Below are 52095 nucleotides of genomic sequence, written 5' to 3' on the forward strand. Positions count from 1 at the left end.
GGGGTGGCCACCCCCAGCAGCTCGATCCGTCGGAGACACTATAAGCCAAACTCAACATACAAGGGATGGGGAGGGGGCAAACCGTCGCCCCCCTCAATGCCGAACCGGCCCCGCCACCCAATGGCTGACGATGGTCTCCGCCTGGGCCGGCGGGATCTCCGGATGGTGATAGCGATAGACCGTCACCGCCGCCTCCAGCGCATAGCGTTCCGGCTGGCCGCAGCGGCACAGGCCGGAGTAGCAGCGCTGCACCGCATCGCGGCAGGCGATGGCGTCGGCAATCGGCTGATCGGCCTCGAAGAAACGGGGATCGGTCATGGACGCTCCTCCTCATCCCGGGCGCCGTCACCGGCGTCGTCCAGCGGCACGCCGTAGATTTCCAGCCGGTGGCCGACGATCTTGTAGCCGAGTTCGTGAGCGATCCGCTCCTTCATCGCCTCCAGTTCCGGACTGGCGAATTCGATGATCCGGCCGGTGCGGGTGTCGATCAGGTGGTGGTGGTGGTCGGCCGTCGCCTCTTCGTAGCGCGCACGCCCATCGCCCAGATCGACGCGCTCGATCACCTGCGCGTCTTCCAGCAGCCGCATGGTGCGGTAGACGGTGGCGATGGAGATGCGCGGGTCGATCTGCACGGCGCGGCGATGCACCTCCTCGACGTCGGGGTGGTCATCCGCCTCCGACAACACTTGCGAGATGACGCGGCGCTGCCCGGTCATCTTCAGCCCCTTCTCCATGCACAACGCTTCCAGACGCGACGTCATAACCCCAACCCTGGTCTTTGCTTGCCGATACCCCCATCATACTGAAAACCGTTCGCAATCCCAGAGCGGTTTCGCAGCGACGCGAAGTCGCGACCCTGCCGGCCGCTCACCCGCGCCGGCCAATATGGAGGACCCACCGGAATGCCCCGCACCTTGTTCCGCTCCTCGTTGATTCCGGCCCTGCTGCTCGCAGGACTGTCGCTGGCAGCCGTTCCCGCTCTCGCCCAGCAGTCCGCCCCGGCCGCCCCGGCGCCCGCTCCCGCCGCCCAGGCCGCCATCGCCGATGCCCAGGGCAAGCCGCTGGGCACCGTCACCTTCACCAAATTCCCGCACGGCATCCTGGTGCATGGCCAGCTGGAAGGGCTGCCGCCGGGCTGGCACGGCATCCACATCCACGAAAACGGCGCCTGCACCCCCGACTTCAAGGCGGCCGGCGGTCATTTCGCCGCGCAGGGCTCCAAGCACGGTCTCGAATCCGAGCACATGCATTACGGCGAGCTTCCCAACATCTGGGCCAACGAGGCCGGCAAGGCCGGGTTCGAGGCGATCACCCACATGGTCAGCCTGACCGACGGCGCCGACGGCCTGTTCAAGCAGGGCGGCACCTCGATCATCATCCACGCCCAGCCCGACGATTACCTCAGCCAACCGGCCGGCAACTCCGGCGACCGCCTCGCCTGCGGCATCATCAAGAAGCCGTAAGCCCCGACGGACGGCACCGGGGCGCGACTATATGCCGCAGGATTGCGACGCCGGCTCGCGCCCCCTCTCCTCCCGTCCAGCCTCCGCTTGATCCTCCCGAATCGGCAGGCGCACCCCTGCCGCGCGACGAGTTTGCTTGCCAAATCAAGCCACCGGCCCTATCTGTCCGGGGTCGGACGGCGCCCGGCGCCGCGCAGGACTTGCGCTCGCCTGATCGCCCGCCGCCCGACGGCTCCGCGCCAACCCGCCGCGGAGCGCGCAAGCCCGGCCGCTCCCTCCTGGCGCGGCCCCCATTCTGGTGACCAGGACCATCGCTTCCATGACCGAATTTTCCGGCCTCGGCCTGATCGAGCCTCTTCTGCGCGCCGTCGCGGAGGAGGGATACTCCACGGCCACGCCGATCCAGGCCGGCGCCATCCCGCTTCTGCTGGCCGGCCGCGACGTGCTGGGCCTCGCCCAGACCGGCACCGGCAAGACCGCCGCCTTCACGCTGCCGATGCTGCAGCGGTTGTTCCAGAACAAGAAGCGCGTGGCCGCCAAGTCGCCGCGCGCCCTGATCCTGACCCCGACGCGTGAGCTGGCGCTGCAGATCGGCGACAGCTTCACCACCTACGGCCGCCATCTGCCGATCCGCCGCACCGTCATCCATGGCGGCGTCGGCCAGAGCCCGCAGGTCGCCGCCATCGCCCGCGGGACGGAGGTGCTGATCGCCACTCCCGGCCGCCTGCTCGACCTGATGGCGCAGAACCACGTCAATCTCGGCGGCATCGAGCTGTTCGTCCTCGACGAGGCCGACCGCATGCTCGACATGGGCTTCATCCGCGACGTGCGGAAGGTGGTGGCGGTTCTGCCGAAGGAACGGCAGACCCTGCTGTTCTCCGCCACCATGCCCGACGCGGTGGTGGACCTCGCGAACAGCATCCTGACCGATGCCGAGCGCATCGAGGTGACGCCGCAGTCGACGACGGTGGAGCGCATCAACCAGCGCGTCCTCTTCGTCGAGCGCAGCGACAAGCGCCGTCTGCTGGCCGACCTGCTGGAAGACAGCGCGATGGCCCGCACCATCGTCTTCGCCCGCACCAAGCATGGCGCCGATCGCATCGCCGACCATCTGAAGAAGGCCGGCATCGCCGCCGACGCCATCCATGGCGACAAGTCGCAGTCGGCCCGCGTGCGCGCGCTGGAAAGCTTCCGCGCCGGCGAGCTGCGGGCGCTGGTGGCGACCGACATCGCCGCGCGCGGCATCGACATCGACGGCATCAGCCACGTCATCAACTTCGACCTGCCGAACGAGCCGGAAAGCTACGTCCACCGCATCGGCCGGACCGCGCGCGCCGGCACCGACGGCAGCGCGGTGTCCTTCTGCGACCATGAAGAGGTCGGCTATCTGAAGGACATCGAGAAGACGATCCGTCAGCCGATCCCGTCCGACACCACCCACCCCTACCATGCGGTGGACGTGGCGCAGATCCACGCCTCCTCCAAGCCGCCGCCCCGCCCCAAGGCGCCGGGTAGCAACCGCAACCAGAACAACCGCAACCAGCAGCAGGCCCGCCCGGCGAACGCCGCGGCGAAGGCAGCCCCGAAGGCGGCGCAGCAGCCTGCCAAGGCTCCGCAGGCCGCCAAGACCCCGCAGAAGCCCGGCAAGCCGGCCGGTGCGCCGCGTCCGGACGCCGCCCGCAACGACCAGAACCGCCACGACCGCCGCCCGGCTCCGCATGCCGTGTCGCACGGCAACAGCCAGGGCAACGGCAAGCAGGCGCCGCGCGCCGCCGGCACTCCCGGCGGCAACACCCCGCTGCGCCGCAAGCCCAGCGCCGCCTGATCCGCGCGACGCCGACAAAAGAAAAAGGCCCCGTCTCTCGCCGAGACGGGGCCTTTCTCGTTCAGAGACGCTGTCGTCAGCCCTGGGCTTCGGCCGCGAGCGCCGCCTGCACCGCCGGACGGACGCCGACGCGCTCGCTGAAGGCGGCCAGATTGGCGAAGGGCGACAGGTCCACGCCCAGATGCGGGACCCAGCGCAGCACGACGAATGCATAGGCGTCGGCCACCGTGAAACGCTCGCCGGTCAAGTAGGTCTTGCCTTGCAGCCCCTGATTCAGCACCGCCAACTTGGCGGTCAGCGTCTGCCGGGCAATGTCCTTGTAGGCATCCGGCGTGTTGGGACGGAACAGCGGCGAGCAGCCCTTGTGCAGCTCGGTCCCGATGAAGTTCAGCCACTCCAGCACGCGGTAGCGCTCCAGGCTGCCGGCCGGCGGGATCAGGCCGCTATCCGGGACCTTGTCCGCGATGTACTGCGCGATCACCGGCCCTTCGGTCAACAGGCCACCCTCGTCCAACGCCAGGGCCGGCACTTGGCCCTTCGGGTTCACCGCAAGGAAGTCGCTGCCGTCGGCCAGGGTCTTGGCCGCGAGATCGACCTTCACCAGATCGAAGGGCAGCCCGGCCTCGCGCAGGATGATGTGCGGCGACAGCGAACAGGCGCCCGCCTTGTAGAAGAGCTTCATGTCTCCGGAACCCTCATTGGGTGGTTGGGTCCCAATGGCTACTCCAAAGGGACCGGCGCTGCCACCTTTCCTGAGCAGGTCAGACCGCCTGCGCCGCCAGCTTCCTGGCCTGACGGTCGATGAACCACCATGCCCCGCGCGAGGCGACGCTGCACAGCCGCGTGTGGGGCTTCAGGCCACAGGCCTTGAACACCATGGCGATGGCGCGGTCGACATGCTTGCGGCGATAGCGGCCGAAGGCGCGGCGCTTGTAGGCGGCGTTGTAGAGCTTGTGCTCGTACGCGGCGTCGGCCGGGGCGTTGGCGGCGTAGTAGGCGTAGGCCAGCTCATCGTCCTCCGACTCGCCGATGCGCGACAGCGCCACCTTCAGCCGCTGCACCTTGTTCAGCCCTTCGCGGTCCAGATACTTCTTGGCGTAGGTGTAGAAGATCTTGTAGTGGCGCAGCTCGTCGGCGGCGATGTTGCGGCAGATCTCCTTCAGCACCGGCTCGTCGGTCGAATCGCCGATGGCGGCGTAGTAGGAACTGGTGCCGGTCTCCACCATGCAGCGGGCGATCATCTCGCCGGTGCGCGAGCCGCGGACCGAGGCGTCGAGGTCGATCGGCACGCGGTAGCCGGCGCGGAAGCGCTCGACCGCCGCGCGGAAATCAAAGGTCGGATCGACCAGCTCGGCCCAGCGGCCCAGCGCCTCGCCATGCTGGACCTCCTCGATCGCCCAGCCGCGGGCGGCCTCCTGGAACTCCGGATCGTCCTTGAAGACGTTGCACAGATAGGCTGTGTAATCGTCGGCGTTGAATTCCACCAGGGCCGCCGCCTTGATCAGCGGGACCAGATCGGAATCGATCTTGCCGGCGTCGAAACGGTCCCAGGGAAGCTCGTCGATCCGCCAATGCGCACGCGCCATGTCCGCTCTACCGCCTCGTTCTGGGCCGCGCTGCCGTTGCGGCCGGTTCATATCGGGAAAGGGTTCGCCGCTCCCATGTCCCCGCCTTTATGCCGTCGGGTACGGCGGGGTTCACGGTTCAGGCCTTCGAATGTAATCGCTCTTTTTCGCCATGCAACCAAGTCGCAACGCGAACGGGCGGCCTGGATGCCCAAGCCGCCCGTTTGACCGAAGAGATATATGCCGTTGGCTCCAGGATCCCGCACAGACGGGAAGCGTGCCGACGGCCTCCGCTCAGTGAGCGGAGGTCTGGGTCAGCGCGTCCAGCTTGGCGCGCGCGACGGCCAGCTTGGACTCGGCGGCAGCGCGCTCGGCGTCCGACTTGCTGTCGTCCACGTCCTCGGACAGATCCTTGATCTGCTTCTCGACCGCGGCGCGGTCCAGATCGGTCAGCGCCACCGCTTCCTCGGCCAGCACGGTGCAGCGGGCCTCGGTGACCTCGGCGAAGCCGCCGGCGACGAAGACGCGGTCGACCACGCGGTCGCCCTCATAGACGTCGATGACACCCGGACGCACGGTCGAGATCATCGGCGAATGACCGGCGAGCACGCCGAAATCGCCTTCCGAACCCGGCACCACGACCATGTCCACGGGCTGCGACTTCAGCAGCTTTTCCGGCGAGACCAGCTCGAATTCGACTTTATCGGCCATGGGTTTCCTGGTGCCTCTTCATAGGAACCCCCTCCCCCGATGACGGGGGGAGGGGGTGTGCTGATGTCGATTTCCGCCCGGCTTTCTCATGCCCCTTCTCAGGGCCGATGGAGCCGGGTCGGAATGCCGCAATCCCGGATGGGGATCAGGCGGCGGCCAGCTTCTTGGCCTTGGCGATCGCCTCGTCGATGGTGCCGACCATGTAGAAGGCGGCCTCCGGCAGGTGATCGTAGTCGCCGTTCACGATGCCCTTGAAGCCCTTGATGGTGTCTTCCAGGCTGACCAGCACGCCCGGCGTGCCGGTGAACACCTCGGCGACGTGGAACGGCTGCGACAGGAAGCGCTGGATCTTGCGGGCGCGGGCCACGACCAGCTTGTCCTCTTCCGACAGCTCGTCCATGCCCAGGATGGCGATGATGTCCTGCAGCGACTTGTAGGTCTGCAGAACCTTCTGGACCGAACGGGCGACCTGGTAGTGCTCCTCACCGACGACGCGCGGGTCGAGGATGCGGCTGGTCGAGTCGAGCGGGTCCACGGCCGGGAAGATTGCCATTTCGGCGATCGAGCGCGACAGCACCGTGGTGGCGTCCAGGTGGGCGAAGGAAGCGGCCGGGGCCGGGTCGGTCAGATCGTCGGCGGGCACGTAAATGGCCTGCACCGAGGTGATCGAGCCCTTCTTCGTCGAGGTGATGCGCTCCTGCAGGGCGCCCATGTCGGTGCCCAGCGTCGGCTGGTAACCCACCGCCGACGGGATGCGGCCCAGCAGAGCCGACACTTCCGAACCGGCCTGGGTGAAGCGGAAGATGTTGTCCACGAAGAACAGCACGTCCTGGCCTTCCTCGTCGCGGAAGTATTCCGCGAGCGTCAGGCCGCTCAGCGCGACGCGGGCGCGGGCGCCCGGCGGCTCGTTCATCTGGCCGTACACCAGGGCCACCTTGGAGCCCGGACCGTCGAGCTTGATGACGCCCGACTCGATCATCTCGTGGTAGAGGTCGTTGCCCTCACGGGTACGCTCGCCCACGCCGGCGAACACCGACACGCCACCGTGCGCCTTGGCGACGTTGTTGATCAGCTCCATGATCGTCACGGTCTTGCCGACGCCGGCGCCGCCGAACAGGCCGATCTTGCCGCCCTTGGCGTAGGGGGCCAGCAGGTCGATGACCTTGATGCCGGTGATCAGCACTTCGGCGTCCGTCGACTGGTCGACGAAGTCCGGGGCCTGACGGTGGATCGGCAGCGAGCGGGCGGCGTTGACCGCGCCGCGCTCGTCGATCGGCTCGCCGATCACGTTGATGATGCGGCCCAGGGTCTCAGGTCCGACCGGCACGGCGATCGGGGCGCCGGTGTCCGACACCTCGGCGCCACGCACCAGACCGTCGGTGCTGTCCATGGCGATGGTGCGGACCGTGCTCTCGCCCAGGTGCTGCGCCACTTCCAGAACGAGGGTCTTGCCGTCGTTCTGGGTGTGCAGCGCGTTCAGGATCGCCGGCAGGTCGCCGTCGAACTGCACGTCCACGACGGCGCCCGTGACCTGCGTGATCTTGCCGACAGAATTGGTGGTGGCCATGGAGTAAAGCTCCCTAGGAACTCGGTAAGTGTCGGTATGCCGTCGCCGGCGCAAATAGGCTGGACGCTACGTGTCGGATGCGGCCGTTACAGGGCCTCGGCACCGGAGATGATCTCGATCAGCTCCTTGGTGATGTAGGCCTGGCGCGTCCGGTTGTAGGTGATCGTCAGCTTGTTGATCATGTCGCCGGCGTTGCGCGTCGCGTTGTCCATCGCGGTCATCCGGGCGCCCTGTTCGGACGCGGCGCTCTCCAGGAGGGCGCGGTAGATCTGGATGGACAGGTTGCGCGGCAGCAGTTCGGCGAGGATCTGCTCCTCGTCCGGCTCGAACTCGTACATCGCCTTGGCTTCCGCGCCGGCGGCCTCGGTGGCCTCGGTGGCGACGGCGAAGGGGATGAGCTGCTGAACCGTGACGACCTGCGAGATCGCCGACTTGAACTTGTTGAAGATGACCGAGCAGACGTCGAACTCGCCGGCGTCGAACATCGACAGCACCTTCGTCGCTACCATATCGGCGTCGCTGAAGCCGAGCCGGCGGCGGCCGACGTCCTCGTAGCTCTCGACGATCAGGGAGGCAAACTCGCGCTTCAGCTGGTCGCGGCCCTTGCGGCCGACGGTCAGCAGCTTCACGGTCTTGCCCTCGCCCTGCAGGCGGACGATCTGGCGCTTGGCCTCGCGGACGATGGAGCCGTTGAAGGCGCCGCACAGACCGCGGTCGGAGCTGATGACGACCAGCAGATGCACCTGATCGGCGCCCGTTCCGGTCATCAGCTTCGGGCCGTTGCCGCTGTCCTGCACGTTGGCGGCCAGCGACGACAGCATGCGGCCCATACGCTCCGCGTAGGGACCGCTGGCTTCCGCCTGCTCCTGAGCGCGGCGCAGCTTGGAAGCCGCGACCATCTTCATGGCCGAGGTGATCTTGCGCGTCGACTGGACGCTCGCGATCCGGTTCTTTAGGTCCTTGAGGTTAGGCATGCCGGCCCTTCAATTCCGCTCGAGGTCGTTCCGTGCCCGTCTCTACAAGACGGTGGGGGGCGGTTTCCCGCCCCCGCGCGCGGTCGGTCAGGCGAAGACCTTGGCGAAGCCGTCGAGGAACGCCTTCAGCTTCTCTTCGGTCGCCGAGGTGATCTGCTTGTCGGTGCGGATCGCCGCCAGGATATCGGCGCCCTTGGCGCGGATTTCCGACAGGAACTTGGCCTCGAAGCGGTTCACGTCCTCGACGCGGATGGCGTCCAGGTAGCCCTTCACGCCGGCGAAGATCGAAACGACCTGCTCTTCGACGGGCAGCGGCTGGAACTGGCCCTGCTTCAGCAGCTCAGTCAGACGGGCGCCGCGGGCCAGCAGGCGCTGGGTCGAGGCGTCGAGGTCCGAGGCGAACTGGGCGAAGGCGGCCATCTCGCGGTACTGCGCGAGTTCCATCTTGATGGTGCCGGCGACCTGCTTCATCGCCTTGATCTGGGCGGCGGAGCCGACGCGGCTCACCGACAGACCGACGTTGATGGCGGGGCGGATGCCCTTATAGAACAGGCCGGTTTCCAGGAAGATCTGACCGTCGGTGATCGAGATCACGTTGGTCGGAATGTAGGCGGACACGTCGCCGGCCTGGGTCTCGATGACCGGCAGGGCGGTCAGCGAGCCGTTGCCATGGGCGTCGCCCATCTTGGCGGCGCGCTCCAGCAGGCGGCTGTGGAGGTAGAACACGTCGCCCGGATAGGCTTCGCGGCCCGGCGGACGGCGGAGCAGCAGCGACATCTGGCGGTAGGCGACGGCCTGCTTGGACAGATCGTCGTACACGATCAGGGCGTGCATGCCGTTGTCGCGGAAATACTCGCCCATCGTGCAGCCGGTGTACGGCGCCAGGAACTGCAGCGGAGCCGGCTCCGACGCGGTGGCGGCGACGACGATGGAGTATTCCATGGCGCCGGCGTCTTCCAGGGTCTTGACGATCTGGGCGACGGTGGAGCGCTTCTGGCCGACGGCGACGTAGATGCAGTAGAGCTTCTTGCTCTCGTCGTCGCCCTGGTTGATCGGCTTCTGGTTCAGGAAGGTGTCGATGACGACGGCGGTCTTGCCGGTCTGACGGTCACCGATGATCAGTTCGCGCTGGCCGCGCCCGATCGGAACCAGGCTGTCGACGGCCTTCAGGCCGGTCTGCATCGGCTCGTGCACCGACTTGCGCGGGATGATGCCGGGGGCCTTCACCTCGACGCGCTTGCGCTCGACGTCGACCAGCGGACCCTTGCCGTCGATCGGGTTGCCGAGGCCGTCGACCACGCGGCCCAGCAGGCCACGGCCGACTGGAACGTCGACGATGGTGCCGGTGCGCTTGACGGTGTCGCCTTCCTTGATGCCGCGGTCGTCGCCGAAGATCACGATACCGACATTGTCGGTCTCGAGGTTCAGCGCCATGCCCTGCAGGCCACCCGGGAACTCGACCATTTCGCCGGCGCGGACGTTGTCCAGGCCGTGCACGCGGGCGACGCCGTCACCCACCGACAGGACCTGACCAACCTCGGCGACATCCGCCTCGGTCCCGAAATTCGCGATCTGCTGCTTGAGGATCGCAGAGATTTCTGCGGCGCGGATATCCATCAGACTGATCCCCCTGAGGCCTTCATGGCGAGTTGCAATTTGTTCAGCTTCGTGCGCACCGAGGTATCGACCATGCGCGAGCCGAACTTAACGATCATGCCGCCGATCAGCTCCGGATCGACGGAGGTGTTCACCAACACCTTGGAACCGATGGACGCCTTGAGCGCGTCGATGACGGCGTCGCGCTGGGCGTCGTTCAGCGGCTGGGCCGTCGTGACCTGCGCCGTGACCTCGCCGCGGCGCCGGGCCAGCTCGGCCAGGAAGCCTTCGATCATGCCGTCGATCGAGAACAGGCGGCGGTTGGCCGCCACCAGCCCGATGAAGCGCTTGGTCAGATCGGACACGCCGGCGCTGTCCAGGACAGCGGCCATGGCCTTGCCCTGATCGGCGCGGCTGATGACGGGGCTGCGGACGAGGCGACGGAGGTCAGCGCTCTCGGCCAGGATCTGCTTCAGCGTGGCCAGATCGCTCGCGACCGTGTCCAACGCCTGATTTTCGTCCGCAAGCTCGAACAGCGCGGTGGAGTAACGCGCGGCGAGTTCGGATACGCCTGTTCCTTCGGATGCCACCTGATCCCTCGAATTGAGTTCGGTAGACGGTGAATTCGGCGGCCTTATAGGGTGTCAACCCGAGGCACAAACACCCCGGCCGCGAAAGCGAGCGGTCCAATATCACAGGAATCGCCACCACGCAACGGGGTCTGGACAATTTGGCTGCGGCGTTTTGAGCAACTGCGGAATCATTGGTCGCAACTGCGTTCGCCGAGGACTCGGGCAACGCTCGACTGGTCATACCGGCTGTGACTTCGATGTGGCCCTATTCCCGGTTTAATTCAAGGTTAACCAATCTGATCCACGGTCGGCCGGAACCGTGCGGGCGGCCGATCCGACCTTGGGATTCCTGTCGTTTTGCCCCGCCGCAGCCGGTCCCGAGAGACCAGAGGCCTTATCCGCCATGACCATCCTGCCGACGACCGACACCCCTGCGGACACCGACGCCGGCGCCGGCTCCCGGCTGGAGGAGCGCGCGCCCAACGTCATCCAGTTCAGCCGCGCCCGCTTTACCCCGGACGATCTGGACGCCTTCGCCGCCGTGGCCGAACCCAAGATTCGCGACGGGCATTGGGTCGGCGTGCTGCGCGAGTCGGGGCGCACCCACGACCGGCTTCTGGTGCTGCTGCCGGAAGTCGACCGTCCGGTCTTCCGCTTCGAACGCGACGCCAAGGGCCGCTACAGCCTGTCTTTCCACGACCGCTCGGGCTGGTACGGCATCGGGGCCGGTGACAACGCCGCCGAATGCCTGTCGATCTGGCGCCCGCGCCGGCCGCGGTCGCCCTGACCTTCCTTGGGTTTGGCCCCTTGGATTTGGCCGCGGTAATTTTCACCATGTAAAAAAGCGACCTGCGGCATCCCGCCGCAGCAGTTTCATAAAAGCCTCAACGATAGACGCCGACCGCCAGCATGTAGGGCTTGCCGTTCAGAACCAGACGGCGGGCATGCATCGTCTTGCGCGCGACCTGCCCGGTCAGCGGATCGATCCATTGATAAGTGACGTCGGTGCGGCCGGTGCGCGCCACCCCGTCCAGCGCCTCGCGGATGAAGGGCTTGCCATCGACGTCGCGCAGTTCCTTCAGGTTTGATCCGTTCAGCGTTGCGGTCCAGCCATGGGCGACCATCACGCCGGTGTCGTCCAGCAGCATCGGGTAAAGGTCGCGGTCGTTGAAAGCGCTATCATGGGCGACAAAGGCTTCGGCCGCCGCGTCCGGACCGATCCGCTCCAGCAGTTGCTCGGCGCGGTCGATCATGGTCAGCGCTTCGGCATCGGTGCCGCGGGTGCGGGCCGGGGCGCCGGCGGCAAAGGCGATGACCACCAGCAGCAGAAGAACCGGCAGCACGGTCAGCAGGGTTTGCCGCTGAACGCGCAGACGAAGCTTGGAGATCATGCCGACCATCAGCCTGAACCTGTGCCTGTGACGTTTGGGTCCGGGAAGGAAGTTTGGATTCGGAACCATCCCGACCGTGGTAATACCATGCTCCACGCCGCGCAATGGACCAAACGTCACAGGTGCCATGTCGAACCCCTGCCGCGACCGGATCGTGTCAATTCGCCGCAGCCTGCCCCGCCGACGCTAACGCCCTTTAAAGGAAGCTGTAGGGGTCGACATCGATCTGCACCCGGATGGCCGGCGGGATCTCCACCCTGTCCAGCCACTCCGCGATCAGCGGCTGCACCTGGGTGCTGCGCGGCGCCTTCAGCAGCAGGCGGCGGCGGTGCCGTCCGCGCAGCAGGGCCAGCGGCGCCGGGGCCGGCCCCAAGATATGGACCGAGTCGCTGCGCGGTGCGGCCCGGCCCAGCGCCATCGCCACCCGCTCCACCAGCGTCGGATCCTCACCGGACACGATCAGCGCCGCCAGCCGGCCGAAGGGGGGCATGCCGGCCTCCAGCCGCATCTCCGCCTCCAGCTGATAGAAGCCGTCGCGGTCGCCGGCGGCCAGCGCCTGCATCACCGGATGTTCGGGCATGAAGGTCTGCAGCATCACCCGCCCCGGCCGCTCGCCGCGCCCGGCGCGCCCGGCGACCTGATGCAGCAGCTGATAGGTGCGCTCCGCCGCCCGCAGGTCGCCGCCGTTCAGCCCCAGATCGGCATCGACCACACCCACCAGCGTCAGCATGGGAAAGTGATGGCCCTTCGCCATCACCTGGGTGCCGATGATGATGTCCAGCTCGTGCCGGCCGATGCTCTCCACCATCTCCTGGATGGCGCGCGGGCCGTGCAGGGTGTCGGACGCCATGATGGCGGCTCGGGCGTTGGGAAACAGCTCCGCCACCTCCTCGGCGATGCGTTCCACGCCGGGACCGCAGGCGGCCATCGTCCCCTCCTCCCCACATTCCGGGCAGGCATGGGGCAAGGGCTGCTGCAGGCCGCAATGGTGGCATTGCAGCTTGCGGGCGAGCCGATGCTCGACCAGCCACGCCGTGCAGTTCGGGCATTGCATGCGGTGGCCGCAGGCGCGGCACAGGGTCAGCGGGGCATAGCCGCGGCGGTTCAGGAACAGCATCGCCTGCTCGCCCGCCGCCAGCGTGTCGGTCAGCGCCTTGCGCAGGCTGGGCGCCAGCCAGTGCCGGGCGGGAGGACGGTCGCGCCGCAGATCGATCAGTTCGACGTCGGGCAGCACCGCACCGCCATGGCGGGCCGGCAACTCGATGCGCGCATAGCGGTGGCTGTCGGCATTCACCTTGGTCTCCAGCGACGGCGTGGCGGAGACCAGCACGATGGGCAGCCCGCCCAGATGCGCCCGCGCCACCGCCATGTCGCGGGCGTGGTAGATCGCCCCCTCCTCCTGCTTGTACGCGGAGTCGTGCTCCTCATCGACGATGATGACGCCCAGATCCGGATAGGGCAGGAACAGCGCCGACCGCGCGCCGACCACCACCGGCACCTCGCCCTTGGACACCGCGCGCCAGGTGTCGCGGCGCTGCCCCCCGGTCAGCTCCGAATGCCACTCCGCCGGCGGCGCGCCGAAGCGCCGGGCGAAGCGGTCGAGCCACTGTGCCGACAGCGCGATCTCCGGCAGCAGCACCAGCGCCTGTTTGCCCTGCTCCAGCGCCGCCGAGATCGCCTCGTAATAGACCTCCGTCTTGCCCGACCCGGTGACACCGTCGAGCAGCACGGTGGAGTAGCTGCCGGATGCCACCCGGGCGCGCAGATCGTCGGCCGCCGCCCGCTGGTCGGCCGACAGGCTGGGTCCGGGCCGGCGCCAGTCGGGCCGGCCCAGCCGGGTCGGGTGCAGCATCACCGGTTCCAGCAGCCCGGCCTCGGCCAGCCCGCGCACCACCGTCACGCCGCAGCCGGCCTCCTCGGCCAGCTCAGACGGCGTCCGCGGAGGACCATCCTCCAGCAGCGCCAGGATGCGCTTGCGCGGATCGGTCATCTTGAAGCCGGGCGGCGGCTCCGCCCCCTGCTTGCGCAGATAGGCCAGCATCGGCTTGGGCGGCTCCAGCGCCGCCGGCACGCTGACCGCCATGCGCAGGACGAAGCCCGGCGGCGTCATGGTATAGGCGGCGACCCATTCGACGAAGCGGCGGCCGACCTCGGTCATCGGCGGCACGTCGAACCGGCGCACCACCGCCTTCAGCCGGCCGGACTCCAGCGTCCCGGCACCGGGACCCCAGACAACGCCGATCACCCGGCGCGGACCCAGCGGCACCTCGACGAAATCGCCGGGAACCAGCTCCATCCCGTCCGGCACGCGGTAGTCGTAGGCCTCGCGCAGCGGCAGCGGCAGCAGGACGGCGACGCGACGGTCCGACCCGCGAGGCTGCGGCTTCGCCGGGGAATCGGTGGTTTCACGCACCAAATCGCCTTCGGGCTGCCCCGTTTCGGGCGTGTCCCCAAGAAGATCCCCCTGGAAGCCCGGGGCGGAACTGGCGGAAGTCGAACGCATCGGCTAGAGTGGCCTCATGTCCCGGGCACCGGGCGGGACGGCGCGTCGGTCAGCTTTCCGGCGCGGCCGGTTCCGGTCAACATCAGCAAGCATGGACCCTTCGTCATGAAGTTCTTCGTCGACACCGCCGACATCGCCGAGATCCGTGATCTGGCCGATACCGGTCTGCTGGACGGTGTTACCACCAACCCCTCCCTGATCGCCAAGTCCGGCCGTCAATTCCTCGACCTCGTGGCCGAGATTTGCGACGTCGTCAACGGTCCGGTCAGCGCCGAGGTGGCGTCCACCGACTTCGAGACCATGCTCGCCGAAGCCCACAAGATCGCCAAGATCTCCCACCGCGTCGCGGTGAAGGTGCCGCTGACCCCGGCCGGCCTGAAGGTCTGCAAGATCATCTCGTCCGAAGGCACGATGGTCAACGTCACGCTGTGCTTCTCCCCCGCCCAGGCGATCCTGGCGGCCAAGGCCGGCGCCAGCTTCGTGTCGCCCTTCGTCGGCCGCCTGGACGACATCGGCCAGGATGGTATGGGCATCATCAAGGACATCTGCGAGATCTATAACAATTACGACGCCTTCAAGACCGAGGTGCTGGTCGCCTCGATCCGCAACCCGATGCACATCGTCAAGGCCGCCCGTCTGGGCGCCCATGTCGTGACCGCGCCGGCGTCGGTGCTGAAGCAGCTGTTCAACCACCCGCTGACCGACAAGGGTCTCTCCCAGTTCGTCGATGACTGGAAGAAGACCGGCCAGTCGATCCTGTAAGGCGGGCCGGAGCGATCATGGCCGACAGGGGCCGCGAACCGGGCCACCCCCCGCGCCAGGCGTCGACGCTCTCTTCGGAGGATGTGCGCGCCTATCTGCGGACCCACCCGGACTTCCTGGCCCAGAACGCCGATCTGGTCCACCACCTGACCCCGCCGTCGGTCGACCGCGGGCGTGGGGTGGTGGACCTCCAGGCATTCATGGTCGACCGGCTGCGCGCCGAGGTCCGCACCCTCAAGGACCAGCAGCGCGAGTTGATCGGCACCAGCCGGGCCAACCTGAACAGCCAGAACCGCATCCACGCCGCGGTCCTGTTCCTGCTCGACGCCCAGAGCTTCGAGCAGCTGATCCAGACCATCACCACCGACCTCGCGGTCCTTCTCGACCTCGACGTCGCCTGTCTGGTCATCGAATCCAACGGCAGCGACATTCCCCACGTCCACCGTTCCGGCGTGCGGGTGGTGGAGCCGGGCGCCATCGCCGAGCGGCTGGGGCGCGCCGACGTGGTGCTGAACACCGACATCCAGGGCGATCCCGAGATCTACGGCCCCGGCGCCGGCCTGGTCCGGTCGGAGGCGCTGATCCGCATCCAAGTCTCCAGCGAGACGCCCGACGGCCTGCTCGCTTTCGGCAGCCGCGAACCCGACACCTTCCACAACGGCCAGGGCACCGAACTGGTCGGCTTCCTTGCCCGCGTCATCGAGCGGGTGATCCGCGGCTGGCTGGAGCTGCCGGCGTGACCGAACCTGTATTGGGTTTCTCCGCCAAGCCCGACGTTCAGGAAGTGCTGGCCCACTGGCGGCGCTGGATGGAGAGCGAGAAGGCGGTGTCCCGTCACACCCTGTCGGCCTACACCGCCGACGTGGGAGAGTTCCTGCGCTTCCTCACCGAATTCCGCGGCGGCTCGCAGCCCTCGCTGAACGACCTGGGCGACCTGAAGGCGGCGGATTTCCGCGCCTGGATGTCCCGGCTGGCGATGGACGGTCTGGTCGGGGCCAGCCGGGCGCGCAAGCTGGCGGCGGTGCGCAACCTGTTCCGCTGGATGGACCGCAGCGGCCGGCTGCACAACCCCGCCGTCGCCACCCTGGCCACACCGAAGGTCAAGCGCCCCGCCCCGCGCCCGCTGACGGAAATCGACGCCGACCGCCTGCTGGAGGAGGCCGAGCGCGATCGCGACGAACCCTGGATCGGCAAGCGCGACCGCGCCCTGTTCACCCTGCTCTACGGCTGCGGCCTCCGCATTTCCGAAGCGCTGGGTCTGGCCCGAAAGGACGCGCCGCTGACCGACATGCTGCGCGTCACCGGCAAGGGGCGCAAGGACCGCATGATCCCCGTCCTGCCGGCGGTGACGGAGGCGGTGCGCGCCTATATCGAATCGTGCCCCTTCACGCTGGCCCCCGATGGCCCGCTGTTCGTCGGCACCCGCGGTGGCCGGCTGAACGCCAGCGTCGCCCAGCATCAGATGCAGAAGCTGCGCGCCCTGATGGGCATGCCCGACAGCGCCACTCCGCACGCCCTGCGACACAGTTTCGCGACCCATCTTTTGGCGGACGGCGGCGACCTGCGCGCCATCCAGGACCTGCTCGGCCACGCCTCGCTCTCCACAACCCAGCGTTACACGGACGTCGAGAACGAGCAGCTGATGAACGTGTACCGCAACGCCCATCCTCGGGCGCGCAAGGGCTGATTAGGACCGGTCTCCACAATCGAGCCAAGCATATCGGGATATTCACGCCGATCTCCGTCGCAGATGTCGGCGGAGCCTTCGCGCATTGAATGCAATCTCGCAACAATCCGTCTGTTGCCGGGAAATTAAAATACATCTCCGGATTTTCCCATGGACGTTAGAATCAGTTGCAAATAGTGAAGCAATACCGCGCAACCGTAATACTTTCGCATTAAAGGCCGTATTCTAACCCTTATCCAGGCTTCACCATTCGTTAAGGGGCGAATTCCACAGTGTCTCCAGCGTGTGATTCATGCTGGGGAAACACCATGCAAATAAAATCAATCCAATCGAAGATCGCGATGCTGTCGGGCTTGTGCCTGGCAGGCACCGTCGCCGTGCTCGTCGGCTTCGCCGTCCTGTCGACGCGCTCCAGCAACGAGTTCGTGACCGGCAACGTCGAACGGATCATCGAAAGCAAGACGACGGAATCCCTGCAGAATCTCGCGGCCACCCAGGCCGGCCTGCTGCGGTCGGAATTCGACACCGCGCTGAACGCCGCACGGACGATGGCCAGCAGCTTCGCCAGCCTCGCCGACGACGGGGCGCCCGGCCACGTCCCGCCGGAAAAGCGGCGCGAGGCCTTCAACGGCGTTCTGCTGTCGGTGCTGAAGAACAACCCGCTGTTCAACGGCACCTATTCGGCGTGGGAGCCCGACGCGCTCGACGGCCGGGACGAGGAGTTCCGCAACCACCGCGAAGCCGGCACCGACGCCACCGGCCGCTTCATCCCCTATTGGAACCGCGACCAGAACGGCCGCATCGCCATGCAGCCGCTGGTGGAGTATGACAGCCGCGACCGGCATCCCAATGGCGTGATGAAGGGCGGCTGGTACATCGGCCCGCAGGAGAACGGACGCGAGAGCGTGCTCGACCCCCTGCCCTACATCGTGCAGGGCAAGCAGGTGTTCCTCGCGACCCTGTCGGTGCCTGTGGTCATCGGCGGCAAGTTCCGCGGCGTGGCCGGCGCCGACTTCAACCTCGAATTCGTTCAGCAACTGTCGACCAAGGTCAGCGCCGCCGTCTTCAACGGCCGCAGCCAGGTGGTCATCATCAGCAACATGGGCCTGATCGTCGCCCACAGCGCGCGGCCCGACCTGATCGGCCAGTCGATTTCCACCTTTGATGCCTCGTGGCGGGACGATCTGACCAGTGTCCAGACCGGCAAGCCGCATGTCGACATCGAAGCCTCCACCAACATGCTGCGTGCCTTCGCTCCCATTACGCTCGGCAACACCGAAAAGCCGTGGGCCGTGCTGGTCCAGGTGCCGAAGGACATCGTGCTGGCCGACAGCATGGCCCTGGCCTCGGAACTGGGCGAGCGCGCCAACTCCAGCATCCTGTGGCAGGTCACCGTCGGCGCCCTGGTCGCCCTTGGCGCGGTCGCGGTGATGTGGGTGGTCGCCGGCGGCGTCGCCCGGCCGATCCGCGCCAGCGTCGCCTTCGCCGAAGGCATCGCCGCCGGCCGCTTCGACCAGACGCTGGACATCCGGCAGGCCGACGAAGTCGGCGCGCTCGCCGACGCCCTGCGCAAGATGCTGGCCGACCTGAAGCGGATGATCGACCAGCGGGCCGAGGATCAGGCCAAGGCCGACGCCGAACGCCGCAAGGCCATGCTGCAACTGGCCGACACTCTGGAAGCCCAGGTGATGAATGTGGTGGACGGCGTCGACCGCGCCGCCCAGTCGATGACCGGCACCGCCCAGACCATGACCGCCACCGCGACCCAGACCAGCCAGCAGGCCGGCGTCGTCGCCAACGCCTCGCAGGATGCCAGCAGCAACGTGCAGACCGTCGCCAGCGCGACCGAGCAGCTGTCCTCCTCGATCCAGGAGATCGGCGAGCAGGTCAACCGCTCCGCCCAGATCGCCCGCGAGGCGGTGGAGGCGGCCCAACAGGCCAACGGGCAGGTGCTCAGCCTGACCGAGGCGGCGGAGAAGATCGGTACGGTGGTGCAACTGATTCAGGACATCGCCAGCCAGACCAACCTGCTGGCCCTGAACGCGACCATCGAGGCCGCCCGTGCCGGAGAGGCCGGCAAGGGCTTCGCCGTGGTGGCGCAGGAGGTGAAGAGCCTCGCCAGCCAGACCGCCCGCGCGACGGAGGAGATCGCCGGCCACGTCACCGGCATGCAGCGCGTCACCGACGAGACCGCCAGCGCGATCAAGGGCATCGGCGGCATCATCGCCCAGATCGACGAGATCTCCACCGCCATCGCTGCCGCCGTGGAAGAACAGGGCTCCGCCACCGCCGAGATCGCCCGCAACGTCCAGCAGGCCGCCAGCGGCACCCAGGAGGTGACCAAGACCATCGCCGACGTCCGCAGCGCCGCCGTCGAGGCCGGCCATTCCGCCGAGACCGTCCTGTCGGTCTCCGGCCAGCTCGCCGGCGACGCCGGCCGCCTGCGCAGCGTGGTGAACGGCTTCCTGTCGACCATCCGCGCGGCCTGACCGCCCGAGCGGGGTCGCTAAAACGGAAAGGCTCCCCCGCCGGACGGCGGGGGAGCCTTTTTGCTGTTTCGGACCTGATAGACCCGATCAGATGTGCAGCGGACGCCCGTCGACCGCCAGTGCCGCTTCCTTGACCGCTTCCGACAGGGTCGGGTGGGCGTGGCAGGTGCGGGCGACGTCTTCGGCGGACGCGCTGAACTCCATGGCCAGCACCAGCTCGCCGATCATCTCCGACACGTTCGGGCCGATCATGTGGACGCCCAGCACCTGATCGGTGGAGGCATCCGACAGGATCTTCACGAAACCGTCGGTGTTGCCGCCGGCACGGGCGCGACCGTTGGCGGTGAACGGGAACTTGCCGGTCTTGTAGGCGACGCCCGCGGCCTTCAGCTGCTCCTCGGTCTTGCCGACGGCGGCGACTTCCGGCCAGGTGTAGACGACGCCGGGGACAAGGTCGTGGTTGACGTGGCTCTTCTGGCCGGCCAGCTGCTCGGCCAGCGCCACGCCCTCTTCCTCGGCCTTGTGGGCCAGCATCGGGCCTTCGACCACGTCGCCGATGGCGTAGATGCCCGGCACGTTGGTCTGGAAATGGCCGTCGATCTTGACGCGGCCGCGCTCCAGCTCAACGCCCACCGCCTCCAGGCCGAGACCTTCGGTGTAGGGGCGGCGGCCGATGGCGACCAGCACGGTGTCGGCCTCGATGGTCTGCGCGGCACCGCCGGCGGCGGGCTCGACCGTCAGGGTGACACCGGTCTCGGTCACCGAAGCGCCGGTCACCTTGGTGCTCAGCTTGAAGTCCATGCCCTGCTTGGCGAAGATGCGCTGGGCCTGCTTCGACAGCTCGTTGTCCATGGTCGGCAGCACGCGGTCGAGATACTCGACCACCGTCACCTTGGCACCCAGGCGGCCCCAGACGGAGCCCAGCTCCAGGCCGATCACGCCGCCGCCGATGACGACCAGATGCTTGGGCACCTCCGGCAGCGACAGGGCGCCGGTGGAGGACACCACGCGCTTCTCGTCGATGGCGATGCCCGGCAGCGGGGTCACGTCCGAACCGGTGGCGATGACGATCGCCTTCGACGCGGTGATGGTGCCGACGCCTTCGACCTCGACGGTGTTCGGGGCGGTGATCTTGCCGGCGCCCTTCAGCCAGGCGACCTTGTTCTTCTTGAACAGGAACTCGATGCCGCCGACGTTGTCCTTAACGACCTTGTCCTTGTGGGCCAGCATGCCGGGCAGGTCCAGGTCGACGCTGCCGACCTTGATGCCGAACTTGGCAAGGCCGTGGGCCGCTTCCTCGAACTTCTCCGACGCCGCCAGCAGAGCCTTGGACGGGATGCAGCCGACGTTCAGGCAGGTGCCGCCCAGCGTCCCGCGCTTTTCCACGCAGGCAACCTTGAAGCCGAGCTGCGCCGCGCGGATCGCGCAGACATACCCGCCGGGACCGCCGCCGATCACAACGACGTCAAAAGTGCTTTCAGCCATGAGAGGCTTTCCTTTCGCCATTCTTGCTCGTTGCCAAAAGCCGTCCCGTCCAGCGGGGAGGGCCGCGAGATATTCCGCGGGGCGATTTATGCCCGCGCTCACGCCCCGTGGCAACGGGACACTTCGTCTCTGGATGCAGGGTTGCCCAATGAAGGAGGTCAGAACCCGAGGTCGCGGTACAGCTCCGCCAGCGGCATGTCGAGGCCGGCGGTTTCCAGCACCAGCCGCCCGTCCTCCTCCAGCACCTCGGGCGCGGCGGGCCAGAGGTTGTCCGAATCGCGGCGGTGCAGTTCCGCCCGGATGGTCCGGGAGTCGAGGAACAGGATCTCCCGCACCGACGGCATGGCGGCATAGGCGTGCAGCTTGGCCCGTTGCGCCTTCTCCTCGGTCGGCGACAGGATCTCCACCAGCAGCACCGGAGCGGTGGTGTAGGGAATCTCCGGATCGAACGGCTCGCAGGTCACGGCGAGATCGGCGACGCGGTAATTGTGCGTCGGGTCGAAATGCGGTCGGACACCGGCTTCCGACAAAGCGCGGCAACGGCTTCCGTCACGCTTGCCCTTCTCCCGCAGGGCATCGCGCAACGCGGCACCCAAAGCGATCTGCAAAGTGCTGTGTGCGGGGCTCGGATGTGCCTGCCCGACGATCTCGCCATCGACGAGTTCATACCGGGCATCATCCCGGAACTCCATCGCCAGGAATTCATCGACGGTCGTCAGCGGGGTGAAGCGACGGGCGAGCGGCATGACGGTCTCCGATCCGGACGGGACGTTCGGCAACAGCCCCAATGTAATTCATCCCATGGCGGAAGCGAAGGGCACCACCTTTGCGCAAGCCCCCTCCCCTTTCGAATTCGGAAACCTTTACAGCCCCGCTTGCGTTCCCATCGGCATCACACAGCCACCGCAACGGAGACCACCATGACCACCGTCAAGAAGTTCGCTCTGCTCGCCGTCCTGGGCACGCTGCTGGGCACCACGCTGGCCGCCTGCAACACCATGGAAGGCGCCGGCCAGGACGTGCAGGCCGGTGGCCGCGCCATCGAGCGGGGCGCCGACAACGTCCAGAAGAAGATGTAAGTCCGCAGTCGGCACGGCCTTGGAAATCCATCCTTCCAAGGCCGACGACAAGACAGCCACCAACAAAAAAGCCATGGAGCCTGATGCGGTTCGGATCGAACGCATCAGGCTCCATGGCTTTTTTGGTTTGATGGCCGGAGCGGCGCGTCACGTCGACTCCGGCATCCCGCGATGCGGGTCAGCGGCTCCGCGCCTTGCGCGCCGCATAACGGGCGTCGCGGGCGGCTTTCGCCTCGGCTGCCGTCGCCACTTGGCGCTTGGCCTGTTCGGCGATCTCCTGGGCGGCCAGCGCTTCGCGGGCGGCCCGCTCGGCCTGTTCCGCCTGCAGCGCTTCCTGTTCGGCGGCCTTGCGGGCTTCGCGCGCCGCATTGCGTTCGGCCTCGCGGGCCTCACGGGCGACGCGGACGGCCCGCCGGGCCTCTTCGCGCTCCAGGAAGACCGGATCGTTCACACCGGGTTGCGCCTTGAACTTGTCCAGCAGTGCCTTCTTCGCGCCGGCGGCCGCGCTCAGACGCTCCGAAAGCCCTGCATTCTTAAAGCCGTTCATGTCCATCCATTTCGTGAATTTCGCCGTACCCTCGGGAAGATCATCTTCGGGAAGATCAGGGGGCCGGTCGGGCCGGGCATTTTCAACCGAGGGGGCGGGTACAAAAAAAGGCGGCCGGAGCCGCCCTTTCTCTTCGAACCTGCTGCGCTCAGAGAGCGCGGAGGTTCTCGGCCGCAACCTTGCCGCGGCGCGGATCGCGGATCGCGTCGAAGGACAGCTTCTGGCCTTCACCGAGATTGCTGATCCCGGCGCGCTCGACGGCGGAAATGTGGACGAACACGTCGGCCGTGCCGTCTTCCGGCTGAATGAAGCCGAAGCCCTTGGTGGAGTTGAAAAACTTGACGGTTCCGATAGCCATGGGTCAGTTCCCTTCCTGGCGTTGCGCCGCGCGAGTTTGCGCAGGCGCATCAATTTCACTTCGGGGAAGAGACCCAGATCCGCGTGACGGATCAGAATAACAAAGCCCAGAGCAACGTCGACCACCCACAGATGGGGCATGCATCGGCAGCTTACAAGCGACAATCGACACTCGCCGCCGATGCACGTGCGATTGTCTCAGCCCTTCATGCGCTTGATGGTGTTGGTCGTGCTCTGGCCCTGGACCAGCTCGGCCAGCACCACTTTCCCGCCATAACTCTGGACGAAATCCGCCCCCACCACCGTGGCGATGGTGTAGTCGGCTCCCTTCACCAGCACGTCGGGGCGCAGGGCGTGGATCAGCATTTCCGGCGTATCCTCGCCGAAGATCACCACCAGATCGACGCAGCCCAGCGACGCCAGCACGGTGGCGCGCGCCGTCTCGTTCTGCACCGGGCGGCTGTCGCCCTTCAGCCGCTTCACCGACGCATCGCTGTTCAGCCCGACCACCAGCACGTCGCAGGCCGCGCGGGCCTGTTTCAGCAGCGAGATGTGGCCGGGGTGCAGCAGGTCGAAGCAGCCGTTGGTGAAGCCCACCCGCTTGCCGCGCAGCCGCCAGCGCTCCGCCCGTTCCGCCGCGGCGTCGCGGGTCAGCACCTTTTCCTCGCCATGGCGCCATTGCTGCTCGTGCAGGCCGGACAGCAGCTCGGCCGAACGGACCACCGCCGTGCCGACCTTGCCCACCACGATGCCGGCGGCCAGGTTGGCCAGCCGCGCCGAATCGACCAGATCGATCCCGACCGACAGTGCGGCGGTCAGCGTCGCCACCACCGTGTCGCCGGCGCCCGACACGTCGAACACCTCCCGCGCCTCGGCCGGCAGATGCACCGCGTCCTCGGCCGTCACCACCGACATGCCCTGTTCACTGCGGGTAGCGACGACGGCGCCGATGCCGCAGGTGGCGATCAGGTGACGCGCGGCGGCGATCACCTCCTCGTCCGTGCGGGCCGGCAGGCCGGTGGCCTCCATCAGCTCCTTGCGGTTGGGCGTGACGATGTCGGCGCCGCGATAGCGGCGGTAGTCGCGCCCCTTCGGGTCCACCACGACGGTGCGCCCTGCCTCCCGCGCGGCGGCGATCACCGCCACCACCAGCTCGTCGGTCAGCACGCCCTTGCCGTAATCGGACAGGATGACGCCGCCCACCTCGGGCAGCAGGTCGCGCACGCGCTCCAGCACGCGGTCGGCGACGGTGATCGGCACCACCGTCTCGATGTCGGTGCGCAGAAGCTGCTGCTGGCCGGCGATGAAGCGGGTCTTGACCGTGGTCTGGCGCCCATCCTCCATCACGATGGCGCCGTCGCTGACGCCCTCGCGCCGCAGCAGGGCCAGCAGATCGCTGCCGATGCCGTCGCGCCCCACCACCGAGACGAAGCGGCAGTCCGCCTCCAGCGCCACCAGATTGGCGGCGACATTGCCGGCGCCGCCCAGCTTGGGCACGTCGCGGTCCACGCGCAGGACGGGGATCGGCGCCTCCGGCGATACCCGGTCCACCGAACCATAGACGAAACGGTCGAGCATCACGTCGCCAAGGCACAGTACGTTGGCGCGCGACAGGGTGTCGATGTGACGGGCAAGGTCGCTCATGGCGCCTGTCTTACCAACGCCAAAGCGGTAATGCCAGCGCATCGGCGTCTTCGCAGGGGTGACGCTCGTTTGTCACCGTCGTAGGATGGCGTTCCGGCAACACCCCTCCCATCCCCGCTGGTCCCCCGCATGCCCCGCCCCACCGTCGCGACCAGCCTGTCGGCCAAGCTTCTGCTGCTCACCATCCTGTTCGTGCTGCTGGCGGAGGTGCTGATCTACGCCCCCTCCATCGCCCGCTTCCGCATGAGCTATCTGGAGGAGCGGCTGGCCGCCGCCCACATCGCGGCCTTGTCGGTGGAGGCCGCCCCCGACCTGATGGTGACCAAGGAACTTCAGGCGAAGCTGCTGGCCTACACCGGCACCCACGTCATCGACCTGATCCAGCCCGGCGCCCGCGTCTACATGCTGTCCAGCCCGATGCCGCCGCGGGTCGATGCGGTGTACGACCTGCGCGGCACCGGGATGGGCATGCAGTTCGTCGATGCCGGCAACGCCCTGTGGCTCGCCTTGGAGGGCCTCTTTGAACCGCAGCGCGACCGCGTGATCCGGGTGATCGACCGCTCGCCCAACGACCCGGCCCAGCGGGTCGAGGTGACGATGGACGAACGGCCGCTGATCGACGCCATGCTGGACTTCTCCCGCCGCATCCTGGCGGTGTCGGTCGCCATCTCGCTGATCGCGGCGATCCTGGTCTATCTCACGCTGCATGCCCTGCTGGTGCGGCCGATGCGCCGGCTGACCGCGGAGGTCGTCGCCTTCCGCCGCGATCCCGACGGCGCCCCGCCGCTGGTGCCCGGCAGCCGCAGCGACGAGATCGGCGTGGCGGAGCGCGAGCTTGCCGCCATGCAGGGCACGGTGCGCGCGGCGCTGCGCCAGCGCGAGCGGCTCGCCACGCTTGGCACCGCGGTGGCGAAGATCAACCACGACCTGCGCGGCATCCTCTCCACCGCCTCCCTCCTGTCGGAGCGGCTGACCGAGAGCGCCGATCCGGAGGTGCGACGGGTGACGCCGCGGCTGGTCGCCTCGCTCGACCGCGCGGTGGAACTGTGCAGCCAGACCCTGTCCTTCACCCGCGACGGCGTCCTGCCGCTCACCCCTGCGCCCACCGATCTGCACCGGCTGGCCGAGGAGGCGGGGGCCGAGGTGCTCGCCACCGCCCGCCCCGACGGCAGCCGGGTGGAGGCGGCGTGGATCAACGACATCCCCGCCGGCACCCTGGCCCAGGTCGATGCCGCCCAACTCGGCCGCGCCCTGGTCAATCTCGGCCGCAACGCGGTGCAGGCCGGCGCCGACCGGGTGCGTCTCTCCGCCCAGGCCGGGCGCGCGGGCGCGCTGACCCTGACCATCGCCGACAACGGCCCCGGCCTCGCCCCGCGGGCGCGGGAAAACCTGTTCCAGCCCTTCGCCGGATCGGCGCGGGCCGGCGGGATCGGCCTCGGCCTCGCCATCGCGCGCGAGGTGCTGCGCGCCCATGGCGGCGATCTCAGGCTGGTGGAGAGCGGCGCCGAAGGAACGGCCTTCGCCCTTGACATACCGCAATGCAACGAGGACACCGGTCCTGTAGCTGTTGCAGGGCACAAGTCGTTTGTGTCGCATTGATTCCGCGGGCTCCCTCCCGCAGAATTCCTTCAACAGCGAAGCGTTCGCGGGCAGCCCGGCGGGGCGGGATGCGGGCGCACCCACCCTGACAACGCCTTGTTCTGAAAGGACCCCGGGACGTGAAAGCCTTCTCCTTCTGGATCAACCCCATCCTCGCCGGCATCATGGCCTTCGTCGGCCTGCTCGCCTCCTCGCGCGCGGCGGACGAAGCCTTCGCGGCCGGCGGTCTGATCGTTTTCCTCGGCTGCGTGCTCTTCATCTTCGCGTCGATCGGCCGCTATTTCGACCGCACGGGCTCCGCCCACTGACCGTCCGCACAAGCGACCGGTAACGCGATGGCCGGGTGAAATACCCGGGGGGGGCAGGCGCCCAACACAAGCGGGTGCCACATGGCTCTGAACATGGCATGGGACCCCAACGCCTTCGCGACGATTGACGTCCTGCGCCGTCGTCCCGTCATGGACCTGACGGCGGCGCTTCCCTTCTCCCTGGCGCCGAACACCATCGTCGATCTCGGCTGCGGCGCCGGTCAGCTGTCCCGGCTGCTGGCGGCGCGCTGGCCGCTGGCCGAGGTGCTGGCGGTCGACCACTCCCCGGCGATGCTGCGCTGGGCCGCCGACACACCGTCGCGCGTGCGCTACCAGCAGGCCGACCTGACCGTCTGGCGCCCGCACTGGCCCGCGGATCTCGTCATCTCCGCCAGCGGATTGCAGCATGTCGCCGGGCACGAGCGGCTGTTCCCCGACCTGCTGCAAGCGCTCGGCCCCGGCGGGGTCCTCGCCGTCGCCCTGCCCCGCCCGCAGGACCAGACCGCCCACCGCCTGCTGCTGGAAACCGCCGCCGACGGCCCCTGGTCCGACCGGCTGCACGGCGCCTGGCCCGCCGCCCAGCCAAGCGGCGGCCGCAGCTATGGCCCGCAGGATTACTATGACTGGCTGAGCCCCCAGGCCACCGCCATCGATCTGTGGGAGACCGAGTATTTCCACGCACTGGACGGCGACGTGCCGCTTCTGCAATGGCTGCATCAGTCGGCGCTGGTCCCGGTGATGGACCGCCTGACCGGCCCTGAACTCGACCGCTTCCTCGCCGCCTACCGCCGCCGGCTGGAGGTCGCCTATCCCGAGCATTCCAGCGGCAACGCGCTGATCCCGACCAAGTGGCTGTTCATGGTGGTGCGGGTGTAGGGGGGGAACCCGCCCCGCTTCAAACCCCGTCGATGTAGCTCAGCAGCGGCTGCCAGTCGCCGCGATGTTCGGCGGCGCGCTTGCCCGGCATGTCGAACAGGCTGAGGCCGCTTTCGGCCGCATCGGCATAGATCTGGCTGTCGCGCAGCCGGGTCACCACCTGATGGCCGACGCCGCCCAGGAAGCGGTCGAGCCGGTCGGCGGCCTTGGTGCGGGCGCGCATGCGGTTGCCGACCACCGCCACAATGGTCTTCTTCTTGGCGATCCGCTTCAACTCGTCCAGCTTGGTGAGGAAGCGCTGGGTCGCCTGCTCGTCGAAGGCGCCGGGCAGCACCGGCAGCACGACGACGTCGGCCATCTTCACCAGATCCTCGATCTGCTTGGTCTTCAGCGCGGCGGGCGCGTCGATGACCAGCCGCTTGGTCCCGCGCGGCGTGTCGGTGAAGTCCTTGGCCCAATCGAGCCCGACCAGCAGCGGCGCCTTCTCCGGCCGGCGCTCCAGCCAGCCGAGCGAGGAGCGCTGACGGTCGACGTCGGCCAGCACGGTGGGCAGGCCCGCCACGGCGGACGCGGCGGCGAGGTGGGTGGCGACGGTCGTCTTGCCGCAGCCGCCCTTGATGTTGGCGACGAGGATCGTGAGCATGGCCGTGGACTCTACACCGCGGCGTCCGGCTTCGACCAGAAATGCTTGGTGTCGATGAAATCATGCCACAGGGCGACCAGCGCCGCCTCGGTGTCGGCCACCCCGCGGGCGTGCCAGCCGATGACGATGCCGGCGGCGCGCGGCTCGCCGGGGGCTGACCGGCTGCCGTCGTCGTGCAGCTCGTGCAGAAGCCGCGTCGCCGTCGCCACGTCGTTCAGATGCCCCAGCGCATCCTGCAGGGCGGCAAGCTGCTGGATGTAGCGGCGCACCGGTTTGTCGTCATACAGGCTGCGGAAGAACTCCACCGCATAGCGCAGCTTCTTCAGGGCAATGCGCAGCTGGTGGCGCTGGGCCACCGGCAGATGGGCGAAGCCGTGGCCGGCCCGCTTGGCCTTCTTGTGGCGCTTGTTCAGCAGATGGTCGGCCAGCCCGATCACCGGCTGGAACAGCCGCACCGACTCCTCGCTGACCGGCTGGTCGCGCCAGCCGCGCTTCTCCACCCAGCTGCCGACGCCCAGCAGGAAGGCGGTGTAGCGCTCCGAGCGGATCGCCTCGCGCACGCCCTCATAGGCGCGCAGCCGCTTGGCCTCGGCCGCCGCCGCCAGCGTGTCGAGATCCTCGACCGCCGAGCGGCCATGCCCGTCGGCCTTGTGGAAGGCGTCGCGCACCGGGGCCAGCAGTTCCTCGCCGAACACGTCCCAGTCGCGCGCCGGCCCCAGGCTGCCGGCCAGCCACTTGATCTCGCCGACCAGCCAGAGATATTGCGCGGCCGGAATGAAGGGCCGGAACAGCGCGGTGGCCGAACGCAGCCGGCGCAGCGCGACGCGCATCTGGTGCACGCCCTCCGGGTCCTCACCGGCCAGCGTCACCGCCTCGTTCGCCACCATGTGGGCGAGGCAGGCGCGGACGATGCGGGCGACCGCCCCCTCCACCGTCGTCTCGGGGTCGAGCAGCAGCTTTTCCGCCTTCAGCGCCTTGTCGGCGCCGCCGTTGGCCAGCGCATGGCCGCGTTCCGCCTTGGTCCGCATCTCCAGCCGCAGCGGGGCGGACTTGGCCAGCTCCTGCGCCAGATCGTAGAGGGCGGCGGGCGTGCCGCTTTTCAGTTCGAGTTCGACCTCGCACAGGTCACGGGATTGCCCGTCGGGCAGTTCGATCCGGCCGCGGTCGAAGGCAACCTCGATCAGGGTCGAGTCGTCGCCGTCGCCCAGCGTCACATCCTGCGTGGTCCGTTCGACGATGGAGGTGAAGACCGGCCGCAGCTCCCTGTCGCTGAGCGACCCCAGCAGCTCGATGGCGGCGCCGTCGGCGATCAGCGTCAGGTCGGGTGCGGCGGAGGTCACCGCGCATTCCCACTCGCCGCGCCCCAGCCCGTCCTCGTCCGGTGCGGACTTGACCGTCTGGACGAAGCCGTCGCCGGTCTTGCGCACCCGCAGCGTCACCTTCCGCGCGGCGAGCCGGCGGTCCTCGGTGTCGTAATAGGTGCTTTCCAGGGTCCGTGTCGCCGCCGGGCCGGTGGCCCGGTCTGCGATGGCGGAAGCGGCGCGCAGCCTGTCGAAGTCTTCCGGCTTCGCCGCCAGCTTCAGTTCCGTCTCGCGGTTGATCTCGGCCTCAGCCATCGCCTGCGCTTCAACCCCCGTTTTGCGGCCCATTGGCCTACAGTTGGGTGTTTGCACAGCCTATGGACAGGGTCAAGTTACGGAAATGTTGCAGGATCCCGCGGCTGCGGCTTCCGCAGGCGGCGCATCCTCGATCGGAACAGAGCTTCAGACCAAGGCTTTAGCCAGGATGATGCAGGGTCATTATGCCCCATTTTCCCCCACCCCTGGGGCGTTGCAAAGCGTGCAGGGCTGTGGTTGGGTTCCCCCAAATCGAAACGGCCTGTCCCGATGGGGAAGGGCCATAATCTGGGGAAGTGTGACGATGACCGATTTCAACACGATCGACGACCTTGAGGTGAGCGGCAAGACGGTGCTGGTCCGCGCCGACCTGAACGTTCCGATGCAGGACGGCAAGGTGTCCGACACCACCCGCATCGACCGCCTCGCCCCCACCCTGAAGGAGCTGTCCTCCAAGGGCGCCAAGGTCGTGGTCCTGTCGCATTTCGGTCGCCCGAAGAACGGCCCGGACGCCAAGAACTCCCTGCGCAACGTGCTGGACGCGCTCAGCGCCGCCGTCGGCCAGAAGGTCGCCTTCGCCGAGGATTGCGTCGGCGAGAAGGCCAAGGAGGCCATCGCCAAGGTGCATGACGGCGCCATCGTGCTGCTGGAGAACACCCGCTTCCACGCCGAAGAGGAAAAGAACGATCCGGCCTTCGCCAAGCAGATGGCCGAACTGGGCGACCTCTACGTCAACGACGCCTTCTCCGCCGCCCACCGTGCCCATGCCTCGACCGAGGGTGTCGCCCGCCTGCTGCCCAGCGCCGCCGGCCGCCTGATGGAAGCGGAGCTGAAGGCCCTGACGCTCGCGCTGGAGAAGCCGGAGCGCCCCGTGGCCGCCGTCGTCGGCGGTGCGAAGATCTCGACCAAGCTGGAGCTGCTCGGCAACATGGTCCGCAAGGTGGACCTGCTGGTGCTGGGCGGCGGCATGGCCAACACCTTCCTGTTCGCCCAGGGCACCGACGTCGGCGCCTCGCTGTGCGAGAAGGACATGGCCGATCAGGCCCGCGCCATCATGGCGACCGCCAAGGAAGCCAACTGCGAGATCCTGCTGCCGAAGGACTTCGTCGTCGCCAAGGAGTTCAAGGCCGGCGCCGCCAACCGCGTCGTCGCCTTCGACGCCATCGGCGCTGACGAGATGGCGCTGGACATCGGCCCGGCCACCGTCGAGTTCCTGGGCGTGAAGCTGCAGGGCGCCAAGACCGTCGTCTGGAACGGCCCGCTCGGCGCCTTCGAGATCCAGCCCTTCGACGCCGGCACCAACGCTGTTGCCGGTCTGGTCGCCGCCCGCACCGAATCGGGCGGCCTGCTGTCGGTCGCCGGCGGCGGCGACACCGTGGCGGCGATGGCCCATGCCGGGGTCGAGGACAAGTTCACCTACGTGTCCGCCGCTGGCGGCGCCTTCCTGGAATGGTTGGAAGGCAAGGAGCTGCCGGGTGTGGCGGCGCTGAAGAAGTAAGCGGTTACACGGGATCGCGAACGAAAAAGGCTCCGGGTTTCGGCCCGGAGCCTTTTTGTTTTGTCACCCCTGTCCAGCCCCGTTGGACCGCAGCTTCCGCCACTCCGCCATCCCCTGGTCGTCCAGCGCATACTGCCCGCGCGCTGACCGCCACAGGATGTTCTTCTGCCGCAGCGCCTCGATGGCCGCCTGCACGGCTGGCGGCTCCACCGCTTCGCCGATCACGTCGGCATAGGCCTGCAGCGCCGGGGCGGAAAAGGGGGCGGATTGCGGCCCCTCCACCGCCAGCCGCTCGACCACCGCCTGCTGTAACGGCGACAGCCCCGACCACGCGCTCTCGTATTCGTCCCACACTCGCTGGCGAAGCTCGGTCGCGCCATCCGCCAGCGCCCGCTTCAGATCGCCGGCATCGCCGACCAGCAGCGCCGCATCCGATAGAATCCTCATCAGCTTTTCCGGCTGCCGTCCCACCGCGTCGAAAGCCGCGAAGACATCGTCCGCATCGAACCGGTTGCCCTCGGCCAGCCGGTTGTTGATCCAGGCCGTATAGGCATCGGTATAGGTGCGGTCGAGCAGCGGAAAACTGCGCACGCTCGTCCCGAAAAAGGGCTGGTCGCGGTTCAGCACCAGCCGGCTCAGCTTGTCGCGGTGAGATCCGGTCAGCACGATCATCAGGTTCGGCCCGTCGCGGGCATCGTCCCGGGTGTTCAGCCGGTCGCGCGCCGCCTTCAGCGCGAACATGGCGTTCAGCCCGGCCTCTGTCGTCAGGGCGTGCTGCGCTTCATCCACCAGCAGGGCGATGCGCTTGTGCGTGCGTTCCAGCAGGGCTTCCAGCGCGTCGGCCAGCGTGGTCCCCTGCGCCTGTCCGATCCGGTCGATATCGACCGAAACGCCGCCCATGCCGAATTTGCTGAGTCCGACTGCCCGTGCCGCCTTCACCGGCAGACTGTCGGCCCGGCGAAGCTCGGCCTTCAACGCTTCCGCGATCAGATGCGCCGGGTCGGCCGCCATGTCCGACCATAGATCGACATAGACCGCCAGAATCCCGCGGTTCTCCAGTTCCGGCCCCAGGTCATGGCGCAGGAAGGTGCTCTTCCCGGTGCGCCGCGGCGCCGCCAGACACAGCGTCGGCTCCGCCCCGATCGGCGCGTCCCCGGTCACGATGTCGGCCAGCGACGCCGCCAGCTTCGGCCGGTGGAACAGGAACTTCTGCGCAGCTGCGGAGGTGGGGGCGGACAGCACGGGCGGCCTCATTAGGACCAATTATATTCCGGACCATAATTTATAGTCTAAAAAATAATCGTCAATAGTCCGTTGCGGACTGCGTAACGACCCCCGCACACCAACCGTTTCCCCTTGCATCCGCCTGCACGAATGGTCATAAAAGCGGCGGGAGACTGGCGTCGGACGAGTCCCTCGCCAACCCGGTCAGGTCCGGAAGGAAGCAGCCGCAACGAGTTACGGCTCGGGTCGTTCGTCCAGTCTCCCACCCTATCCGAAAATTGCCAGCACGAAACAGACGGCGACAGCGCGGCGCCGGGACGCTATCCTGCGGCCCGAAATTCCCCTCCCGTCGTTTCGACAGGCCAGCCGCGTGACCGATACCACTGCCGTTTCTGCCGCCGAAATCACCGCCGCTCCCGCCTCCCCCGCCACCGGGCAGGCTTACCGGGTGCTCGCGCGCAAATACCGGCCAAAGACCTTCGACGAGCTGATCGGGCAGGACGCGCTGGTCCGCACCCTGACCAACGCCATCCAGTCCGGCCGCATCGCCCAGGCCTTCATGCTGACCGGCGTGCGCGGCGTCGGCAAGACCACCACCGCCCGCATCATCGCCCGCGCGCTGAACTGCACCGGCCCGGATGGCACCGGCGGGCCGACGGTCAGCCCCTGCGGCGTCTGCGACAATTGCCGCGCGATCGCCGAGGACCGCCACGTCGACGTGATGGAGATGGACGCCGCCAGCCACACCGGCGTCGACGACATCCGCGAGATCATCGACGGCGTGCGCTACTCGCCCGTCTCGGCCCGCTACAAGCTCTACATCATCGACGAGGTCCACATGCTGTCGAAGAGCGCGTTCAACGCGCTCCTGAAGACGCTTGAGGAACCGCCGAGCCATGTGAAGTTCGTCTTCGCCACCACCGAGATCCGCAAGGTCCCGGTCACGGTGCTGTCGCGCTGCCAGCGCTTCGACCTGCGCCGCGTCGACGCCCAGGTGTTGAAGGAGCATTTCACCCGCATCACCGCCCTTGAGGGCGCCGACATCGAGGGCGACGCCGCCGCCCTGATCGCGCGGGCTGCCGACGGTTCGGTGCGCGACGGCCTGTCGCTGCTCGATCAGGCCATCGCGCTGGCCGCCGGCACCGTCACCGCGCAGCAGGTGCGCGACATGCTGGGTCTGGCCGACCGCACCCGCGTCATCGACCTGTTCGAGGCCGCCGTCTCCGCCCGTCCGGCCGAGGCGATGGACATCCTGGCCGACCTGCACCGCGTTGGCGCCGATCCGGTGGTGATCCTGCAGGACCTGCTCGACCTCGTCCACAATCTGACCCGCCTGAAGGTGGTGCCTGACAGCGCCAACGACCCGTCCCTGCCGGAGGCGGAGCGCACACGCGGATCCGCCCTGTCGACCAAGCTCGGCATGCCGGCGCTGACCCGCGCGTGGCAGCTTCTGTTGAAGGGGCTGAACGAGGTGCAGGCCGCCCCGGTGCCGCAGCAGGCGCTGGAGATGGTGATCGTCCGCCTGTCCTACGCCGCCGACCTGCCGACTCCGGGCGAGTTGATCCGCCAGTTCCAGGCCCAACAGGCCAATGGCGGCAGTGGCGGCGTGCCGATGGGCCGCGGCCCCGGCGGTGGAGGCGGACCGGTCGCGGTCGCCAGCCAGTCCACCCACGCGGTTGCCCGTTCCATGGGTTCGGCCCAGCCGCAGAGCGCTCCCGTGGCGCAGGCGGCCCCCGCCCCGGCCCCCGCCCCAGCCCCCATTGCGGCCGGCGAAGAGCTGTCGCCGATGCCGCACGACTTCCGTGCGCTGGTGCAGCTGTTCTCCGACCGGCGCGAGGGCGCGCTCTACGGCTATATGATGGAGACGGTTCAACTGGTCCGCATGGAGCCGGGCCGGCTGGAGCTGAAGCTCCGTCCCGCCGCTCCGCCGACGCTGCCGGCCAAGGTCGGGCAATTCCTGACCGAATGGACCGGCCATCGCTGGATCGTCGCCCTGTCCGAAGGCCCGGCCCAGCCGACGCTGGCGGAGCAGGACAAGGCCGAGAAGCGCCGCGCCTGGTCGGAGGCCGAAACAAACCCGGTGGTGCGTGCCGTGCTCGACGCCTTCAGCGGCGCAAAGATCATCGACGTCCGCGACCTCGCCGAAGTTGCCGCGGCGGAGAGCGCGGCGGTTGCGGATGACGGCGAGACACCCGATTTCATGGTTCAGCAGCAGGACGATGGGGTCTATTACCCCCTCGACGACGAAGGAGAGTACTGACCGATGAAGAATATCGGCAACATGATGAAGCAGGCCCAGCAGATGCAGGCCAAGATGCAGGAAATGCAGGCGAGCCTGGAGCAGGTCGAAGTGACCGGCCAGAGCGCCGCCGGCATGGTCGTCGTGACCGTCAACGGCAAGAGCGAGATGAAGAAGGTCAAGCTCGACAAGTCCGTCGTCGATCCCGAGGACGTCGAGGTGCTGGAGGACCTGATCGTCGCCGCCTTCAACGACGCCAAGAAGAAGGTCGAACAGCACGTCGCCGAGGAAACCTCGAAGATGATGGGCGGACTGAAGCTCCCGCCCGGCATGAAGCTGCCGTTCTGATCCTACGGTATCTGTGAAAGTCCCCTCTCCCCGGAGGGGAGAGGCGGATTTGCACATCGATGATCGGACCTGAAATCGAACGCCTGATCCAGTTGCTGTCCAAGCTGCCGGGACTCGGTCCCCGGTCGGCACGGCGGGCGGCACTGCATCTGATGAAGCGGCGGGACAGCCTGCTGGTTCCCCTGTCGGAAGCGATGGCGGCGGCCGGCGAATCGATCCGCGCCTGCTCCATCTGCGGCAACCTGGACAGCCGCGATCCCTGCACCGTCTGCTCCGACCCCACCCGCGACCGTTCGGTCATCTGCGTGGTGGAGGATGCCGGCGACCTGTGGGCATTGGAACGCACCCGGGCCTTCCGCGGCACCTACCATGTGCTGGGCGGTCTGCTGTCGGCCCTGCAGGGTGTCGGCCCTGACGACCTGAACATTGCCGGCCTCGCCGAACGCGCCAAGGACCCGGCGGTGCACGAGATCATCCTGGCACTCAACGCCACCGTCGACGGCCAGACCACCGCCCATGTGGTGACCGACCGCCTGACCGACTCCGACGTCTCGGTCTCCCGCCTCGCCCACGGCGTTCCGGTCGGTGGCGAGTTGGACTATCTCGACGACGGCACGCTGACGGCGGCATTGAAGGCACGGCGGCCGTTGTAGCTCCGGCCACGCGGCCCCCTCCCTAACCCTCCCCCACCTTCGGTGGGAGAGGGGACTGCCGCAATCTTACCCTCACTGCCGAAGGCGGGGGAGGGAGGGACCTGCGGCGAAGCCGTGGGAGGGAGGGGGCACACGTACACACCACGTACGCCCCCCCGCACTTCACGCATCGCGAACCGCCGTACGCCGCAGTTTACGAAGCCACGCCCACCTCCCACGCACCCGCGCTGGCACGTACACCTGCCTGCCGACGATGGTCCTTCGCAACACAACACCCGCGAAGGCACCCTCCCGATGCGCAAGCCCGCCAAACTCCCCATCGTCATCCGCATCCTGCTGGGCTTCTCCCCCTGGCTGCTGTTCGGCGCCGTCCTGCCGCTTGCCGGGCTGTTGCCAGCCTCGCTCGCGGCACTGGCGGCCAGCCTCGCCCTCTGCGTTCTCGACAAGCTGCGCGGCTCCTACAAGGCGCCGGAGCTGGTCGCCGCCGCCTTCTTCGCCGCCTTGCCGCTCTGCGCACCGTTGGGCTTGGACTGGCCGGTGCACAATCTCGGCTTCGCGATCCATCTCGCGCTGTCGGCCATGGCCTTCGGCAGCATCGCCATCGGCAGCCCCTTCACCCTGCAATATGCCCGCGACGACTGGCCGCGCGAGTATTGGCACCTGCCGCAGTTCGTCGCCGTCAACCGGCTGATGACGACGGTCTGGGGCGTGCTGTTCCTGGTCGGCGGCCTCGGCTTCGCCGCTCTGCCCGGCTGGGAGGCTCCGGTCTCCATCGGTGCCAGCGCACTGGGCATGGTCGCCAGCCGGCTGCTGCCGAACTGGCTCGTCACCATGGGGATGCGCCGCAGGCTGGCCGAGTCCGACCCGCACCCCTGGCCGGCCCCGGCGATCCTGAACCGCAAGCGCTCCGCTCCAAACGAGCGCGACGTGGTGGTGGTCGGGTCCGGCATCGGCGGGCTGACGGCGGCGGCGCTGCTGGCGCGGGCCGGCGCGAGGGTCACGGTTCTGGAGGCGCATGACCGCCCCGGCGGCTTCTGCACCAGTTGGACGGTCAAGGCGCGCAACCGCGGCGAACCGGGTGCCGAGCCGTTCCGCTACGTCTTCGATGCCGGTGTCCACGACATCAGCGGCGCCCAGCCCGGCGGCCCGGTCGATCATCTGCTGCGCACGCTCGGCGTCCAGAACCGGGTGGACTGGCAACCGGTGAACCGGGGCGTGGTGATGAACGGCAGGTTGCTCCAACTGGCCAGTGATTCCGACGGACTGGCAACCCAGATCGCCGCCGACCACCCGCCCAGCGCCGCCGGCGCCGCCGCCTTCCTGACGGAAATGCGGGCAATCTATGACGAGATGTTCCGCGGCTGCGCCGAGCGCGGCCTGCCCAACATCCCCGACTCGGTGGCGACGATGCGCCGCTACGCCATCGACTGCCCTCATGCCTTCCGCTGGATGGGCCGCCCCTTCCAGGAGATGCTGGACCATTACATCCCCGACCGCGCTGGCCAGCGTCTGCTGACCGTGCTGACCGGCTATCTCAGCGACCGGGCGGACCTGCTGACCGCCGGCCAGATGGCGCCGATCTTCGGGTACTGGTTCTCCGGCGGCCGCTATCCCGCCGGTGGGTCGCAGGCGCTGGCCGATGCGCTGGCCCAATCGATCCGCGCCGACGGCGGCGAAGTCCGCCTGCGCACCCCCGTCAGCCGCATTCTGATCGAGAACGGCCGCGCCGCCGGTGTCGAGACCGCCGACGGCCGCGTCATCCGCGCCCCCGCCGTGATCTCCAACGCGGACGTACGGCGGACCATGCTGGAACTGGTGGGGGCGGAGCATCTCCCGGCCGCCTACGCCGCCCGTTGCGCGGCGCTGCGTCCTTCGACCTCGGCCTTCATGGTCACGCTGGGGCTGGACATCGTCCCCGACCTGCCGGCGATGACCTTCCTGCCGTCCGATGAGGCCGGTTTCGGCATGGCCATCGCCGTCCCCTCCCTCCACGACCGCAGCCTCGCCCCCGCCGGCCATGCCGCGGTGACCCTGCTGCGGCTGGCCCCGGCCGATGCCGGCTGGAACCGCGCCGATCCCGCCTACAAGGCGCGCAAGCGGGCGGAGGGCGATGCGATGGTCGCTGCCGCCGCCCGCCTGATCCCCGATCTTGAACGCCACATCACCACCCGGCAGGAGGCCAGCGCCGCCACCTTCGCCCGCTATGCCCACACCAGCGCCGGTAGCATCTACGGCATCGCCCCCTACCAGCAACGGCTGACCCGCCGCAGCCCGATCCCCGGCCTGTGCCTGACCGGCGCCGGCGTCTTCCCCGGTCCCGGCGTCGAGGCCTGCGTCATCTCCGGACGGCTGGCGGCCGAAGCCCTGCTGGGCAAGGAAAGCCTGACGTCGGAGGCCCTGCACCACACCACCCGGCAGGCCGTCCGCTCCCCCGCCCTGCCGGTGGCCCAGATGGGCTGAGCACTGGCTTTCAAATCTAATCCGCAAACCCGGCCAGCGCCCGCACCTCGGCCGGGCTGCGGCCCTCGTCGCGGAGCGAGCGCAGGGACTGGGCGCGGTCGCGCTTGGCCAGCCGCTCGCCCGCCGCGTTCCGCAGCAGGCCGTGATGGTGATAGTCCGGCGGATCGTAGCCCAGAAGCGCCTGCAGCAGCCGGTGCAGGTGGGTGGCGAAGAACAGGTCCTCGCCGCGGGTGACCAGCGTCACCCCCTGCAGATGGTCGTCGACGGTGACGCTGAGGTGATAGCTGGTCGGCGTGTCCTTGCGCGCCAGCACCACGTCGCCCAGCAGTTCCGGCGTCGCCTCCTGCCAGCCCCGCGCCCGGTCGTGCCAGCGCAGCGGCCCGGCCAGCCGGCGGGCAGCCTCCACGTCGAGTCGCAGCGCCCAACTGTCACCACGGCCGATTCGCTCCGCCCGCTCGTCGGCGGAGCGATGCCGGCAGGTGCCGGGATAAAGCGGCCCATCCGGTCCATGAGGCGCCGCACCGGCCCGCGCGATCTCGGCGGCGATGTCCTTGCGGGTGCAGAAACAGGGATAGAGCACGCCCCGCGACTCGAGCCGGGCCAGCGCCGCGCGGAAATCGTCGAAATGGTCGGACTGGCGCCGGACCGGGCCGTCCCAGTCGAGACCGAGCCACGCCAGATCCTCGATCAGGTCGCGCTCGTACTCGGGGCGGCAGCGGTTGGGATCGATGTCCTCGATCCGCAACAGGAAGCGTGCGGCGGCACTGCGGGGGGCGCTGCGGGCGGTGGTCCAGCCGAACAGCGCGGAATGGGCATGGCCCAGATGCAGATGCCCGGTGGGGCTGGGGGCGAAGCGGGTGACGAGATCGCTCATCCCCGCTTTATAGCGGATCGCGCGCCGGACCGGGCGCGGGATGTGATGGATCGCTCGGACTTAGATGTAAGGCCAGATCAAATATAAGGATTGTCGCGGATCGGCTCGACCGGGATCTCTTCGCCTTCCAGATACAGCGCCAGACGGCGGCGCAGCTCGCGATCGAACGCGTCGATGCGGATCTGGCGCTCACGCTCCTCGCGTTCACGGCGCTTCTGGGCGAGGTCGATGATGACGGCGGTCATGGCGGACTTTCCTCGGGGTCGCTTCCGGCCGGTTCGGACCGGCGGGATCGGCTTGGATCAACGAGACCCACCATGGCGCCGTCATGGTTAACGAGGGGTAAGCGCACAAGGGAGGCGGCCGGACTTTCTGCCGATGTCATTGTCGATGTCACAGCCCCCGCGCGAAGGTCCGGATGGCGCTCCGCCGCCTTTCCGGGCATGTCCACAGCGCAAAAAAGGTTACACATCGGTGAAGAAATTCGGCCGCACCGGGTCAAGATGTTGAGTCCGGCCCCCTGATCCACTATGTATCTGGTTGTCCCGGATCGCCATCCGGCCGCCGGGGCGGAGCAGAGACGACCCCGCGCACAAGCCGCACCAGTGTCGCGTGCCGGGATCCAGACACGTCAGACAACGGTTTCAGATAAGGGAGTGGCCATTGGCTCCACCACCCGATCACTGTCCGGCTCTGGTGCTGAACGCGGATTTCCGCCCGCTCAGTTACTTCCCCTTGTCGCTATGGTCCTGGCAGGAAGCGGTCAAGGCGGTCTTTCTCGAACGGGTCAACATCGTATCGCACTATGACCGGGTCGTCCGATCCCCAAGTTTCGAAGTCCGGTTGCCCAGCGTCATCTCGCTGAAAGAGTTCATTCCGGCCACGCGCCGCCCGGCCTTCACCCGCTTCAACGTCTTCCTGCGCGACCGCTTCACCTGCCAGTATTGCGGCCGCCCCTTCCCCACCCACGATCTGACCTTCGACCATGTGATCCCGCGGTCGCGCGGCGGTCGGACGACGTGGGAAAACGTCATCACATCCTGTTCGGCCTGCAATCTGGCGAAGGGCGACCGCCTTCCCCACGTCTGCGGCATGATCCCCCTCAGTCCGCCCTTCCAGCCCAGTGCGTATGAGCTGCAAGAGAACGGACGCGCCTTCCCGCCAAACTTCCTCCATGAAAGTTGGCGGGATTTTCTTTACTGGGACTCGGAACTGGACCCGATGTAGCACGGTGCGGATGGGGGGGACGCTGTCGCCCCCTGCACCCGCCCGTTACGCCCGCCGGTTATACTCGCTCGGCCACCCAGATCACCGCCCGGGTGCCGGCCTTGATCGCCGCCGACAGGATCGGATAGCCCGCCGCGCGCTCCGCCTCGTTCTGCAGCCCGATGTCGCGGTGCTCGACCTCTTCCGCCTGGAACTTGCGGATGCTGTCGGTCAGCTCCTGCTCCTCGGGGCCGAGATGCTTCAGTTGCGCCTCGTAATGCTCCTCGATCACCTCTTCCACCGCGACGGTGCAGGCCATCGCCGCGCGTTCGCCCAGGATCGCGGTGCCGGCGCCCAGCAGGAAGCCGGTGACGTGCCACAGGGGCTGCAGCAGGGTCGGCCGCACCCGGCGCCGGTTCAGCTGCTTTTCGAAATATTCCAGATGGACCAGCTCCTGCTCCGCCATGTGGCGCAGGGTCTTGCCGTGGCGCCCCTTGCCCATGACGGCGATCTGGCCCTCATAGATGCGCTTGGCGCCGTACTCGCCGGCATGGTCGACCCGGACGATGCGGGCCAGCCGCTCGCGCCGCGGCAAATCGCCGGGCATCGAACCGGGCAACGAACCGCGACTTGTATCGGGGCGGGAAACAGCGGAGGCAGACGTCGTTTCACTCACAATGCGGTCCTCGACACCGGGGTGCGGGTGTAGGCGATGCGCGCCGCGACGAAGGCGTAGGCCGCCAGCGCCAGCGAGATCACCACGTTGTAGCCCGCCATTGAGATCCCGAACAGCGACCACGCCACTTCGTCACAGCGGGTGACCGGGGCGGCCAACACCTGGGCGCGCAACGCCTCCAGCGAATTGGCAGGCGCCGACCCGCCGCAGGACGAGGTGCCGGCCCACCAATGCTGCTCCACCCCGACATGATAGGCGGCGATGCCGGCGCCGGCCAGCAGGGCCAGCCCGCTCACCACCAGCAGCGCGTCGCCCAGCCCCTTCCAGCGGCGGAACAGCCAGGTCACCAGCCCCAGCACCATCACCGCCACATAGGGCCAGCGCTGCAGGATGCACAGCACGCAGGGTTGGTAATCCAGCACGAACTGGAAGAACAGGGCCGACAGCAGCACCCCGGCGCTGGCCAGCGCCAGCAACAGGGCGGCCACGCGGGGATCGTCGAAGACACGGGACATGAGGGGCTTGGTCGTCATGGCCGACAAGGTAGCGCGTACTGGGCCGTTCGGCCAGCCGTCCGCGATGCCCGCGCCGCCCCTGCGACGGCATGGCAGGGGCCACGGCCGGTGCGGGGAATAAGCGGCACCGCGGCGGCGTCCCCGACGCCTGGCGATGTCCGGACGGAGATGCCCGGACGCCCCCGTTCTTTTGCACTTTCCGTTTCCGGACTGTTGCGTTAGAAGAGGCGTCGCTGCGGGCGTGGTGAAATTGGTAGACGCGCCGGACTCAAAATCCGGTTCCGCAAGGAGTGTCGGTTCGAGTCCGACCGCCCGCACCACCCGATCCCCTCACTTGGGATCGCGCTTTCCGGCCGGACCAAGTCTTCCGATCAGCCGGCCACCTTTTCGGCGAACTGGTCGAACGCCTCGACCGCCTGGGCGGCATACATCACCGACGGCCCGGCGCCCATATAGACCGCCATCCCCATCGTCTCCATCACCTCGTCGCGGCTCGCCCCCTGCTTCATCGCCGCTTCGGCATGGAACGCGACACAGCCGTCGCAGCGGATCGCCACCGCGATGGCGAGCGCGATCAGTTCCTTGGTCTTGGTGTCGAGCGCATTTGCCTTCAGCGCCGCCTGGGCCATTCCGGAAAAGGCCTTCATGACGTCGGGCGCACCGCCGCGCAGTTCACGAATGGCGCCGGACAGCTCGCCGGTCATCTGCGGCCAGTTCTTATGCATGGTCGTCTCCTGTTCCCGAAAGGCGCCCGCCGAACCATCTGTGCCCGGACGGCACCGCCATTCATTGACAATAAATTAGAATATACTAATCTATAGGTCAAGGGCCGTCCGCGGCCGCCCCCTCTCCCCTTTGCAAGGACCACGAACCATGTCGCTGTGCTCGCTTTTCCGCCGCCTGATTCCCGCCGCTCCCTCGGATGGACAGGGTGGCGCCGGCCGCATCCAGCAGATCGACGCGGCGACCGCGATCCAATGGCAGTCCAAGGGCGAGGCGGTGATCGTCGACGTCCGCGAACCGCACGAGCACGCCGCTGGCCACATTCCGGGCGCGATCCTGAACCCGCTGTCGCGGTTCGACCCGTCGCGCGTGCCCACCGACTCGGGCAAGCATCTGGTCTTCCACTGCCAGGGCGGCATGCGCTGCGGCCCGGCGGCGGAGCGCATGATGGCCGCCGGCTACACCGGCACCATCAACCGCCTGCGCGGCGGCTTCGCCGCCTGGGCCAATGCCGGCGGAAAGGTGGAACGCTGATCGGGCGGCGGGCTCGTCGAAGCTTCTGGCCTGCGCGTAGCCGGGGACGTATGAATCCTTACGCCGCAGGCAAGAAGCAGAGACCGCCGCATGAAGCCCGCCTCCCCCTCGACTGCCCCTTCCTCGATCATTGTCGATGAAGTCGCTCCGCAGAGCTTCACCCTGACGGTGATGTTCAACGGCCAGCGCTTCGACTGCGGCACCTACATCAACCGTGCAGCCGCGATGCAGGCCGGCCGCCTGTTCCTCCAGCGCAAGGAGGGCGAGGCGGCCAACGGCCGGACCAAGCGGAAGCCGGGCAAGACGTGATGCCCGACATGCCGCCGAACGACGATCGCCCCCGCATGGCCGCCAATCTCGGCGCCGCCATCGCCATCATGATCGTCCTCGTGCTGGGCTATTGGCTGATGAACGCCTTGATGCGGCAGTCGAAGACCGAAGACTGCCTGCTGGCCCACCGTCGGACCTGCGGCCCGGTCGAAGGGCATTGAGCGACCGCCGGTGCGGAAGCCGCATGGGTGGGGCCTGGGTGGGTTCCCGACCACTCCACGCCCGTCGGGATGCTCCCACATCGGTCAGGAAGGCCATCGCTCGGCAAGATGGTGCGGGCGGCGGGACTCGAACCCGCATACCAAGAGGTGAGGGATTTTAAGTCCCTTGCGTCTACCGGTTTCGCCACGCCCGCGCCCCGGACTCTGCCATCGCAATCCAGCCCATGCGACCGGATCCGTACGGCAAAGCTCACGTCCACGGAGCGGTCCCGCGCCGCGCGCGCAGATTGCATACCTCGATATGCAACGCACCGTTCCGTGGTCATGACTTAGACAATCGCGGGGCTGCGGGTCAAGAGGCCTTCGCAAAACCACAGGCATTCCCATATCGAAGGAAGCGCAACTGGGAGACAGGCCCGGGACCGGGCCGGCATAGGGAGGGAGGCGGCGTGAGCGAGACGCAATGGATGTCGCTGGTGGCGCTGCTGATGGTCGCGGTCCTGGTGGTGCCGGCCGCCCTTCGCCGGAACCGCGGAGTCGTGCTGCGCAATGCCGCGCTGTGGCTGGCGCTGATCGTCGCCCTGGTCTGGGTCTATAACCGATTCGGACCGTTCGGCCTCTGATTAAGGACGGGTGTCCTCGTTCATCGTCATGATGCCGATTCCCATCGACACGCTGCCGAAGGTCAGCATCAGACCGGCATAGAGCATCACCGTGGCGGTGATGCCATAGTCGCTGTTGCCGATCAACGTCGCCAGCTTAGCGACGTCGAACCACAAGAGACCGGTCGCCAGCACCACGGCGCCGACGATGCCGGCGAACAGATGGCGGAGAAGAAACAGCAGCGCTGCTTTCTCGAAGCTCTTCATGGCGGGGCTCCCGCGGCAAACCTGATTTGGATGACAGCTTGTTAATATAGGACCTAAACGGTCCTCGACAATCGATCCGCCGACATAACCGTCATTTGGACCGGAGTCATAGCCCGATTACCCTTTCGTACCAACCGTGACGGTGGGCGTACCGCCCAGGCGGCGGACGATCTCCGCCAACTCGTCGGTCGCGGCCGCCAATTCCTGCTCGTCGGTGCCGCGCAGGACCAGGCTGACGCCGAAGAAGCCGGCGCGGAAGTAAGGATAGCTGCCGATCTCCAGGGCCGGATGGCGGTCCTGCAGAGCGGACAACTCGGCGGCGATCACCCCCTCCGCCAGCTCGCAGGCCACCGTGCGGGCATGCAGCGCCGGCCCGCCGGCCAGCCGCGGCAAAATGCCGTCCAGCATCGCCCGCATGATGTTGGGCACGCCGGCCATGACGAAGACGTTGCCGATCTGGAAGCCCGGCGCCTGGCTGATCGGGTTGTCGATCAGGATGCCGCCGGCCGGGACGTTGGCCATGCGCAGCCGGGCCTCGTTCAGCTGGCCGGCGGCGTAATGGCGCTCCAGCCGGGCGACCGCCTCCGGGTTGCGTTCCAGCGCCACGCCGAAGGCCTTGGCGACGCAGGCAGCGGTGATGTCGTCGTGGGTCGGGCCGATGCCGCCGGTGGTGAAGACATAGGTGTAGCGGGCGCGCAGCGCGTTGACCGCGGCGACGACCTCCTCCTCCACATCCGGCACCACGCGGGCCTCGCGCAGCCGCACGCCGATCTCCGTCAGCTTCTCCGCAATGTGGCCGAGATTGGCGTCCTTGGTCCGGCCCGACAGGATCTCGTTGCCGATCACCAGGACGGCGGCAGTGGGATTTGCGGCAACCGGGTTTTCTGCGGTCTCGGACGTCATGGCGGCGGGGGTCTCCGTGGAACGCTCTTGTCGAGCGGGAAGGCCAAGGGTAGCGTCGCCGCCAAGATGCGCTTTCCCACCCCCCTTCTTCAAGGCCGCCTGATCCGCCGCTACAAGCGGTTTCTCGCCGATGTCCTGTTGGACGGGGTGGAGGTGACGGCGCATGTCCCCAATTCCGGCAGCATGATCGGGCTGGACCTTCCCGGCTCCGCCGTCTGGCTGTCGCGCTCCGACAACCCGAACCGCAAGCTGGCCTACACGCTGGAACTGGTGGAGGCCGCCGCCCTCTGGGGCGAGGGGCTGGTCGGCGTCAACACCGGCCACCCGAACGCGCTGGTCGCCGCCGCCATCGCGGCCGGCACCATCCCGGAGCTGGCCGGCTACGACCGGCTGCGGCGCGAGGTGAAGTACGGCCGCAACAGCCGCATCGACGTGCTGCTGGAGGACGACCCGGCCAAGTCCGCTCCCCGGCCTCCCGCCTATGTCGAGGTCAAGAACGTCCACCTCCGCCGCCCCGACGGCCCCCATGGTGACGCCGCCGAGTTCCCGGATTGCGTCACCGCCCGCGGCGCCAAGCATCTGGAGGAGATGGCGGCGATGGTGGCCCAGGGCTGCCGCGCGGTCATGCTCTACCTTGTCCAGCGCGGCGATTGTACCCATTTCCGCACGGCGGCCGATCTCGATCCGACGTATCATGATGGTCTGCGCCGCGCATTGGATTCGGGGGTGGAGGCGCTGTGTTGGTCTTGCGCGATCACGCCCGAATCGATTGAATTGGACCGGCCGCTGCCGATCCGGCTTTAGGGCTGCGGCGGGCTTCGGCATCCGGCTTTTGGTTACTTGGCATAGGGGCTTTCGTCTTGGAACAGGATCACGTCGAATCCAACCGCGTCCGCCTTCATGGTCCGGAGGGATTCGAAGGCATGCGCAAGGCCGGCCGTCTGGCCGCGCTGGCACTGGACTACATCGTCCCCTATGTGCAGCCGGGCGTCACCACGGGCGAGCTTGACCGCCTACTGGAGCAGTTCATCCGCGACCATGGCGGCATCCCCGCTCCGCTGGGCTATCGCGGCTTCCCGCGCGCCAACTGCATCTCGGTCAACCACGTCGTCTGCCACGGCATCCCCGGCGACAAGCGGCTGGTCGACGGCGACATCCTGAACATCGACGTCACGCCCATCGTCGACGGCTGGTACGGCGACAGCAGCCGCATGTATCTGTGCGGCGACGTCGGCGTGAAGGCGCGCAAGCTGGTGGACGTCACCTATGATGCGCTGATGATCGGCATCGCCGCGGTGAAGCCGGGCGCCACGCTGGGCGACATCGGCCACGCCATCCAGACCTTCGCCGAGTCCCACCGCTTCTCGGTGGTGCGCGATTTCTGCGGCCACGGCGTCGGCCGCGTCTTCCACGAGCCGCCGTCGGTCCTGCATTACGGCAAGCCGGGCGAGGGCCTGGTGTTGAAGGAAGGCATGATCTTCACCATCGAGCCGATGATCAACACCGGCCGCCCCGACGTGAAGATCCTCGGCGACGGCTGGACCGCCGTGACCAAGGACAAGTCGCTGTCCGCCCAGTTCGAGCATTCCATCGGCGTGACCGCCGACGGCGCGGAGATCTTCACCCTGTCGCCGGCGGGCTACACCAAGCCGCCTTACGCGGTGGAGTGAGGCTGAGGGTTATTGTGGGGTGAGTGGCGGGCGCCGTGTCGGGGGATGCGGTGCCCGAGTTGTTTTTGGCTACTGCCAAGCACTCGATTGACCAGTGCCGCAACGGGCAAAACCGCAACAACCCGTAAACGATCAAGGGCCCGGCAATTGCTTGCCGAGCCCTTGAAAAAAACTGGTGCCGCAACAGGGATTTGAACCCCGGACCTACTGATTACGAATCAGTTGCTCTACCCCTGAGCTACTGCGGCGTCGTTGTGGCGCGGAACATAGCGAGGTGCTTCGCGGGATGCAAGCGGTGAATTTCGGAAAAATCGACCGCCCCTCCTCAAGCCTGCCATGCACCCGAACGCCTCACCCGTGCTGCCGGATCACCTCCAGGAAGGCATCGGCGTAGCGTTCCAGCTTGCGGCCGCCCACCCCCGGCAGATGGGCGAAGGCAGCGTGGTCACGGGGGCGCTGGGCCACCATCTCCAACAGCGTGCTGTCGTGGAAGATCACGTAAGGCGGCACGCTCTGCGCCTTCGCCAGCGCCGTCCGGCAGTCCTTCAGCGCATGCCACAGCGCGTCGTCGGCAGCCGACAGCGCACCGCGGGCGCCGGAGCGCGACACGCCCTCCCCGCTCGATCCGCCGCCGATGGACCCGCCCCGCGCGGTGTGGCGGCGCAGGGCGTCGTGGACGCCGCGGCGGCGTTCCAGCACCGGGTCCTTGCGCAGCTTCACCACCCGCTGACCCTTGATGACGGCAACCCCGGCATCGGTCAGGCGGAAGCCGCCATAGCCCTCCAGATCAACCGTCAGCAGCCCGGTCGCCACCAGTTGGCGGTAGACCGACTGCCATTCGACCTTGGTCAAATCCTTGCCGACGGCGAAGGTCTTCAACTGGTCATGCTGCTGCTGCACCACCTTCTCGGTGGCGTTGCCGACCAGCACGTCGATCAGGTGACCGGCGCCATAGCGTTGCCCGGTGCGGTAGACCGCCGACAGCGCCTTCTGCGCGGCGATGGTGCCGTCCCAGGTCTCGACCGGGTCCAGGCAGGTGTCGCAGTTGCCGCAGGGTTCCGGCAGCGTCTCGTTGAAATAGTTCAGCAGCACCTGACGGCGGCAGTCCGATGTCTCGCAGAAGCCCAGCAGAGCCTCCAGCTTGCCGCGCTCCACCCGGCGGTGGCTGTCGCCGGCCTCCGACTGTTCCAACATCTGGCGCAGCATCACCACGTCGGCCATGCCGTAGGCCATCCAGGCGTTGGCGGGCAGGCCGTCGCGGCCGGCGCGGCCGGTCTCCTGATAATAGGCTTCCAGGCTCTTGGGCGGGTCGAGGTGGCAGACGAAGCGGACGTTCGGCTTGTCGATGCCCATGCCGAAGGCGACGGTGGCGACCATCACCAGACCCTCGCTCTTGATGAAGCGGTCCTGGTTGGCCTCGCGTATCTCGGCGGGCAGCCCGGCATGGTAGGGCAGAGCCTCGCGGCCCTGTTGGTTCAGCCAGGCCGCGACATCCTCCACCTTGTTGCGCGACATGCAATAGATGATGCCGGCGTCTTCCGGATGGTTCTCGCGCAGGAAGGCCAGCATCTGCTGGCGCTCGCTCTTCTTCGGCACCACGCGGTAGGCAATGTTGGGCCGGTCGAAGCTGGACAGGAAGACGCGGGCGTCGGTCAGCCCCAGCTTGTCCTTGATCTCGGCGCGGGTCTGCACGTCGGCGGTGGCGGTCAGCGCGATGCGCGGCACCATCGGGTGGCGTTCGTGCAGGATCGACAGCTGCAGATATTCGGGGCGGAAGTCATGCCCCCACTGCGACACGCAATGCGCCTCGTCCAGCGCGAACAGCGCCAGCCGGGTGCGGTCGAGCAGGTCGAGGAAGCGCGGCGTCACCAGCCGTTCCGGCGCGACATAGACGAGGTCGATCTCGCCCTGCACCATCGCCCGCTCCACCTCCCGCGCCTCCGCCGGGCCGAGGGAGGAGTTGAGGAAGGCCGCGCGCACGCCAAGCTCCCGCAGAGCCGTCACCTGATCGCGCATCAGGGCGATCAGCGGCGAGACCACCACCGTCACCCCGTCGCGCACCAGCGCCGGGATCTGGTAGCACAGCGACTTGCCGCCGCCGGTCGGCATCAGCACCAGCGCGTCGCCACCGCGCACCACATGGTCGATGATGTCGGCCTGCTGGCCGCGGAAGGAGTCGTAGCCGAACACCGTCCGCAGCGCGTCGAGCGCCGTGGCCGGCCGTTGACCGAGGGCATCGTCCGACGCACCCGGGTTGCTGTAGGAAAACAACGAATCCACGCCGATGCGGTTCAGGAAAGTGGTGCCGGAAATCCGGCTTGTCGTCTCAACGCCCCATCATGTGGCACAGATCGCCCCCGGGGCAAAGCCGCAAAGGGACACGCCCGGGAACAAAGGTCGGACCTGCCCCGGCACCACCACACATTGGTGTGAAACAGTAGCGTCAGCTCATCGTCCGCGTGTAAACTGAAAACGGCGGATGGATTGGCCATCCGCCGTTTCAGAAGGAGGAAGGTGGCATGAGCAAAATGCCCTTCTTCCTGGTGCTCCAGTGGCGGCGATGGCGGATCGAAATCCGCCTGATCCGTCGCTAAACACCGGGAGAGTGCCGGTGGGTGTAGCAGCACCCGCCGGCCACCTCCGAAAAATATACAGCCGCACGCCCCGATTTTCAACGCGCGGTATTGGCCGCTACAGCAAATCCCGCAGCATCGCCACCAGTGGCACGTCGGCCGGCGGCATCGGGTAATCGCCCATTCGGTTCGGGTAGACCCAGGCGAGTCTCTGCCCCTCCTGCGGCATCACGTCACCCTCCCACACCCGGCAGACATAGAGCGGCATCAGCAGATGGAAGCTCTCGTAGCTGTGGGAGGCGAAGGTGAAGGGCGCGAGGCAGCTTGCCGCCGTGTCGATGCCCAACTCCTCCTTCAGCTCGCGCACCAGCGCGGCCTCCGGCGTTTCCCCGGCATCGACCTTGCCGCCGGGGAATTCCCACAGCCCCGCCAGCGACTTGCCGGGCGGGCGCTGGGCCAGCAGCACGCGCCCGTCGGCATCGACGAGCGCCACTGCGACCACCATCAGCACCGGCAGCGAGCCGCGGGCGGGGGTGGAACTGGGATCGAAACAGGCGGTCATCACTCAACTCCGCTGGCGATCAGCTCCGATAGCTGCCGTTGATGTCGATGTAGCCGTGCGTCAGGTCGCAGGTCCACACCTTCGCCGTTCCCTTGCCGAGGCCCAAGTCGATGTCGATGTCGATCTCCTTGCCCTTCATGTGGGCGGCGACCGGCGTCTCGTCGTAACCCGGGACCTCCATCCCGTCGGCGCAGATCAGGGTGCCGCCGACGGTGATCTTGATCAGGTCGCGGTCGGCGCGTTCGCCGGCGCGGCCGATGGCGGCGACGATGCGGCCCCAGTTGGCGTCCTCGCCGGCCACCGCGGTCTTGACCAGCGGCGAGTTCGCCACCGTCATGCCGATCCGCTTGGCGGCGGCGTCGCTGTCGGCGCCGCGCACGGTGATGGCGATGAACTTGGTTGCCCCCTCGCCGTCACGCACCACCTGCAGCGCCAGATCGAGCAGCAGATCCTCCAGCGCGGCGCGGAACTCCGCCAGCTCGGCGGCATCGGCGCTCGTCACCGGGGCGTTGCCTGCCTTGCCGGTGGCGAACAGCAGCAGCGTGTCGCTGGTCGAGGTGTCGCCGTCGACCGTGACGGCGTTGAAGGTGCGCTCGGTGAATTCCGACAGCATATCCTGCAGCGCGGTGGCGGCGATGGCGGCGTCGGTGAAGACGAAGCCCAGCATCGTCGCCATGTCCGGCGCGATCATTCCGGAGCCCTTGGCGAAGCCGGCGATGGTCACCGTCGTCCCGCCGATTTTGGCGGTGCGCACCGAACCCTTCGGGAAGGTGTCGGTGGTCATGATGGCGCGGGCGGCCTTCTCCCACGCGGCCGAATCGGCGGCAAGGGTCGGGGCCATCGGCGCCAGGCACTTGCCGATGGCGTCGGCGGCCAGCGGGATGCCGATCACGCCGGTCGAGGCGATATAGACCTCGTCGGGCGCGCAGCCGGCCAGATCGGCGGCGGCGGTGACGGTCGCCTGCACGGTGGCGTCGCCCGCCTTGCCGGTGAAGGCGTTGGCGTTGCCGGCATTCACCACCACGGCGCGGGCCGAGCCCTTGGGCAGGCTGTCGCGGCACCAGATCACCGGCGCCGAGCAGGTCAGCGACCGGGTCAGCACGCCCGCCACGCTGGTGCCGGGATCCAGCACGGCCAGCAGCAGATCGTCGCGGCCCTTGTATCGGATGCCGCTGTTCGCCGTGGCGATGCGCACGCCCGCGATGGGCGGCAGCGTCGGGAAGCTGGCGGGAGCCAAGGGGGAGAGGGTCGTGGCCATGGAGGGAATTCCCGTGGTGGGGAGTGGTGGTGGCGTGGTGGGGAGTTGTCGGAGCGCGGACTCTTGCCCCCACCCCGACCCTCCCCCGCTTCGCAGGGGAGGGAGTTGAGCGCTTGCTCGGCAGAGTGGCGGCAGTCCCCTCCCCTGCGAAGCGGGGGAGGGTTAGGGTGGGGGCAATACGCCCCCGTCCCCTTACTTCTTCGCCGGCTCCGCCGGAGTGGCGGGAGCGGCCGGGGTCGCCGGAGCGGCGGCCGGCTCTTCCTTCGGCATCGGCGAGCCGTCGATCTGGAAGGTCTCGACCTTCGCCTTGCCGCGCAGCTCTTCGACCAGAGCGGTGACGATGTCCTTCGACAGCGACTGCTCCAGCTGCGGCTTCACTTCCTCAAGCGTCGGCTGCGGCTGGGTGCGCTTGTCCTCGACCTTGATGATGTGCCAGCCGAACTGGGTCTTGACCGGCTCCTTGCTGACCTCGCCCGGCTTCATGGCGAAGGCGGCCTTGGCGAAGGGTTCGACCATCGCGTCCTTGGTGAAGTAGCCGAGGTCGCCGCCCTGGGCCGCGGCGGCGGCGTCCTTGGACTTCTCCTTGGCCAGCTTGGCGAAATCGGCGCCCTTCTTGAGCTGGGCGATGATGGCCTTGGCCTCGTCTTCCTTCTCGACCAGGATGTGGGCGGCCTTGACCTCCTCCTGCGCCGGGTTCTCCTTCAGGTAATCCTGATAGGCCTTGTTCAGCGCCTCGGGCGTGACGCGGGCCTTGATTTCCTTCTGGATGTAGGCGCGCTGCACCGCGCGCTCCTCGGCGCGCTTGATCTCATCCTTCACCTCGGCCGAATCGGCCAGGCCGGCCTTGTAGCCGGCCGAGGAGACCAGCTTGCCGCTGATCAGTTGGTCGATCACCGCCGGATAGATCATCTCGATCGGCATCTGCTGCACCTGGGGCGGCAGCTGCGAGACCATGCGGGTGACGTCCGACTTGTGCAGCTCCTCGCCATTGACGCGGGCGACCACCGGATCGGCAGGGGCGGCCGGAGTGGTCGCGGCCGGGGTGGACGCAGCCGGAGCGGCGGCCGGCGCCGAAGCGGCCGGAGCGGGAGTGGCAGGCGCCGGCGTCTGCGGGGCAGGCGTCTGGGCGTGGGCGGCCAGCGCGATGCCGCAGGCGGCAACCGACAGGAGCGCGGTGCGGAACACTCGTTGAACCATGGCGTGTCTGTTTCCTTCCGGCGGATGCTTCGCAACAAATGGGCGGCCGATGGGCCGGCGCCCGTTTCGCATGGTCTGCGGCATCGGAGCCATCCGCCGCTCCGCGCCCGATTCCGCAGGGGATTAAGCATGGCTACGCCGCGCGGGGCAAGGGTCCCCGTCGCCCCATGGCCCGGCAATCGCCCTATAGCTGTGTGCCCCGCCAGGGGATACCAGCCCCGGCCGGCGCCAGCCAACCGCCGCGGCGCTTTCTGGACGCGAATTCATGAATCGGTCATGCCCGCACAGGGCGGCGGACGTCATGGATGATCCACGTACCCGCCCCCATCCGCTTACCCGCCCGCTTCCCCGCCCCGCTCCTCC

General features: G+C 68.0%; 53 protein-coding genes, 3 tRNA genes and 1 other RNA gene. 25 read left to right on the forward strand and 32 right to left on the reverse strand.

Annotated elements, in window-relative coordinates; all coding sequences use genetic code 11:
• Nucleotides 1-93 precede the first annotated feature (93 nt).
• Both TSO5_RS14345 and TSO5_RS14350 read right to left on the reverse strand, forming a co-directional pair.
• Entirely contained in the window at nucleotides 94-318 is a 225-nt protein-coding gene (locus TSO5_RS14345) for a hypothetical protein (protein WP_109152216.1), read from the reverse strand.
• Nucleotides 315-761: a Fur family transcriptional regulator gene (locus TSO5_RS14350; protein ID WP_109152217.1), complete on the reverse strand. Its 447-nt coding sequence runs from the start codon at nucleotides 759-761 to the stop codon at nucleotides 315-317. Before TSO5_RS14350 ends, TSO5_RS14345 begins: the two co-directional genes overlap by 4 nt.
• Before the next feature lie 141 nt (nucleotides 762-902).
• On the opposite strand from TSO5_RS14350, the gene TSO5_RS14355 reads away from it, so the two are divergent.
• Together TSO5_RS14355 and TSO5_RS14360 are read left to right on the forward strand one after the other, a co-directional pair.
• Nucleotides 903-1463, forward strand: a complete 561-nt coding sequence (locus TSO5_RS14355) for a superoxide dismutase family protein (RefSeq protein ID WP_109152218.1) — start codon at nucleotides 903-905, stop codon at nucleotides 1461-1463.
• Nucleotides 1464-1782: 319 nt separating this feature from the next.
• Nucleotides 1783-3288, forward strand: a complete 1506-nt coding sequence (locus tag TSO5_RS14360; RefSeq protein ID WP_199230904.1) for a DEAD/DEAH box helicase — start codon at nucleotides 1783-1785, stop codon at nucleotides 3286-3288.
• Between the two features lie 76 nt (nucleotides 3289-3364).
• Here TSO5_RS14360 and gstA read toward each other — a convergent pair whose 3' ends face one another.
• The 7 genes from gstA to TSO5_RS14395 form a co-directional block, all read right to left on the reverse strand.
• Complete coding sequence (gstA, locus tag TSO5_RS14365) at nucleotides 3365-3970, reverse strand: glutathione transferase GstA (protein WP_109152219.1); 606 nt, start codon at nucleotides 3968-3970, stop codon at nucleotides 3365-3367.
• 79 nt (nucleotides 3971-4049) lie between these two features.
• A complete protein-coding gene (locus TSO5_RS14370; RefSeq protein WP_109075931.1) occupies nucleotides 4050-4874 on the reverse strand; it encodes an acyl-ACP desaturase in 825 nt (274 codons plus the stop codon).
• A 273-nt stretch (nucleotides 4875-5147) separates the two neighbouring features.
• Nucleotides 5148-5564 (reverse strand): F0F1 ATP synthase subunit epsilon, encoded by a 417-nt coding sequence (locus TSO5_RS14375; RefSeq protein ID WP_109152220.1) that lies wholly within the window; start codon nucleotides 5562-5564, stop codon nucleotides 5148-5150.
• 145 nt (nucleotides 5565-5709) lie between these two features.
• Nucleotides 5710-7131 (reverse strand): F0F1 ATP synthase subunit beta, encoded by a 1422-nt coding sequence (atpD, locus tag TSO5_RS14380; protein ID WP_109075929.1) that lies wholly within the window; start codon nucleotides 7129-7131, stop codon nucleotides 5710-5712.
• 86 nt (nucleotides 7132-7217) lie between these two features.
• A complete protein-coding gene (locus tag TSO5_RS14385; RefSeq protein ID WP_109152221.1) occupies nucleotides 7218-8105 on the reverse strand; it encodes a F0F1 ATP synthase subunit gamma in 888 nt (295 codons plus the stop codon).
• A gap of 87 nt (nucleotides 8106-8192) precedes the next feature.
• Nucleotides 8193-9722, reverse strand: coding sequence for a F0F1 ATP synthase subunit alpha (gene atpA, locus TSO5_RS14390; RefSeq protein WP_109075927.1), 1530 nt, complete (start codon nucleotides 9720-9722; stop codon nucleotides 8193-8195).
• On the reverse strand, nucleotides 9722-10291 hold the full coding sequence (locus TSO5_RS14395; RefSeq protein WP_109075926.1) for a F0F1 ATP synthase subunit delta: 570 nt from the start codon (nucleotides 10289-10291) through the stop codon (nucleotides 9722-9724). The genes atpA and TSO5_RS14395 overlap by 1 nt, the downstream gene beginning before the upstream one ends.
• Before the next feature lie 385 nt (nucleotides 10292-10676).
• Between TSO5_RS14395 and TSO5_RS14400 the strand changes: the two genes are divergently transcribed.
• A complete protein-coding gene (locus tag TSO5_RS14400) occupies nucleotides 10677-11060 on the forward strand; it encodes a hypothetical protein (protein WP_109075925.1) in 384 nt (127 codons plus the stop codon).
• A 97-nt stretch (nucleotides 11061-11157) separates the two neighbouring features.
• On the opposite strand, the gene TSO5_RS14405 is transcribed toward TSO5_RS14400, so the two are convergent.
• Nucleotides 11158-11673 carry a cache domain-containing protein gene (locus tag TSO5_RS14405; RefSeq protein ID WP_109152222.1) on the reverse strand — a complete coding sequence of 172 codons (516 nt, stop codon included), beginning with the start codon at nucleotides 11671-11673 and terminating at the stop codon, nucleotides 11158-11160.
• Nucleotides 11674-11860: 187 nt separating this feature from the next.
• On the reverse strand, nucleotides 11861-14077 hold the full coding sequence (locus TSO5_RS14410) for a primosomal protein N' (RefSeq protein WP_109152250.1): 2217 nt from the start codon (nucleotides 14075-14077) through the stop codon (nucleotides 11861-11863).
• A 195-nt stretch (nucleotides 14078-14272) separates the two neighbouring features.
• Here TSO5_RS14410 and fsa point away from each other — a divergent pair, with 195 nt between their 5' ends.
• The 4 genes from fsa (at nucleotide 14273) to TSO5_RS14430 (ending at nucleotide 19105) form a co-directional block, all read left to right on the forward strand.
• A complete protein-coding gene (fsa, locus tag TSO5_RS14415; RefSeq protein WP_085090287.1) occupies nucleotides 14273-14929 on the forward strand; it encodes a fructose-6-phosphate aldolase in 657 nt (218 codons plus the stop codon).
• Between the two features lie 17 nt (nucleotides 14930-14946).
• Complete coding sequence (locus TSO5_RS14420; protein ID WP_109152223.1) at nucleotides 14947-15669, forward strand: DUF484 family protein; 723 nt, start codon at nucleotides 14947-14949, stop codon at nucleotides 15667-15669.
• A complete protein-coding gene (locus tag TSO5_RS14425; protein WP_109152224.1) occupies nucleotides 15666-16616 on the forward strand; it encodes a tyrosine recombinase XerC in 951 nt (316 codons plus the stop codon). Before TSO5_RS14420 ends, TSO5_RS14425 begins: the two co-directional genes overlap by 4 nt.
• 308 nt (nucleotides 16617-16924) lie before the next feature.
• Nucleotides 16925-19105 (forward strand): methyl-accepting chemotaxis protein, encoded by a 2181-nt coding sequence (locus TSO5_RS14430; RefSeq protein ID WP_109152225.1) that lies wholly within the window; start codon nucleotides 16925-16927, stop codon nucleotides 19103-19105.
• Between the two features lie 87 nt (nucleotides 19106-19192).
• Here TSO5_RS14430 and lpdA read toward each other — a convergent pair whose 3' ends face one another.
• On the reverse strand, nucleotides 19193-20590 hold the full coding sequence (gene lpdA / locus TSO5_RS14435) for a dihydrolipoyl dehydrogenase (protein WP_109152226.1): 1398 nt from the start codon (nucleotides 20588-20590) through the stop codon (nucleotides 19193-19195).
• A gap of 158 nt (nucleotides 20591-20748) precedes the next feature.
• Nucleotides 20749-21336, reverse strand: coding sequence for a Uma2 family endonuclease (locus tag TSO5_RS14440; RefSeq protein WP_146203734.1), 588 nt, complete (start codon nucleotides 21334-21336; stop codon nucleotides 20749-20751).
• Between the two features lie 174 nt (nucleotides 21337-21510).
• On the opposite strand from TSO5_RS14440, the gene TSO5_RS14445 reads away from it, so the two are divergent.
• Complete coding sequence (locus tag TSO5_RS14445; protein WP_014248797.1) at nucleotides 21511-21669, forward strand: entericidin A/B family lipoprotein; 159 nt, start codon at nucleotides 21511-21513, stop codon at nucleotides 21667-21669.
• A 178-nt stretch (nucleotides 21670-21847) separates the two neighbouring features.
• Here TSO5_RS14445 and TSO5_RS14450 read toward each other — a convergent pair whose 3' ends face one another.
• The 3 genes from TSO5_RS14450 to rfaE1 form a co-directional block, all read right to left on the reverse strand.
• Nucleotides 21848-22216 (reverse strand): DUF6481 family protein, encoded by a 369-nt coding sequence (locus tag TSO5_RS14450; protein ID WP_109152251.1) that lies wholly within the window; start codon nucleotides 22214-22216, stop codon nucleotides 21848-21850.
• A 148-nt stretch (nucleotides 22217-22364) separates the two neighbouring features.
• Entirely contained in the window at nucleotides 22365-22574 is a 210-nt protein-coding gene (locus TSO5_RS14455; RefSeq protein WP_109052004.1) for a cold-shock protein, read from the reverse strand.
• Nucleotides 22575-22771: 197 nt separating this feature from the next.
• Entirely contained in the window at nucleotides 22772-24217 is a 1446-nt protein-coding gene (gene rfaE1, locus TSO5_RS14460; protein WP_109152252.1) for a D-glycero-beta-D-manno-heptose-7-phosphate kinase, read from the reverse strand.
• A gap of 129 nt (nucleotides 24218-24346) precedes the next feature.
• Between rfaE1 and TSO5_RS14470 the strand changes: the two genes are divergently transcribed.
• From TSO5_RS14470 to TSO5_RS14480, 3 genes are all read left to right on the forward strand, one after another.
• On the forward strand, nucleotides 24347-25816 hold the full coding sequence (locus tag TSO5_RS14470; protein WP_109152228.1) for a HAMP domain-containing sensor histidine kinase: 1470 nt from the start codon (nucleotides 24347-24349) through the stop codon (nucleotides 25814-25816).
• Nucleotides 25817-25935: 119 nt separating this feature from the next.
• Nucleotides 25936-26124: a hypothetical protein gene (locus tag TSO5_RS14475; protein ID WP_109152229.1), complete on the forward strand. Its 189-nt coding sequence runs from the start codon at nucleotides 25936-25938 to the stop codon at nucleotides 26122-26124.
• Between the two features lie 81 nt (nucleotides 26125-26205).
• A complete protein-coding gene (locus TSO5_RS14480) occupies nucleotides 26206-27000 on the forward strand; it encodes a methyltransferase domain-containing protein (RefSeq protein WP_247870760.1) in 795 nt (264 codons plus the stop codon).
• Nucleotides 27001-27019: 19 nt separating this feature from the next.
• Here TSO5_RS14480 and TSO5_RS14485 read toward each other — a convergent pair whose 3' ends face one another.
• Together TSO5_RS14485 and TSO5_RS14490 are read right to left on the reverse strand one after the other, a co-directional pair.
• Complete coding sequence (locus TSO5_RS14485; protein WP_109152230.1) at nucleotides 27020-27643, reverse strand: ParA family protein; 624 nt, start codon at nucleotides 27641-27643, stop codon at nucleotides 27020-27022.
• A gap of 11 nt (nucleotides 27644-27654) precedes the next feature.
• Nucleotides 27655-29259 (reverse strand): CYTH and CHAD domain-containing protein, encoded by a 1605-nt coding sequence (locus TSO5_RS14490; RefSeq protein WP_109152231.1) that lies wholly within the window; start codon nucleotides 29257-29259, stop codon nucleotides 27655-27657.
• Nucleotides 29260-29563: 304 nt separating this feature from the next.
• On the opposite strand from TSO5_RS14490, the gene TSO5_RS14495 reads away from it, so the two are divergent.
• Nucleotides 29564-30757, forward strand: coding sequence for a phosphoglycerate kinase (locus TSO5_RS14495; RefSeq protein ID WP_109152232.1), 1194 nt, complete (start codon nucleotides 29564-29566; stop codon nucleotides 30755-30757).
• Between the two features lie 63 nt (nucleotides 30758-30820).
• Here TSO5_RS14495 and TSO5_RS14500 read toward each other — a convergent pair whose 3' ends face one another.
• Nucleotides 30821-31999 carry an AAA family ATPase gene (locus TSO5_RS14500; RefSeq protein WP_146203735.1) on the reverse strand — a complete coding sequence of 393 codons (1179 nt, stop codon included), beginning with the start codon at nucleotides 31997-31999 and terminating at the stop codon, nucleotides 30821-30823.
• A 150-nt stretch (nucleotides 32000-32149) separates the two neighbouring features.
• Between TSO5_RS14500 and ffs the strand changes: the two genes are divergently transcribed.
• From ffs to TSO5_RS14525, 5 genes are all read left to right on the forward strand, one after another.
• Nucleotides 32150-32247: signal recognition particle sRNA small type (gene ffs, locus TSO5_RS14505), an RNA gene on the forward strand.
• Nucleotides 32248-32351: 104 nt separating this feature from the next.
• Complete coding sequence (locus TSO5_RS14510) at nucleotides 32352-34241, forward strand: DNA polymerase III subunit gamma/tau (RefSeq protein ID WP_109152234.1); 1890 nt, start codon at nucleotides 32352-32354, stop codon at nucleotides 34239-34241.
• A 3-nt stretch (nucleotides 34242-34244) separates the two neighbouring features.
• Nucleotides 34245-34568, forward strand: a complete 324-nt coding sequence (locus tag TSO5_RS14515; protein ID WP_085090301.1) for a YbaB/EbfC family nucleoid-associated protein — start codon at nucleotides 34245-34247, stop codon at nucleotides 34566-34568.
• A 59-nt stretch (nucleotides 34569-34627) separates the two neighbouring features.
• Nucleotides 34628-35221 (forward strand): recombination mediator RecR, encoded by a 594-nt coding sequence (recR, locus tag TSO5_RS14520; RefSeq protein WP_109152235.1) that lies wholly within the window; start codon nucleotides 34628-34630, stop codon nucleotides 35219-35221.
• 294 nt (nucleotides 35222-35515) lie between these two features.
• Nucleotides 35516-37681 carry an NAD(P)/FAD-dependent oxidoreductase gene (locus tag TSO5_RS14525; protein WP_109152236.1) on the forward strand — a complete coding sequence of 722 codons (2166 nt, stop codon included), beginning with the start codon at nucleotides 35516-35518 and terminating at the stop codon, nucleotides 37679-37681.
• Nucleotides 37682-37697: 16 nt separating this feature from the next.
• Here TSO5_RS14525 and gluQRS read toward each other — a convergent pair whose 3' ends face one another.
• Both gluQRS and TSO5_RS32935 read right to left on the reverse strand, forming a co-directional pair.
• Nucleotides 37698-38555, reverse strand: coding sequence for a tRNA glutamyl-Q(34) synthetase GluQRS (gene gluQRS, locus TSO5_RS14530; RefSeq protein ID WP_109152237.1), 858 nt, complete (start codon nucleotides 38553-38555; stop codon nucleotides 37698-37700).
• A 77-nt stretch (nucleotides 38556-38632) separates the two neighbouring features.
• Nucleotides 38633-38800, reverse strand: a complete 168-nt coding sequence (locus TSO5_RS32935) for a hypothetical protein (protein WP_014248815.1) — start codon at nucleotides 38798-38800, stop codon at nucleotides 38633-38635.
• Nucleotides 38801-39218: 418 nt separating this feature from the next.
• On the opposite strand from TSO5_RS32935, the gene TSO5_RS14535 reads away from it, so the two are divergent.
• The gene (locus tag TSO5_RS14535) at nucleotides 39219-39782 is read left to right on the forward strand and encodes an HNH endonuclease (RefSeq protein ID WP_042688610.1); all 564 of its coding nucleotides are present in this window, start codon (nucleotides 39219-39221) and stop codon (nucleotides 39780-39782) included.
• A 58-nt stretch (nucleotides 39783-39840) separates the two neighbouring features.
• Here the strand turns inward: TSO5_RS14535 and TSO5_RS14540 are convergent, their stop codons facing one another.
• On the reverse strand, nucleotides 39841-40368 hold the full coding sequence (locus tag TSO5_RS14540; protein WP_109152238.1) for a demethoxyubiquinone hydroxylase family protein: 528 nt from the start codon (nucleotides 40366-40368) through the stop codon (nucleotides 39841-39843).
• Between the two features lie 65 nt (nucleotides 40369-40433).
• A complete protein-coding gene (locus tag TSO5_RS14545; protein ID WP_109152255.1) occupies nucleotides 40434-40952 on the reverse strand; it encodes a disulfide bond formation protein B in 519 nt (172 codons plus the stop codon).
• A 235-nt stretch (nucleotides 40953-41187) separates the two neighbouring features.
• Between TSO5_RS14545 and TSO5_RS14550 the strand changes: the two genes are divergently transcribed.
• Nucleotides 41188-41272 (forward strand) — tRNA-Leu (locus tag TSO5_RS14550).
• 51 nt (nucleotides 41273-41323) lie between these two features.
• On the opposite strand, the gene TSO5_RS14555 is transcribed toward TSO5_RS14550, so the two are convergent.
• Entirely contained in the window at nucleotides 41324-41677 is a 354-nt protein-coding gene (locus TSO5_RS14555; RefSeq protein WP_109152239.1) for a carboxymuconolactone decarboxylase family protein, read from the reverse strand.
• A gap of 148 nt (nucleotides 41678-41825) precedes the next feature.
• Between TSO5_RS14555 and TSO5_RS14560 the strand changes: the two genes are divergently transcribed.
• The 3 genes from TSO5_RS14560 to TSO5_RS14570 all read left to right on the forward strand — a co-directional run bounded on the left by TSO5_RS14560 (nucleotide 41826) and on the right by TSO5_RS14570 (nucleotide 42700).
• A complete protein-coding gene (locus TSO5_RS14560; protein ID WP_109152240.1) occupies nucleotides 41826-42209 on the forward strand; it encodes a rhodanese-like domain-containing protein in 384 nt (127 codons plus the stop codon).
• Between the two features lie 90 nt (nucleotides 42210-42299).
• A complete protein-coding gene (locus tag TSO5_RS14565; RefSeq protein ID WP_109152241.1) occupies nucleotides 42300-42518 on the forward strand; it encodes a hypothetical protein in 219 nt (72 codons plus the stop codon).
• Nucleotides 42518-42700: a hypothetical protein gene (locus TSO5_RS14570; RefSeq protein WP_109152242.1), complete on the forward strand. Its 183-nt coding sequence runs from the start codon at nucleotides 42518-42520 to the stop codon at nucleotides 42698-42700. The genes TSO5_RS14565 and TSO5_RS14570 overlap by 1 nt, the downstream gene beginning before the upstream one ends.
• Nucleotides 42701-42809: 109 nt before the next feature.
• Here the strand turns inward: TSO5_RS14570 and TSO5_RS14575 are convergent.
• Nucleotides 42810-42894: transfer RNA gene (locus tag TSO5_RS14575), tRNA-Leu, on the reverse strand.
• 255 nt (nucleotides 42895-43149) lie between these two features.
• On the opposite strand from TSO5_RS14575, the gene TSO5_RS32940 reads away from it, so the two are divergent.
• Complete coding sequence (locus tag TSO5_RS32940; RefSeq protein WP_169055020.1) at nucleotides 43150-43323, forward strand: hypothetical protein; 174 nt, start codon at nucleotides 43150-43152, stop codon at nucleotides 43321-43323.
• Here TSO5_RS32940 and TSO5_RS14580 read toward each other — a convergent pair whose 3' ends face one another.
• The gene (locus tag TSO5_RS14580; RefSeq protein ID WP_109152243.1) at nucleotides 43324-43569 is read right to left on the reverse strand and encodes a hypothetical protein; all 246 of its coding nucleotides are present in this window, start codon (nucleotides 43567-43569) and stop codon (nucleotides 43324-43326) included.
• Nucleotides 43570-43686: 117 nt separating this feature from the next.
• Nucleotides 43687-44472: a molybdopterin-binding protein gene (locus TSO5_RS14585; protein ID WP_109152244.1), complete on the reverse strand. Its 786-nt coding sequence runs from the start codon at nucleotides 44470-44472 to the stop codon at nucleotides 43687-43689.
• A gap of 66 nt (nucleotides 44473-44538) precedes the next feature.
• On the opposite strand from TSO5_RS14585, the gene sfsA reads away from it, so the two are divergent.
• Nucleotides 44539-45276, forward strand: coding sequence for a DNA/RNA nuclease SfsA (gene sfsA / locus TSO5_RS14590; protein ID WP_109152256.1), 738 nt, complete (start codon nucleotides 44539-44541; stop codon nucleotides 45274-45276).
• 56 nt (nucleotides 45277-45332) lie between these two features.
• Nucleotides 45333-46142 (forward strand): type I methionyl aminopeptidase, encoded by an 810-nt coding sequence (gene map / locus TSO5_RS14595; RefSeq protein WP_109152245.1) that lies wholly within the window; start codon nucleotides 45333-45335, stop codon nucleotides 46140-46142.
• A gap of 173 nt (nucleotides 46143-46315) precedes the next feature.
• On the opposite strand, the gene TSO5_RS14600 is transcribed toward map, so the two are convergent.
• The 5 genes from TSO5_RS14600 to TSO5_RS14620 all read right to left on the reverse strand — a co-directional run bounded on the left by TSO5_RS14600 (nucleotide 46316) and on the right by TSO5_RS14620 (nucleotide 51732).
• Nucleotides 46316-46390 (reverse strand) — tRNA-Thr (locus TSO5_RS14600).
• A gap of 103 nt (nucleotides 46391-46493) precedes the next feature.
• The gene (gene recQ, locus TSO5_RS14605) at nucleotides 46494-48422 is read right to left on the reverse strand and encodes a DNA helicase RecQ (RefSeq protein WP_109152246.1); all 1929 of its coding nucleotides are present in this window, start codon (nucleotides 48420-48422) and stop codon (nucleotides 46494-46496) included.
• A gap of 411 nt (nucleotides 48423-48833) precedes the next feature.
• The gene (locus TSO5_RS14610; protein ID WP_109152247.1) at nucleotides 48834-49277 is read right to left on the reverse strand and encodes a (deoxy)nucleoside triphosphate pyrophosphohydrolase; all 444 of its coding nucleotides are present in this window, start codon (nucleotides 49275-49277) and stop codon (nucleotides 48834-48836) included.
• A gap of 19 nt (nucleotides 49278-49296) precedes the next feature.
• A complete protein-coding gene (gene argJ, locus TSO5_RS14615) occupies nucleotides 49297-50535 on the reverse strand; it encodes a bifunctional glutamate N-acetyltransferase/amino-acid acetyltransferase ArgJ (protein WP_109152248.1) in 1239 nt (412 codons plus the stop codon).
• Between the two features lie 192 nt (nucleotides 50536-50727).
• Nucleotides 50728-51732 (reverse strand): peptidylprolyl isomerase, encoded by a 1005-nt coding sequence (locus TSO5_RS14620; RefSeq protein ID WP_109152249.1) that lies wholly within the window; start codon nucleotides 51730-51732, stop codon nucleotides 50728-50730.
• Nucleotides 51733-52095: the final 363 nt, after the last annotated feature.

Source organism: Azospirillum sp. TSO5, assembly GCF_003116065.1.
In the GTDB taxonomy this organism is placed as follows: domain Bacteria; phylum Pseudomonadota; class Alphaproteobacteria; order Azospirillales; family Azospirillaceae; genus Azospirillum.

Excerpts from the sequence above, each read along its gene's own strand:
- TSO5_RS14345 (WP_109152216.1), bottom strand. The coding sequence starts at position 318 with ATGACCGATCCCCGTTTCTTCGAGGCCGATCAGCCGATTGCCGACGCC.
- TSO5_RS14350 (WP_109152217.1), bottom strand. The coding sequence starts at position 761 with ATGACGTCGCGTCTGGAAGCGTTGTGCATGGAGAAGGGGCTGAAGATG.
- TSO5_RS14355 (WP_109152218.1), top strand. The coding sequence starts at position 903 with ATGCCCCGCACCTTGTTCCGCTCCTCGTTGATTCCGGCCCTGCTGCTC.
- TSO5_RS14360 (WP_199230904.1), top strand. The coding sequence starts at position 1,783 with ATGACCGAATTTTCCGGCCTCGGCCTGATCGAGCCTCTTCTGCGCGCC.
- gstA (WP_109152219.1), bottom strand. The coding sequence starts at position 3,970 with ATGAAGCTCTTCTACAAGGCGGGCGCCTGTTCGCTGTCGCCGCACATC.
- TSO5_RS14370 (WP_109075931.1), bottom strand. The coding sequence starts at position 4,874 with ATGGCGCGTGCGCATTGGCGGATCGACGAGCTTCCCTGGGACCGTTTC.
- TSO5_RS14375 (WP_109152220.1), bottom strand. The coding sequence starts at position 5,564 with ATGGCCGATAAAGTCGAATTCGAGCTGGTCTCGCCGGAAAAGCTGCTG.
- atpD (WP_109075929.1), bottom strand. The coding sequence starts at position 7,131 with ATGGCCACCACCAATTCTGTCGGCAAGATCACGCAGGTCACGGGCGCC.
- TSO5_RS14385 (WP_109152221.1), bottom strand. The coding sequence starts at position 8,105 with ATGCCTAACCTCAAGGACCTAAAGAACCGGATCGCGAGCGTCCAGTCG.
- atpA (WP_109075927.1), bottom strand. The coding sequence starts at position 9,722 with ATGGATATCCGCGCCGCAGAAATCTCTGCGATCCTCAAGCAGCAGATC.
- TSO5_RS14400 (WP_109075925.1), top strand. The coding sequence starts at position 10,677 with ATGACCATCCTGCCGACGACCGACACCCCTGCGGACACCGACGCCGGC.
- TSO5_RS14405 (WP_109152222.1), bottom strand. The coding sequence starts at position 11,673 with ATGGTCGGCATGATCTCCAAGCTTCGTCTGCGCGTTCAGCGGCAAACC.
- fsa (WP_085090287.1), top strand. The coding sequence starts at position 14,273 with ATGAAGTTCTTCGTCGACACCGCCGACATCGCCGAGATCCGTGATCTG.
- TSO5_RS14420 (WP_109152223.1), top strand. The coding sequence starts at position 14,947 with ATGGCCGACAGGGGCCGCGAACCGGGCCACCCCCCGCGCCAGGCGTCG.
- TSO5_RS14430 (WP_109152225.1), top strand. The coding sequence starts at position 16,925 with ATGCAAATAAAATCAATCCAATCGAAGATCGCGATGCTGTCGGGCTTG.
- lpdA (WP_109152226.1), bottom strand. The coding sequence starts at position 20,590 with ATGGCTGAAAGCACTTTTGACGTCGTTGTGATCGGCGGCGGTCCCGGC.
- TSO5_RS14440 (WP_146203734.1), bottom strand. The coding sequence starts at position 21,336 with ATGCCGCTCGCCCGTCGCTTCACCCCGCTGACGACCGTCGATGAATTC.
- TSO5_RS14445 (WP_014248797.1), top strand. The coding sequence starts at position 21,511 with ATGACCACCGTCAAGAAGTTCGCTCTGCTCGCCGTCCTGGGCACGCTG.
- TSO5_RS14450 (WP_109152251.1), bottom strand. The coding sequence starts at position 22,216 with ATGAACGGCTTTAAGAATGCAGGGCTTTCGGAGCGTCTGAGCGCGGCC.
- TSO5_RS14455 (WP_109052004.1), bottom strand. The coding sequence starts at position 22,574 with ATGGCTATCGGAACCGTCAAGTTTTTCAACTCCACCAAGGGCTTCGGC.
- rfaE1 (WP_109152252.1), bottom strand. The coding sequence starts at position 24,217 with ATGAGCGACCTTGCCCGTCACATCGACACCCTGTCGCGCGCCAACGTA.
- TSO5_RS14470 (WP_109152228.1), top strand. The coding sequence starts at position 24,347 with ATGCCCCGCCCCACCGTCGCGACCAGCCTGTCGGCCAAGCTTCTGCTG.
- TSO5_RS14480 (WP_247870760.1), top strand. The coding sequence starts at position 26,206 with ATGGCTCTGAACATGGCATGGGACCCCAACGCCTTCGCGACGATTGAC.
- TSO5_RS14485 (WP_109152230.1), bottom strand. The coding sequence starts at position 27,643 with ATGCTCACGATCCTCGTCGCCAACATCAAGGGCGGCTGCGGCAAGACG.
- TSO5_RS14490 (WP_109152231.1), bottom strand. The coding sequence starts at position 29,259 with ATGGCTGAGGCCGAGATCAACCGCGAGACGGAACTGAAGCTGGCGGCG.
- TSO5_RS14495 (WP_109152232.1), top strand. The coding sequence starts at position 29,564 with ATGACCGATTTCAACACGATCGACGACCTTGAGGTGAGCGGCAAGACG.
- TSO5_RS14515 (WP_085090301.1), top strand. The coding sequence starts at position 34,245 with ATGAAGAATATCGGCAACATGATGAAGCAGGCCCAGCAGATGCAGGCC.
- recR (WP_109152235.1), top strand. The coding sequence starts at position 34,628 with ATGATCGGACCTGAAATCGAACGCCTGATCCAGTTGCTGTCCAAGCTG.
- TSO5_RS14525 (WP_109152236.1), top strand. The coding sequence starts at position 35,516 with ATGCGCAAGCCCGCCAAACTCCCCATCGTCATCCGCATCCTGCTGGGC.
- gluQRS (WP_109152237.1), bottom strand. The coding sequence starts at position 38,555 with ATGAGCGATCTCGTCACCCGCTTCGCCCCCAGCCCCACCGGGCATCTG.
- TSO5_RS32935 (WP_014248815.1), bottom strand. The coding sequence starts at position 38,800 with ATGACCGCCGTCATCATCGACCTCGCCCAGAAGCGCCGTGAACGCGAG.
- TSO5_RS14540 (WP_109152238.1), bottom strand. The coding sequence starts at position 40,368 with ATGCCCGGCGATTTGCCGCGGCGCGAGCGGCTGGCCCGCATCGTCCGG.
- TSO5_RS14545 (WP_109152255.1), bottom strand. The coding sequence starts at position 40,952 with ATGTCCCGTGTCTTCGACGATCCCCGCGTGGCCGCCCTGTTGCTGGCG.
- TSO5_RS14555 (WP_109152239.1), bottom strand. The coding sequence starts at position 41,677 with ATGCATAAGAACTGGCCGCAGATGACCGGCGAGCTGTCCGGCGCCATT.
- TSO5_RS14560 (WP_109152240.1), top strand. The coding sequence starts at position 41,826 with ATGTCGCTGTGCTCGCTTTTCCGCCGCCTGATTCCCGCCGCTCCCTCG.
- TSO5_RS14565 (WP_109152241.1), top strand. The coding sequence starts at position 42,300 with ATGAAGCCCGCCTCCCCCTCGACTGCCCCTTCCTCGATCATTGTCGAT.
- TSO5_RS14570 (WP_109152242.1), top strand. The coding sequence starts at position 42,518 with ATGCCCGACATGCCGCCGAACGACGATCGCCCCCGCATGGCCGCCAAT.
- TSO5_RS14580 (WP_109152243.1), bottom strand. The coding sequence starts at position 43,569 with ATGAAGAGCTTCGAGAAAGCAGCGCTGCTGTTTCTTCTCCGCCATCTG.
- TSO5_RS14585 (WP_109152244.1), bottom strand. The coding sequence starts at position 44,472 with ATGACGTCCGAGACCGCAGAAAACCCGGTTGCCGCAAATCCCACTGCC.
- sfsA (WP_109152256.1), top strand. The coding sequence starts at position 44,539 with ATGCGCTTTCCCACCCCCCTTCTTCAAGGCCGCCTGATCCGCCGCTAC.
- TSO5_RS14610 (WP_109152247.1), bottom strand. The coding sequence starts at position 49,277 with ATGACCGCCTGTTTCGATCCCAGTTCCACCCCCGCCCGCGGCTCGCTG.
- argJ (WP_109152248.1), bottom strand. The coding sequence starts at position 50,535 with ATGGCCACGACCCTCTCCCCCTTGGCTCCCGCCAGCTTCCCGACGCTG.
- TSO5_RS14620 (WP_109152249.1), bottom strand. The coding sequence starts at position 51,732 with ATGGTTCAACGAGTGTTCCGCACCGCGCTCCTGTCGGTTGCCGCCTGC.